Source organism: Streptomyces sp. NPDC031479, assembly GCF_055581065.1.
Map to the genome: position 1 here is coordinate 1 of NZ_JBVIKC010000013.1, position 49902 is coordinate 49902.

53 protein-coding genes and 1 pseudogene are annotated in these 49902 nt (G+C 73.6%); 22 read left to right on the forward strand and 32 right to left on the reverse strand.

Annotated features, from left to right (window positions below):
- On the forward strand, positions 1 to 555 hold a 555-nt coding region (locus ACZ5D2_RS16610; protein ID WP_468929901.1), incomplete at its 5' end, for an ABC transporter permease.
- On the opposite strand, the gene ACZ5D2_RS16615 is transcribed toward ACZ5D2_RS16610, so the two are convergent.
- Positions 536 to 1261: a MerR family transcriptional regulator gene (locus tag ACZ5D2_RS16615; protein WP_371674961.1), complete on the reverse strand. Its 726-nt coding sequence runs from the start codon at positions 1259 to 1261 to the stop codon at positions 536 to 538. The two genes, ACZ5D2_RS16610 and ACZ5D2_RS16615, sit on opposite strands and share 20 nt — an antisense overlap.
- Positions 1262 to 1404: 143 nt before the next feature.
- Between ACZ5D2_RS16615 and ACZ5D2_RS16620 the strand changes: the two genes are divergently transcribed.
- Positions 1405 to 2730: a YhgE/Pip domain-containing protein gene (locus tag ACZ5D2_RS16620; protein WP_371674962.1), complete on the forward strand. Its 1326-nt coding sequence runs from the start codon at positions 1405 to 1407 to the stop codon at positions 2728 to 2730.
- A gap of 177 nt (positions 2731 to 2907) precedes the next feature.
- Positions 2908 to 3651, forward strand: a complete 744-nt coding sequence (locus tag ACZ5D2_RS16625) for a 2-phosphosulfolactate phosphatase (RefSeq protein WP_371674963.1) — start codon at positions 2908 to 2910, stop codon at positions 3649 to 3651.
- Between the two features lie 78 nt (positions 3652 to 3729).
- Here the strand turns inward: ACZ5D2_RS16625 and ACZ5D2_RS16630 are convergent, their stop codons facing one another.
- Entirely contained in the window at positions 3730 to 4371 is a 642-nt protein-coding gene (locus ACZ5D2_RS16630) for a hypothetical protein (RefSeq protein ID WP_371674964.1), read from the reverse strand.
- A gap of 177 nt (positions 4372 to 4548) precedes the next feature.
- On the opposite strand from ACZ5D2_RS16630, the gene ACZ5D2_RS16635 reads away from it, so the two are divergent.
- Together ACZ5D2_RS16635 and ACZ5D2_RS16640 are read left to right on the forward strand one after the other, a co-directional pair.
- A complete protein-coding gene (locus tag ACZ5D2_RS16635; protein WP_371674965.1) occupies positions 4549 to 5127 on the forward strand; it encodes a TetR/AcrR family transcriptional regulator in 579 nt (192 codons plus the stop codon).
- Between the two features lie 92 nt (positions 5128 to 5219).
- A complete protein-coding gene (locus ACZ5D2_RS16640; protein WP_371674966.1) occupies positions 5220 to 6002 on the forward strand; it encodes an oxidoreductase in 783 nt (260 codons plus the stop codon).
- Positions 6003 to 6044: 42 nt separating this feature from the next.
- Here the strand turns inward: ACZ5D2_RS16640 and ACZ5D2_RS16645 are convergent, their stop codons facing one another.
- Positions 6045 to 7037: a GlxA family transcriptional regulator gene (locus tag ACZ5D2_RS16645; RefSeq protein WP_371674967.1), complete on the reverse strand. Its 993-nt coding sequence runs from the start codon at positions 7035 to 7037 to the stop codon at positions 6045 to 6047.
- Between the two features lie 52 nt (positions 7038 to 7089).
- Between ACZ5D2_RS16645 and ACZ5D2_RS16650 the strand changes: the two genes are divergently transcribed.
- Positions 7090 to 7485, forward strand: coding sequence for a cupin domain-containing protein (locus ACZ5D2_RS16650; protein WP_266846731.1), 396 nt, complete (start codon positions 7090 to 7092; stop codon positions 7483 to 7485).
- Between the two features lie 44 nt (positions 7486 to 7529).
- On the opposite strand, the gene ACZ5D2_RS16655 is transcribed toward ACZ5D2_RS16650, so the two are convergent.
- From ACZ5D2_RS16655 to ACZ5D2_RS16680, 6 genes are all read right to left on the reverse strand, one after another.
- Entirely contained in the window at positions 7530 to 8513 is a 984-nt protein-coding gene (locus tag ACZ5D2_RS16655) for an ABC transporter substrate-binding protein (protein WP_371674968.1), read from the reverse strand.
- Between the two features lies 1 nt (position 8514).
- Complete coding sequence (locus ACZ5D2_RS16660; protein WP_468930164.1) at positions 8515 to 10401, reverse strand: ABC transporter permease subunit; 1887 nt, start codon at positions 10399 to 10401, stop codon at positions 8515 to 8517.
- 235 nt (positions 10402 to 10636) lie between these two features.
- On the reverse strand, positions 10637 to 11737 hold the full coding sequence (locus ACZ5D2_RS16665) for a quaternary amine ABC transporter ATP-binding protein (protein ID WP_371674969.1): 1101 nt from the start codon (positions 11735 to 11737) through the stop codon (positions 10637 to 10639).
- Entirely contained in the window at positions 11734 to 13311 is a 1578-nt protein-coding gene (locus tag ACZ5D2_RS16670) for a GMC family oxidoreductase (protein ID WP_468929911.1), read from the reverse strand. Before ACZ5D2_RS16670 ends, ACZ5D2_RS16665 begins: the two co-directional genes overlap by 4 nt.
- A 15-nt stretch (positions 13312 to 13326) precedes the next feature.
- Positions 13327 to 14811, reverse strand: coding sequence for an aldehyde dehydrogenase family protein (locus ACZ5D2_RS16675; protein WP_371674971.1), 1485 nt, complete (start codon positions 14809 to 14811; stop codon positions 13327 to 13329).
- A gap of 280 nt (positions 14812 to 15091) precedes the next feature.
- A complete protein-coding gene (locus ACZ5D2_RS16680) occupies positions 15092 to 15664 on the reverse strand; it encodes a TetR/AcrR family transcriptional regulator (protein ID WP_371674972.1) in 573 nt (190 codons plus the stop codon).
- A gap of 139 nt (positions 15665 to 15803) precedes the next feature.
- Here ACZ5D2_RS16680 and ACZ5D2_RS16685 point away from each other — a divergent pair, with 139 nt between their 5' ends.
- Entirely contained in the window at positions 15804 to 16595 is a 792-nt protein-coding gene (locus ACZ5D2_RS16685; protein ID WP_266846723.1) for an SDR family NAD(P)-dependent oxidoreductase, read from the forward strand.
- A 33-nt stretch (positions 16596 to 16628) separates the two neighbouring features.
- Here the strand turns inward: ACZ5D2_RS16685 and ACZ5D2_RS16690 are convergent, their stop codons facing one another.
- Positions 16629 to 17408 carry a helix-turn-helix domain-containing protein gene (locus ACZ5D2_RS16690; RefSeq protein ID WP_468929916.1) on the reverse strand — a complete coding sequence of 260 codons (780 nt, stop codon included), beginning with the start codon at positions 17406 to 17408 and terminating at the stop codon, positions 16629 to 16631.
- Between the two features lie 64 nt (positions 17409 to 17472).
- On the opposite strand from ACZ5D2_RS16690, the gene ACZ5D2_RS16695 reads away from it, so the two are divergent.
- Positions 17473 to 18954, forward strand: coding sequence for an MFS transporter (locus tag ACZ5D2_RS16695; protein WP_468929918.1), 1482 nt, complete (start codon positions 17473 to 17475; stop codon positions 18952 to 18954).
- Between the two features lie 55 nt (positions 18955 to 19009).
- Here the strand turns inward: ACZ5D2_RS16695 and ACZ5D2_RS16700 are convergent, their stop codons facing one another.
- On the reverse strand, positions 19010 to 20077 hold the full coding sequence (locus ACZ5D2_RS16700) for an MBL fold metallo-hydrolase (RefSeq protein WP_371674975.1): 1068 nt from the start codon (positions 20075 to 20077) through the stop codon (positions 19010 to 19012).
- Positions 20078 to 20248: 171 nt separating this feature from the next.
- A complete protein-coding gene (locus ACZ5D2_RS16705; protein ID WP_371674976.1) occupies positions 20249 to 20689 on the reverse strand; it encodes a nuclear transport factor 2 family protein in 441 nt (146 codons plus the stop codon).
- Between the two features lie 118 nt (positions 20690 to 20807).
- On the opposite strand from ACZ5D2_RS16705, the gene ACZ5D2_RS16710 reads away from it, so the two are divergent.
- A complete protein-coding gene (locus ACZ5D2_RS16710; RefSeq protein ID WP_468929922.1) occupies positions 20808 to 21380 on the forward strand; it encodes a TetR/AcrR family transcriptional regulator in 573 nt (190 codons plus the stop codon).
- Positions 21381 to 21543: 163 nt separating this feature from the next.
- Here the strand turns inward: ACZ5D2_RS16710 and ACZ5D2_RS16715 are convergent, their stop codons facing one another.
- Complete coding sequence (locus tag ACZ5D2_RS16715; RefSeq protein WP_371681062.1) at positions 21544 to 21996, reverse strand: MarR family winged helix-turn-helix transcriptional regulator; 453 nt, start codon at positions 21994 to 21996, stop codon at positions 21544 to 21546.
- A 96-nt stretch (positions 21997 to 22092) separates the two neighbouring features.
- Here ACZ5D2_RS16715 and ACZ5D2_RS16720 point away from each other — a divergent pair, with 96 nt between their 5' ends.
- On the forward strand, positions 22093 to 23058 hold the full coding sequence (locus ACZ5D2_RS16720) for a quinone oxidoreductase family protein (protein ID WP_468929926.1): 966 nt from the start codon (positions 22093 to 22095) through the stop codon (positions 23056 to 23058).
- 187 nt (positions 23059 to 23245) lie between these two features.
- Here the strand turns inward: ACZ5D2_RS16720 and ACZ5D2_RS16725 are convergent, their stop codons facing one another.
- The gene (locus ACZ5D2_RS16725; RefSeq protein ID WP_371674979.1) at positions 23246 to 23791 is read right to left on the reverse strand and encodes a MarR family winged helix-turn-helix transcriptional regulator; all 546 of its coding nucleotides are present in this window, start codon (positions 23789 to 23791) and stop codon (positions 23246 to 23248) included.
- A 189-nt stretch (positions 23792 to 23980) separates the two neighbouring features.
- Here ACZ5D2_RS16725 and ACZ5D2_RS16730 point away from each other — a divergent pair, with 189 nt between their 5' ends.
- Positions 23981 to 25045, forward strand: coding sequence for an alkene reductase (locus tag ACZ5D2_RS16730; RefSeq protein ID WP_371674980.1), 1065 nt, complete (start codon positions 23981 to 23983; stop codon positions 25043 to 25045).
- 121 nt (positions 25046 to 25166) lie between these two features.
- Here ACZ5D2_RS16730 and ACZ5D2_RS16735 read toward each other — a convergent pair whose 3' ends face one another.
- Positions 25167 to 26627 carry an MFS transporter gene (locus tag ACZ5D2_RS16735; RefSeq protein WP_371674981.1) on the reverse strand — a complete coding sequence of 487 codons (1461 nt, stop codon included), beginning with the start codon at positions 26625 to 26627 and terminating at the stop codon, positions 25167 to 25169.
- 142 nt (positions 26628 to 26769) lie between these two features.
- Here ACZ5D2_RS16735 and ACZ5D2_RS16740 point away from each other — a divergent pair, with 142 nt between their 5' ends.
- Entirely contained in the window at positions 26770 to 27387 is a 618-nt protein-coding gene (locus ACZ5D2_RS16740) for a TetR/AcrR family transcriptional regulator (RefSeq protein ID WP_371674982.1), read from the forward strand.
- Between the two features lie 167 nt (positions 27388 to 27554).
- On the opposite strand, the gene ACZ5D2_RS16745 is transcribed toward ACZ5D2_RS16740, so the two are convergent.
- The 3 genes from ACZ5D2_RS16745 to ACZ5D2_RS16755 all read right to left on the reverse strand — a co-directional run bounded on the left by ACZ5D2_RS16745 (position 27555) and on the right by ACZ5D2_RS16755 (position 29597).
- Positions 27555 to 28700 carry an RNA polymerase sigma factor gene (locus ACZ5D2_RS16745; protein WP_468930167.1) on the reverse strand — a complete coding sequence of 382 codons (1146 nt, stop codon included), beginning with the start codon at positions 28698 to 28700 and terminating at the stop codon, positions 27555 to 27557.
- Between the two features lie 8 nt (positions 28701 to 28708).
- Positions 28709 to 29116 (reverse strand): YciI family protein, encoded by a 408-nt coding sequence (locus ACZ5D2_RS16750; protein ID WP_371674983.1) that lies wholly within the window; start codon positions 29114 to 29116, stop codon positions 28709 to 28711.
- Positions 29117 to 29288: 172 nt separating this feature from the next.
- Positions 29289 to 29597: a putative quinol monooxygenase gene (locus ACZ5D2_RS16755; RefSeq protein WP_468929932.1), complete on the reverse strand. Its 309-nt coding sequence runs from the start codon at positions 29595 to 29597 to the stop codon at positions 29289 to 29291.
- A gap of 105 nt (positions 29598 to 29702) precedes the next feature.
- Between ACZ5D2_RS16755 and ACZ5D2_RS16760 the strand changes: the two genes are divergently transcribed.
- A complete protein-coding gene (locus ACZ5D2_RS16760) occupies positions 29703 to 30023 on the forward strand; it encodes an ArsR/SmtB family transcription factor (RefSeq protein WP_468929935.1) in 321 nt (106 codons plus the stop codon).
- Between the two features lie 66 nt (positions 30024 to 30089).
- On the opposite strand, the gene ACZ5D2_RS16765 is transcribed toward ACZ5D2_RS16760, so the two are convergent.
- Together ACZ5D2_RS16765 and ACZ5D2_RS16770 are read right to left on the reverse strand one after the other, a co-directional pair.
- Positions 30090 to 30473, reverse strand: coding sequence for a MerR family transcriptional regulator (locus ACZ5D2_RS16765; RefSeq protein ID WP_371681065.1), 384 nt, complete (start codon positions 30471 to 30473; stop codon positions 30090 to 30092).
- A 67-nt stretch (positions 30474 to 30540) separates the two neighbouring features.
- The gene (locus ACZ5D2_RS16770) at positions 30541 to 31074 is read right to left on the reverse strand and encodes a helix-turn-helix domain-containing protein (RefSeq protein ID WP_371674986.1); all 534 of its coding nucleotides are present in this window, start codon (positions 31072 to 31074) and stop codon (positions 30541 to 30543) included.
- 119 nt (positions 31075 to 31193) lie between these two features.
- Here ACZ5D2_RS16770 and ACZ5D2_RS16775 point away from each other — a divergent pair, with 119 nt between their 5' ends.
- The 4 genes from ACZ5D2_RS16775 (at position 31194) to ACZ5D2_RS16790 (ending at position 35069) form a co-directional block, all read left to right on the forward strand.
- Positions 31194 to 31736, forward strand: coding sequence for a YbaK/EbsC family protein (locus tag ACZ5D2_RS16775; RefSeq protein WP_468929939.1), 543 nt, complete (start codon positions 31194 to 31196; stop codon positions 31734 to 31736).
- Between the two features lie 55 nt (positions 31737 to 31791).
- Entirely contained in the window at positions 31792 to 33006 is a 1215-nt protein-coding gene (locus ACZ5D2_RS16780) for a serine hydrolase domain-containing protein (protein ID WP_371674988.1), read from the forward strand.
- Positions 33007 to 33073: 67 nt separating this feature from the next.
- Positions 33074 to 34687 carry an alpha/beta fold hydrolase gene (locus ACZ5D2_RS16785; protein ID WP_371674989.1) on the forward strand — a complete coding sequence of 538 codons (1614 nt, stop codon included), beginning with the start codon at positions 33074 to 33076 and terminating at the stop codon, positions 34685 to 34687.
- Positions 34688 to 34913: 226 nt separating this feature from the next.
- Positions 34914 to 35069 (forward strand): hypothetical protein, encoded by a 156-nt coding sequence (locus tag ACZ5D2_RS16790; RefSeq protein ID WP_371674990.1) that lies wholly within the window; start codon positions 34914 to 34916, stop codon positions 35067 to 35069.
- A gap of 28 nt (positions 35070 to 35097) precedes the next feature.
- Here the strand turns inward: ACZ5D2_RS16790 and ACZ5D2_RS16795 are convergent.
- A pseudogene (locus tag ACZ5D2_RS16795) lies at positions 35098 to 35292 on the reverse strand (SAM-dependent methyltransferase); the annotation flags it as partial.
- A gap of 18 nt (positions 35293 to 35310) precedes the next feature.
- Positions 35311 to 35583 carry a hypothetical protein gene (locus ACZ5D2_RS16800; protein ID WP_371674991.1) on the reverse strand — a complete coding sequence of 91 codons (273 nt, stop codon included), beginning with the start codon at positions 35581 to 35583 and terminating at the stop codon, positions 35311 to 35313.
- A 403-nt stretch (positions 35584 to 35986) separates the two neighbouring features.
- Between ACZ5D2_RS16800 and ACZ5D2_RS16805 the strand changes: the two genes are divergently transcribed.
- The gene (locus tag ACZ5D2_RS16805) at positions 35987 to 36199 is read left to right on the forward strand and encodes a hypothetical protein (protein ID WP_468929944.1); all 213 of its coding nucleotides are present in this window, start codon (positions 35987 to 35989) and stop codon (positions 36197 to 36199) included.
- Between the two features lie 47 nt (positions 36200 to 36246).
- Here the strand turns inward: ACZ5D2_RS16805 and ACZ5D2_RS16810 are convergent, their stop codons facing one another.
- Positions 36247 to 36738, reverse strand: coding sequence for a hypothetical protein (locus tag ACZ5D2_RS16810; RefSeq protein ID WP_468929947.1), 492 nt, complete (start codon positions 36736 to 36738; stop codon positions 36247 to 36249).
- Positions 36739 to 36906: 168 nt separating this feature from the next.
- On the opposite strand from ACZ5D2_RS16810, the gene ACZ5D2_RS16815 reads away from it, so the two are divergent.
- Positions 36907 to 37401, forward strand: coding sequence for a ribosomal maturation YjgA family protein (locus ACZ5D2_RS16815; RefSeq protein ID WP_371674994.1), 495 nt, complete (start codon positions 36907 to 36909; stop codon positions 37399 to 37401).
- Here the strand turns inward: ACZ5D2_RS16815 and ACZ5D2_RS16820 are convergent.
- Positions 37385 to 38605, reverse strand: coding sequence for a cytochrome P450 family protein (locus ACZ5D2_RS16820; RefSeq protein ID WP_371674995.1), 1221 nt, complete (start codon positions 38603 to 38605; stop codon positions 37385 to 37387). The genes ACZ5D2_RS16815 and ACZ5D2_RS16820 overlap by 17 nt on opposite strands.
- A gap of 131 nt (positions 38606 to 38736) precedes the next feature.
- Complete coding sequence (locus tag ACZ5D2_RS16825; protein WP_371674996.1) at positions 38737 to 39261, reverse strand: DoxX family protein; 525 nt, start codon at positions 39259 to 39261, stop codon at positions 38737 to 38739.
- Between the two features lie 388 nt (positions 39262 to 39649).
- Here ACZ5D2_RS16825 and ACZ5D2_RS16830 point away from each other — a divergent pair, with 388 nt between their 5' ends.
- Entirely contained in the window at positions 39650 to 40078 is a 429-nt protein-coding gene (locus ACZ5D2_RS16830) for a VOC family protein (RefSeq protein ID WP_371674997.1), read from the forward strand.
- A 342-nt stretch (positions 40079 to 40420) separates the two neighbouring features.
- Here the strand turns inward: ACZ5D2_RS16830 and ACZ5D2_RS16835 are convergent, their stop codons facing one another.
- The 3 genes from ACZ5D2_RS16835 to ACZ5D2_RS16845 are packed head-to-tail and all read right to left on the reverse strand — an operon-like array spanning position 40421 to position 42488.
- The gene (locus ACZ5D2_RS16835; RefSeq protein WP_468929951.1) at positions 40421 to 41395 is read right to left on the reverse strand and encodes a haloalkane dehalogenase; all 975 of its coding nucleotides are present in this window, start codon (positions 41393 to 41395) and stop codon (positions 40421 to 40423) included.
- Positions 41395 to 41799: a pyridoxamine 5'-phosphate oxidase family protein gene (locus ACZ5D2_RS16840; RefSeq protein ID WP_468929954.1), complete on the reverse strand. Its 405-nt coding sequence runs from the start codon at positions 41797 to 41799 to the stop codon at positions 41395 to 41397. Before ACZ5D2_RS16840 ends, ACZ5D2_RS16835 begins: the two co-directional genes overlap by 1 nt.
- On the reverse strand, positions 41796 to 42488 hold the full coding sequence (locus tag ACZ5D2_RS16845) for an NAD(P)-dependent oxidoreductase (protein ID WP_468930170.1): 693 nt from the start codon (positions 42486 to 42488) through the stop codon (positions 41796 to 41798). The genes ACZ5D2_RS16840 and ACZ5D2_RS16845 overlap by 4 nt, the downstream gene beginning before the upstream one ends.
- A 76-nt stretch (positions 42489 to 42564) precedes the next feature.
- Between ACZ5D2_RS16845 and ACZ5D2_RS16850 the strand changes: the two genes are divergently transcribed.
- Entirely contained in the window at positions 42565 to 43200 is a 636-nt protein-coding gene (locus tag ACZ5D2_RS16850) for a TetR/AcrR family transcriptional regulator (protein ID WP_468929957.1), read from the forward strand.
- Between the two features lie 29 nt (positions 43201 to 43229).
- On the opposite strand, the gene ACZ5D2_RS16855 is transcribed toward ACZ5D2_RS16850, so the two are convergent.
- From ACZ5D2_RS16855 to ACZ5D2_RS16870, 4 genes are all read right to left on the reverse strand, one after another.
- Positions 43230 to 43403 (reverse strand): hypothetical protein, encoded by a 174-nt coding sequence (locus tag ACZ5D2_RS16855; RefSeq protein WP_371675001.1) that lies wholly within the window; start codon positions 43401 to 43403, stop codon positions 43230 to 43232.
- A gap of 35 nt (positions 43404 to 43438) precedes the next feature.
- Positions 43439 to 43969: a CAP domain-containing protein gene (locus ACZ5D2_RS16860; RefSeq protein ID WP_371675002.1), complete on the reverse strand. Its 531-nt coding sequence runs from the start codon at positions 43967 to 43969 to the stop codon at positions 43439 to 43441.
- A 299-nt stretch (positions 43970 to 44268) separates the two neighbouring features.
- Entirely contained in the window at positions 44269 to 45276 is a 1008-nt protein-coding gene (locus ACZ5D2_RS16865; protein WP_371675003.1) for a LacI family DNA-binding transcriptional regulator, read from the reverse strand.
- Between the two features lie 276 nt (positions 45277 to 45552).
- Positions 45553 to 46791 carry an SLC13 family permease gene (locus ACZ5D2_RS16870; protein ID WP_371681067.1) on the reverse strand — a complete coding sequence of 413 codons (1239 nt, stop codon included), beginning with the start codon at positions 46789 to 46791 and terminating at the stop codon, positions 45553 to 45555.
- A 218-nt stretch (positions 46792 to 47009) separates the two neighbouring features.
- Here ACZ5D2_RS16870 and ACZ5D2_RS16875 point away from each other — a divergent pair, with 218 nt between their 5' ends.
- Entirely contained in the window at positions 47010 to 49733 is a 2724-nt protein-coding gene (locus ACZ5D2_RS16875; RefSeq protein ID WP_468929962.1) for a glycoside hydrolase family 2 protein, read from the forward strand.
- The last annotated feature ends 169 nt before the right edge of the window (positions 49734 to 49902 follow it).

Below are 49902 nucleotides of genomic sequence, written 5' to 3' on the forward strand. Positions count from 1 at the left end.
AGCACCACCATCGGCACCGCCGTCTCCGTCTCCAACGACATGACCGAAGGGATCATCGCCCGCTTCCGCACCATGGCCATCCACCGCCCCTCGGTGCTCGTCGGGCACGTCGTCGGCAGCGTCCTGCAGTGCGTGGCCAGCGTGGTCCTCATCGCGGCCGTCGCCGCCGCCATCGGCTTCCGCTCCACCGACGCCACCGCCCTGGAATGGCTCGCCGCCCTCGCACTCCTGACCCTCTTCGCCCTCGCCCTCACCTGGATCGCCGTCGGCATGGGCCTGGTCAGCCCCAACGCCGAAGCCGCCAGCAACTCCGCGCTGCCGCTGATCCTGCTGCCGCTGCTCTCCAGCGCCTTCACCCCGGTCCACTCCATGCCCGGCTGGTTCCAGCCCATCGCCCGGTACCAGCCCTTCACCCCCGCCATCGAAACCCTCCGCGGCCTCCTCCTCGGCACCGGGATCGGCAACAACGGCTGGCTCGCCATCGCCTGGTGCGTCGGCCTCACGGTCCTCGGCTACCTCTGGTCGACCGCCAGGTTCAACACCGACCCGAAGTAGCGGGCGAGCCGTCCTGCGGCTCGGGGGCCGTCGGCCCCCCGCCCGTCCGGAAGGCCGTCCCCTCGGCCGCGACCCGGCGCCGGACCTGGTCCTCCTGGGCGAGGCGCCGCAGCAGCTCGAACACCGGGGCGCAGATCGCGAAGACGATGACCGCCCGCTCGGCCAGCGCCACCGGGTCGTCGAGGCCCGCCGCCCGCTCCAGGTCCAGCCGGGCCACCGACTCGGCCAGCCTCGCGTAGGCGGCGAGCTCGCCCGGGGCGTACTGCGCGTCCAGCCGCCGCAGCTCCTTCAGCGCCACCGCGAGCCCCTCCACGTGCGGCGACGTGTCCGGCGCCCGCCAGTCCAGGGCCGCGAGCAGCTCCGACACCTCGGCCTCGGCGGTCGCCGCTGCCTCGGCCTCCGCCTCGTCGGCCGCGGCGCTCTGGCCCGCCACCGGCACCGGAAGGGCGTAGCTGACCGCGCCGAGGGCGCCCTCGGAGGTGTGGGCCTGGTCGATGGCCCCGAGCACGTCACGGGTGGCGGCGATGGAGAGGCCGCCGAGCGTGGTCAGCGCCTTGATCAGGCGCAGTCGCTGCGCGTGCTCCTCCCCGTACTCGGCGAGGGTCGCGGCGGTCGCCCGGCCGGCGGGCAGCAGCCCCTGCCGTAGGAAGTACTTGATGCTGGCGACCGGTACGCCGGTCCGCCGGCTGAGCTCCGAGATCTTCATACGGCCTCCCTGCCGGTCATGCGGTGCCCGTCCGGTGTCCGTCGTCGGCGATTGGACACCACAACAAGATACTGCCACTATCCAGTAGCTGGATACCTTCAGTATCCAGTTCAGGAACGCAGCCGCACCGCACCGGAGAATCGATGCCTCAACCCACGCCCCCCTCCGTTCTCCGCCGACCCCGGCTGTGGATCGGAACGGGACTCATCGCCGCAGTGGTCTCGATCCTGTTCGCCCTGCTCTACGTGGGCGGCAACGTCAATCCCAGGGGCAACCTGCGCGACCTGCCGGTGGCGCTGGTCAACGCCGACAGCGGCGCCGACGCGGGCGGCCGCCACGTCAACCTGGGCGACCAGGTCGTCTCGGGGATCCAGAAGGCCGCCGAGGGCGACAAGAGCTTCGACTGGCAGGTCGTCAGCCGCGAGGAGGCCGACAAGCGGCTCGGCCGGGGCAAGGTCTTCGGCGCCCTCGTCATACCCAAGGACTTCTCCGCCACGGTGGCCGCGCTCACCTCCCCGCAGCCCGCGCCCCAGGGCAAGGCCACCCCGCCGACCCTGACCGTGCTGACGAACCAGGCCGCCGGCAGCATCGGCTCCTCGATGTCCTCCCAGGCCGCCCAGAAGGCCGCCCACACCGCCTCCGCCCACATAGGCCAGGAACTCCTCAAGCAGGCCGCGGCCCAGAAGGCCCCGCTCCCGACGGCCGCCCAGCTGAAGCTGGCGGACCCGGTGACCGTCACCGTCGCCGACGGCCACCCCGTCGGTTCCCGCAGCGCCATGGGCCTGAGCGCCTTCTACTACGCACTGGTCCTGGTCGTCTGCGGCATGCTCGGCGCCAACGTGGTCAACTCCCAGGTCGACACCGCGCTCGGCTACCTGCACACCGACTTCGGCCCGTTCCGCAAGCGCGAACCCGTCCAGCACACCAGCCGCGTCCGCACGCTCGCCATCGGCACGGCGCTCATGCTCGGACTCTCCCTGGTCATGGGCACCCTGGTCGAGGTCGCCACGGTCGGCATCCTCGACATGGACGCCTCCCACCTCGGCCTGCTGTGGCTCTACTCGGTCTCGACCATCGCGGTCGTCGGCATCGGCAGCCTGGCCCTGTTCGCGGCCTTCGGCACCCCCGGCATGCTGCTGGCCACCATCGTCTTCGTCGCCATGGCCGTCCCCTCCTCCGGCGCCACCGTGCCGGTCCAGGCACTGCCCGGGTTCTTCCGTGCCCTCTCCGAATTCGAGCCGCTGCGCCAGATCACCGAGGGCCTGCGGTCCCTGCTGTACTACGGCGCCCAGGCCGACGCGGGGCTGGCCCGGGCGTGGGCCTCCATGGGCATCGCCCTGGTCGCCGCACTGGCCTTCGGCTTCGCCGTCACCCGCCTCTACGACCGCAGGGGGCTGCACCGCATCCCCCACCCCGCCGACGGATCGGAGCCCGCGGCCCCGGAGGCCTCGGCACCCGCCACGGCCTGAGACACGGCTCGCGATGCCCCGATCGCGTCCTCCGGGACGAACCTGACCTGACCCCCGGGCCGGCCCACACCGTGGGCCGGCCCGCGGCGCACCGCCACCGGCCGGAACCCGGGCGGCGAATGTGACGCGCACCACCATCCCGGAACTTCGGTGCGGGCCTGGACGATCATGAGCGGCATGGACGCTCGATTCCTCGGCATCTCCGATCTGGCCGGAACCCCTTCCGTGGCGGTCGTGATCGACGTCATGCGCGCCTACACCGTGGCCGCCTGGGCCTTTGCCCGGGGGGCGGAGAAGATAGTTCTGGCCGAGTCCCTGGACGACGCCCTGGCGCTCAAGGCCCGTCACCCGGATTGGGTGGCGCTCAAGGACGGTCCGGCCGCGCCCGGGTTCGACCTGGTCAACTCGCCCGGCCTGCTGCGCTCGGCCGACCTGGCCGGACGGACCGTGGTGCAGAAGACCACGGCGGGGACGGTCGGCGCCCTCGCGGTCAAGGACGCGTCGCTGGTGCTGTGCGCCGGCTTCGTGGTGGCGGAGGCAACGGCCCGGCTCCTGCGGACACGCGGGTGCGACAGCGTCACGTTCGTGGTCACCGGCGAGGACGGCCGGGCCGATGAGGACCTGGCCTGCGCCCAGTACATCGCCGGGCGGGCCACCGGGTCCGGGACGGACCCGGCCGGATTCCTCCGCCGCGCCGGCGGGTCACGCGCCGCCTCCGAGCTGGCCGAGGGTGTGCGCCTGGGAGTCCATCCGGACGACGTCGCACTCTGTCTCGATCTCGACCGCTTCCCCTTCGCCATGGTGGCGACCCAGGAAGACTCCCTCATGGTCCTCCGCCCGTACGCGGTGCCTCCGCCCGCCGACGGGGCTTCGCCCTCCGAGGTGGGCCGGGCGACGGCCGCCGGCAACGTGACGACCTGACGCCGCTGTTCCGCGGTGACTTCCACCAGCGGCTCGAAGACCTCCCGTCCGTCGGCCGGTGGGCGTGCCCGATGCGGACTACGTCGCGCCGTCCTGGAGGGTCCCCGCGGGGGGCGTTCCTGTCGGGACGGGGGCGCACCGGGAGTCCCGCCGCGCGCGGGCCCGGTCGCGGAACCATGCGACGGCTCCCACCAGCACGGCCGCCCCGGCTCCGTAGAGGGGAAGCCACAGGGTCGTCGTGGCCGCCAGGCAGTCGGCGACGGCCTTCCCGCTCTGGTTCGCCCGGGCGTAGGCCAGAGCGGCGCCGTCGCGGCCGGCCAGGTCCGCCAGCGCGGCCTCCGTGAGGAGGGCTTCGTACCTGCCCATCTCCAGGCAACCGCTGCGCGTGCCCGGCATGGGGAACAGCCAGGCCCAGCGCTGGAGCATGGGGGCCAGCACGATCGCCACGCACAGACCGACGACCAGCGAGTAGGCGACCAGATTGCGCGTGTACCCGGTCCTGATGCCGGGCATCCACGGCGGCCGTCCCTGGAAGGCGAGGATCACCGCCAGGAGCGTCACACCGATGAACGCGGCGAACCACTGCCAGGAGCCCTGGGCGAGCGCGAACGTCAGCACGGCGGCGAGTCCGATGCCCACGACCCCGGCCGGCCCGGCGGCTTCACGGCCCGCCCGGCCCGATGCCGGCGCTCGGGTCCCTTGCGAGCCGGGCTCGTTCACAGACCCCTCCTGCGTGATCGGGGGCACCAGCCTCCTCCCCGCGGAGCCGCGGGCCCGGGTGCCATGCCGGACGAGGGCGGCAGGCCTCCCGGATGGCCCAGCCACGGGTGGCCCGGTGCGCCAGGGAATCGGCGACTATTTGACCTCAAGGTCAAAAACGCTGCTACGGTGGGCGCCATGGGCAGGCCGAAGCAGTTCGATCCGGACGTGGCGGTGGAGCGCGCGATGGGCGTGTTCTGGCGCAAGGGGTACGCGGCGACGACGCCTCAGGACCTCGTGGACGAGATCGGCATCGGCAAGGGCAGCCTCTACAACGCCTTCGGCAGCAAGCACGCCCTTTTCGAGCGGGCCCTCGCGCGCTACCGGGACTCGCAGGCCGCATGGCTGGAGGCGCTCCTCGACCATCCCGGCTCGGCGAGGGACCGGCTGCGCGGCGCACTGGAGGCACTGGTCGAACTCGACCTGGGCGACCCGGACCGACGCGGATGCATGGCGGTCAACACCGCCGCCGAGTCCGCCCCCTCGGACCCCGGTACGGCCGACACCGTACGCATGATGTTCGCGCGGACGGAGAGCGCGTTCCGGGCGACCGTCGAGGCGGGCCAGCGGGCCGGCGAGATCGACGGCGGGCGCGACGCGGCGGCGGTGGCCGCCTGGCTGCTCGCGACGGTGATCGGCATGCGGGTGCTGGCGAAGACCGACCGGGACGGCACGCAGTTGCGGCGGGTCGTGGACGCGGCGATGGGCGCTCTGTAGTCCGGCGGCGCACGGCGACGGCCCGCCCCATTTTTTATGGGCTTGTTTTGTACCTGAGGTTCAAAAACTTCGAAGAATTGAAGGAGTCCGACATGGAGCTCAATCTCGCGGGCAAGGCCGCGGTCGTGACCGGGGCGAGCCGGGGCGTCGGCCTCGCGATCACCCGGCAGCTCGTCGCCGAGGGGGTCCGCGTGGTCGGTGCGGCCCGCACGGTCACGGCCGAACTGAAGGAGACCGGCGCCCACGCGGTCGCGGTCGACCTGAGCACTCCGGAGGGCGCCGAGGAACTGGGGACGCAGGCGCTCGCGGCACTCGGCGGCGTGGACATCCTGGTCAACAACCTGGGAGGAGGAGACGAGTTCACCCTGAACGGGTTCCTCGCCACGGACGACGCCCTGTGGGCGCAGAGTTTCGAGGTCAACCTGTTCGGGACGGTACGCGTCACCCGACGGCTGCTGCCGAGCATCCTGGAACGCCGTGGCTCGGTGGTGAACATCTCGTCCATGAGCGCCCGCATGCCGGGCACGGGTCCCATCGAGTACGGCGTCGCGAAAGCGGGCCTCAACGCGTTCGGCAAGGCGCTGTCCGAGGAGTTCGGCCCCAGGGGCGTACGCGTGAACACGGTTTCCCCGGGGCCGACGCGAACCGGCATGTGGGAGGACGCCGACGGTTTCGGCGCCCGCCTCGCCGGGGCGAACGGCGTCGGGCACCGCGATTTCGTGTCCGGTGTGCCGTCGGCGATGGGCATGACCACCGGCCGCATGGTCGAACCCGACGAGGTCGCCTCCGTCGTCGCCTTCCTCGTCTCGGACCGCGCGGCCAGCGTGACCGGCGCCGACTACCACGTCGAGGGCGGCGGCATCAAAACGGTGTGAGAGGCCCGCCGCTTCCGGCGCGCGGACCCGGCCGTCCCGCCGTCACCTCGTACCGGCGCCGAACCGGCGCCGGTACGCCGACGGAGCGACGCCGGTCTCGCGGCGCATCAGGGCGCGCAGATTGGCGGCGGTGCCGAGTCCGCTCCGCCGCGCGACCACCTCGAAGCGGGACTCGCCCCGCTCGATCAACCGGCATGCGAGGGCGAGCCGTTCCCCCGTGAGCCACGACAGGGGCGTCGTCCCCAGTTGGGCCCGGAAGCGGCGGTGCAGCGTCGCCGGACTGACCGCCGCGCGCGCCGCGAGGTCGGACACGGTCAGCACCGTGTCCAGCCGTTCCTGGGCCCAGGCCAGGACGGGCGCCAGGGACTCGTCCGGCAGGTCGGGGACGGGGCGCTCCACGAACTGGCGCTGCCCGCCGTCGCGGTGCGCCGCGAAGACCAGTCGCCGGCTCACGGAGTTGGCGACCTCCGCACCGTGGTCGCGGCGGACCACGTGCAGCCCGAGGTCGAGCGCGGCCGCGCTCCCGGCGGCGGTGAGGATGTCACCGTCGTCCACGAAGAGCACGTCCGCTTCGAGGTGGACGGAAGGGAAGCGGTCCCGGAAGGAATCGGCCCACTGCCAGTGCGCGGTGGCCCGGCGCCCGTCGAGGACTCCGGCCTCGGCCAGGGTGAAGGCGCCGCTGCAGAAGCCGATCAGGCGGGCACCGCGCGCGTGCGCCCGTCGGACGGCGTCGAGCACGGCGGGCCGTCGGGGCACCTCCACATCGGGGCGGTTGGGGACGACCAGGGTGTCGGCCTCGTCGGCCGCTTCCAGACCGGCGACTCCGGTGAGGGTGAAGAACCCGTCTCGCATCAGGGTGCGGGGCCCGGGAGAGCAGAGCCGGAAGTCGTAGAGATCACGGCCGAGCTCGGGTCTGCGCAGGCCGAAGACCTCGATCGCGCAGCTGAGCTCGAACGGGTTCGAGTTCTCGTCCACGATCACGACGACCCGGTGCGCGCCGGCCGCGCGCACCCCTTGCGAGGATTCTTTCGGCATGTGCAATTCCTAGCACTCACACCGGCCGTGCGTAACGCCCCAGGATGAGCCCATGAGCAACGGACCCATTTCCCTCAGCGAGGCCCTGGCCTCCTTCGACGCCCTGTGGAGCCCCCGTATCGTCACGCGGGTCAACGACTACGACGTCCGCGTCGCCAAGGTCGAGGGCGAACACCTCTGGCACGTCCACGACGACACCGACGAGTTCTTCCTGGTCCTGGACGGAGAGCTGCACATCTCCCTGCGCGAGCCCGCCGGGGAGCGTACGGTCCTGCTCCCCCGGGGGTCGGTCTTCACCGTTCCCCGGGGTACGGAGCACAAGCCCCACGCTCCGTCCGGCGCCGCCATCCTGCTGTTCGAGCCCACCGGGACGCCGACGGTGGGCGATCGCCACGAGGAGGTCCCCGACCACGTGGACGCGACGACCGGCCACCCGCTCGGCACCTGAGCCGGTGACCGGGCGGGCCGGCGGGCGGTGCGGGTGCGCGGACGTCAGGTCAGCCAGGGCTTCCACACGCTCTCGTTGTGCTCCACCCACCTCTTCGCCGCCTGCTGCGGCGAGAGCTTCTCCTCGGCGATCATCAGGGACACCTCGTTCTGCTGCGCCTTGGTCCAGTGGAACTTCTTCAGGAATTCGGCCGCCTTGCCGCCCGAGTCCGCGAAGCGCGTGTTCAGGTACTTCTGCAGCGGTGTGTGCGGGTAGGCGCAGGCCACCTTCTGCGGATCGTCGGCGCAGCCTTCGGTGTACTCGGGGAGTTTCACCTCGGTCATCGGGACGCGTTCGAAGAGCCACTGGGGCTCGTACCAGTACGTCAGGAAGGGCTTGTGCTCCTTCGCGAACTGCTTGATCTGGGTGATCTGCGCGGCCTCGGAGCCGGCGAAGACGACTTCGAGGCCGAGGCCCAGGTTCTTCACCAGCGCCTTGTCGTTCGTGACGTAGGACGGGGAGCCGTCCATCAGCTGGCCCTTGCCCCGGCTCTCCGGCGTGCGCAGCAGGTCGGCGTACTTGTCGAGGTTCTTCCAGTCGGTGACGTCGGGATGGGCCTCGGCGAAGTAGGTGGGGACGAACCAGCCGATGTGGCCCGTCACCCCGAGGTCCCCGCCGGGGGTGATGGTCTTCTTCCCTTCGACGTACCGCTTCTCCTGCTCGGGGTGGCCCCAGTCCTCCAGGATCGCGTCGACGCGGCCCTGGCTGAGGGCGTCCCAGGCGGGGACCTCGTCGACCTGGACGGTGTCCACGCGGTAGCCCAGCTCGTGTTCGAGGAGGTAGGCGGCGACGGCGGTGTTCGACTGGGCACCGACCCACGACTGGACGGAGAGGGTGACGGTCTTCGCGCCCTGCGCCGCGGCGTACGGGGAGGACTGGCGGGTCATGTCGGCCGCCCCGCAGCCGGTGAGGGCGGCGAGGGCGGTCGTGGCGGCCAGTACGGCCGCGGCGCGGCGGCCGAGGGGGCGCCGGGGGTGTGCGGAGCGCATGTCAGGCCTCCTTCGCGGGCTGGGTGAGGCGGTCGAGCAGCAGGCCGAGGCAGACGATCGCGGCCCCGGCCACCAGGCCGGTGGCGAGGTCGCCCTGGGCGAGGCCGAGGACGACGTCGTAGCCGAGCGCGCCACCGCCGACCAGGCCGCCGATGATGACGACGGCGAGGACGAGGACCACGGCCTGGTTGACGGCCAGGAGCAACGCGGGTCGGGCGAGGGGCAGTTGGACCTGTCGCAGCAGTTGGGCGCGGGTCGCGCCGAGCGAGCGGACGGATTCCACGACGTTCGGGTCCACCTCGCGCAGGCCCTGTGCGGTGATCCGTACGACGGCCGGCAGCGCGTACACCACGGCGGCCGCGGCGGCCGGTGCGCGGCCGACGCCGAACAGCGCGACCACGGGGATGAGGTAGACGAACTGCGGCAGGGTCTGGCACACGTCGAGGACGGGCCGCAGCAGCCGCTCCGCCCGGGCGCTGCGGGCGGCGCCCACGGCGATCGCGAAGCCGAGTACGAGCGTGACCGCGACGGCGGCCAGGACCTGGGAGAGGGTGTCCAGGGAGGCTTCCCACACGCCGAGCGCTCCGACGGCGCCGAGGGCGAGGACGGCGGTGAGTGCGGTGCGCCAGGTGCCCGCGAGGAGGGCGAGCGCGCAGGCCAGCAGGAGGAGCAGCCACCAGGGGGCGGCCTGGAGTCCGGAGCGCAGCGGGTCGAGGATCCAGCCGGTGAACCGGGCGGCCCAGTCGGCGGTGCCGCCGACTACGGGGACGCCCGAGTAGAGGTGGCCGGTCATCCAGGCGACGGCCGAGTTCACCGGGTCGGCGAGGGGGACGGTCCAGGACCCGGGCCACAGGGAGCTTCCGGCGACGCGGCCCGCGACGGCGGCGGCCACCGCCACGAGGAAGGTGAGCAGCCGGCCGTACCAGCCGGAGAACACCCGCCGCAGCAGGTGCCGTTCGCGGGCGGGCACGGGGGTGGCGCCGATCCGGCGGCCCGCGGCGTCGGCGGTGCGGTCCAGTACGACGGCGAGCAGCACGATCGGGATGCCCGCGGCCAGGGCCGCGCCGACGTCGACGGAGGCGAGGGCCTGGTAGACGCGGTCGCCGAGGCCGCCCGCGCCGATCACGGAGGCGATGACGGCCATGGACAGGCCCGTCATGATGGCCTGGTTGACGCCGAGCAGGAGCTGTCGGCGGGCGAGCGGGAGGCGGGCGGTCAGCAGTCGCTGGCGTCCGGTGGCGCCGAGCGAGGCGGCTGCTTCCAGGACGCCCGCGTCGGCGTCGCGCAGGCCGAGGGCGGTGAGGCGGGCCATGGGCGGCGCGGCGTAGACGACGGTGGCGAGGACCGCGGCGGGCACGCCGATGCCGAAGACGAGCACCATCGGCAGCAGGTACGCGAAGGCCGGCAGGATCTGCATGGTGTCGAGTACGGGACGCAGGACGCGGTCGGCGCGCGGGGAGAGCCCCGCGGCGAGGCCGAGCAGGGCGCCCAGTACGACGGAGGCCGCGACGGCGACGGCCATCAGCGCGAGGGTCTGCATGGTCGGCACCCACATGCCGAGCAGGCCGCAGGCGACGAAGGCGGCGGCGCAGGTCAGGGCGAGGCGGATGCCCGCGAGGCGCCAGGCGACGAGGGCGGCCAGGGCGGTGACCCCGGTCCAGCCGGCGGCGAGCAGGAGGACGTACACGGCGCGTACGGACACCACGACGGCGTTGCTGATGTGGCCGAAGAAGTAGAGGAAAAGGGGGTGGCTGTCACGGTGGTCGATGATCCAGTCGCCGGCGCGGCCGAGCGGGCCGGACAGGTCGGCCGTGAGGGCCGCGGGCCAGCTGCCGGCGCCCGGGAAGGCCACGGCGAGCGGGATCAGCAGGGCGATGGCGACGCCCATCGGGACGAGGACCCCGCGGCGCGCGGCGAGGGCGGCCAGGGGTCTGCGGGGGCGGTCCTGGGGGGCGGACGCGGTGTCGGCGGAACCCGGGCCGGCGGACCGTTCGACGGACTGCGGGGCCTGCGAAGGGGCGGCGGCGCGGGTGTGGGTCGGGGTGTGGGTCGGGGTCGGGGTCGCGGTCACGCGCACCACCTCCTCGCGTCGGGGGCGGGGGCCGCGGGACGGGCCGGGCGGGTCATGCCGCCACCCCCCGTCCGGTGCCGGCCGGGAGTCCGGCCACGACGGCGAGCAGCCCGGCGTCGTCCACCACGCCCAGGCAGCGGCCGTGGTCGACGACACGGGCCGGGCCGCCGCTACGGGCGACGGCCTGGATGGCCTCGACCACGGTGGTGGCCGGGGCCAGTGCCGGTCCCCGCTCCGCTTCGCCCGCGGCCGCGGGGCGCATCGCGCTGCGGACGGTGAGCACCTGCTCGCGGGGGACGTCGCGGACGAAGTCCCGTACGTAGTCGTCGGCGGGCGAGCCGACGATCTCCTCGGGCGTGCCGAGCTGCACGATGCGGCCGTCGCGCATCAGCGCGATCCGGTCGCCCAGGCGCAGGGCCTCGGCGAGGTCGTGGGTGATGAAGACCATGGTGCGGCCCTCCTCGTGGTGGAGCCGGGCGACCTCCTCCTGCATCTCCCGCCGGATGAGGGGGTCGAGCGCGCTGAACGGCTCGTCGAACAGCAGGACTTCGGGGTCGGCGGCGAGGGCGCGGGCCAGGCCGACGCGCTGCTGCTGGCCTCCGGAGAGCTGGCCGGGGCGGCGCTCCTCCAGTCCTTCGAGGCCGACCTTGGCGACGAGTTCGGCGGCCTTGTCCCGGCGGTCGCCGCGGCCGACGCCCTGGATCTCCAGTCCGTACGCGACGTTGTCCAGGACGTTGCGGTGCGGGAGGAGGCCGAAGTGCTGGAAGACCATGGCGGCGCGGTGGCGGCGCAGGGCGCGCAGCCGGGCGGCGTCCATGGCGAGGACGTCCTCGCCGTCGATGGCCAGGCTTCCGGCGGTGGGTTCGATGAGCCGGGTGAGGCAGCGTACGAGGGTTGACTTGCCGGAGCCGGACAGGCCCATCACGACGAAGACCTCGCCCTTGCGGACGTCGAAGGTGACGTCGCGGACGGCGGCGGTGCAGCCGGTGCGCTCGCGCAGTTCGGCGGCGGACAGGCCGGTGGCGTCGGCGGAGCCGGGGACCCTGGCGGCGGCCTTCTCGGGGCCGAAGACCTTCCAGAGGCCGTCCACGGCGAAGACGGGGGGTGCCGAGGGGGTGGCGGCGGGGGATGTGGCGGCGGGGGCGGTGTTCATCGGGTACCGCCTTCCCGGGCCAGCAGCTCTGCTGCCTTCTCGCCGACCATGAGCACTCCGATCATCGGGTTGACCGCGGGCATCGTCGGGAAGACGGAGGCGTCCGCGATGCGGATGCCTTCGAGTCCGCGGATCTTCAGGTCCGGTCCCACCACGGCGCCGGGATCGTCGACGGCGCCCATCCGGCAGGTTCCGGCGGGGTGGTAGACGGTGTGCGCGACGGAGCGGGCGTAGGCGCTCAGCTCCTCGTCGCCGGTGATCTCCGGACCGGGGCACACCTCGCGCTTGAGCCAGCCGGCCAGCGGCGGGGTCGCGGCGATCTCGCGGGCGAGCTTGATGCCGTCCACCAGGGTCCGGCCGTCGTAGTCGTCCTCGTCGGTGAAGTAGCGGAAGTCCAGGGCCGGTTTGACCTCGGGGTCCGCGCTGGTCAGGTAGAGGCGGCCGCGGCTGCGGGGCTTGGGGATGTTCGGGGTCATCGACACCCCGTGCGCGGGGCGTTCGTAGCCGATGCGCTCGGGGTTGTCGGTGAAGGGGACCTGGTAGAAGTGGAACATCAGGTCGGGCCCGGCGGAGTCGGGGTCGCGCCGGACGAAGAGCCCGGCGTCGCTGTCCATCGCGGAGTTCTCGGGAATCGGGCCGTCGGTCTCCCAGACGATCACCGATTCGGGGTGGTCGAGCAGGTTCTCCCCGACTCCGGGCAGGTCGTGCAGCGGGGGGATGCCGAGGGCCTCCAGGTCGGCGCGGGGGCCGATGCCCGAGTGCAGCAGCAGCCGCGGGGTGTCGACGGCTCCGGCGCACACCAGTACCTCGCGGCGCGCGGTGACCAGGGACTGCGTCCCGTCCTTGGCGCGTACGTGGACGCCGCGCGCGCGGGTGCCGTCGAGTTCGAGGCGGTGGGCCCAGGTCTCCAGGAGGATCCGGAGGTTGGGGCGTTCGTCCATGACGGGGTGGAGGTAGGCCACCGACGCGGAGGAGCGCTTGTTGTCCTCCGGATGGTAGGCGAGGTCGAAGAATCCGGCCCCCTCGTGGAAGGGCTTCTCGTTGAACCCCTCGACGCGCGGGACGCCCAGGGCGGTCTGCGCGGAGTCGACGAAGTCGCGCGCGATGGCGTTGCGGTCCTTCTCGGCCACCGGGACGATGTTGTTCAGGAGCCTGTCGAAGTACGGGTCCATGGCGGCGGCGTGCCAGCCCTCGGCTCCCGACCGTTCCCACTCGTCCCAGTCGGACGGGAGCGGCTTGAAGGCGATGAGGGTGTTGTGGGAGGAACAGCCCCCCAGGACGCGGGCGCGGCTGTGACGGATGTGCGAGTTGCCGCGGGGCTGCTCGGTGGTGGGGTAGTCGTAGTCGAGCTCGCCGCCGAGCAGCCCCATCCAGCGGCGCAGGGTGAGCACTTCGGGGCGGTCGACGTCGCTGGGGCCGCCCTCGATGACGGCGACGGTGACGTCGGGGTCCTCGGTCAGGCGGGAGGCGATCACCGAGCCGGCGGTGCCGCCGCCGACGACGACGTAGTCGTACTCCTGCTCCACGGGGGTGGGGGCGGGGATGGGCGTGGGGGCATGCGTGGGGGTGTTCATGGCTCTGTTCCTCCTTCAGCCCGCGAACCAGCGCACGGGGCGGGGGGCGAGGTTCTGGTACACGTGCTTGGACTCGCGGTACTCGGCCAGGCCCGAGGGCCCCAGTTCGCGTCCGGTGCCGGACTTGCCGAAGCCGCCCCACTCGGCCTGCGGGAGGTAGGGGTGGAAGTCGTTGATCCAGACGGTGCCGTGGCGCAGCCGGCCCGCCACGCGGCGGCCGCGGCCCGGGTCGGAGGTCCACACCGCGCCGGCCAGCCCGTACTCGGTGTCGTTCGCCAGCGCGACGGCCTCCGCCTCGGTACGGAAGGTCTCGACGGTCAGGACCGGCCCGAAGACCTCCTCCCGTACGACGCGCATCCCGCGGTGGCAGCGGTCCAGCACGGTCGGCCGGTAGAAGTAGCCGGGCCCGTCGGGGCGGTGTCCGCCCGCGCGGAGCACGGCGCCCTCGGCGAGGGCCGAGGCCACGTACTCCTCGGTGCGCTCGCGCTGGGCGGCCGAGACCAGCGGTCCGCACTCCACGCCCGGGTCGGTGCCGCGGCCGAGGCGGATCCGGTCGGCCCGGCGGGCGAGTTCGGCGACGAAGCGATCGGCGACGCCCTCCTCGACGATGAGGCGGGAGCCGGCGGAGCAGACCTGGCCGCTGTGCATGAAGGCGGCGTTGAGGGCCTGGTCGACGGCGGTGTCGAAGCCCTCTTCGGTGGCGCAGGCGTCGGCGAAGACCACGTTGGGGTTCTTGCCGCCGAGTTCGAGGGCGACCTTCTTGACGGAGTCGGCGGCCGCGCGCATCACCTTCGTACCGCTGGTGAGTCCGCCGGTGAAGGAGACGAGGTCCACGTCGGGGTGGGCCGCGAGGCGCGCGCCGACGGGGTCGCCGGGGCCGGTGACCAGGTTGGCGACACCGGCCGGCAGACCGGCCTCCACCAGCAGGCCGATGAGGGCCGCGGTGGACAGCGGGGTGATCTCGCTGGGCTTGAGCACGAAGGTGTTGCCGGCGGCGAGGGCGGGAGCGATCTTCCAGGAGGCCTGGAGGAGCGGGTAGTTCCAGGGGGTGATCAGGGCGCAGACCCCGACGGGCTCGTGGACGACGACGCTGTGGACTTCGGGGGTCCCGGCGTCCACGACGCGTCCCGCGCTCTCGCCGGCGACGAGGTCGGCGAAGTAGCGGAAGGCGGCGGCGACGCAGTCCACGTCCACACGGCCCTCTTCCAGGGTCTTGCCCGCGTCACGGCTCTCCAGGAGTCCGAGGCGCTCGCGGTCGCGGTCGAGCAGGTCGGCGGTGCGGCGCAGCAGTGCGGCCCGCTCCGGGACGGGGGTCCGGGGCCACTGGCCGCTGTCGAAGGCGGCGCGGGCCGCGCCGACGGCCGCGTCGGTGTCCGCGGCACCTGCCTCGGCGACGACGGCGAGGACGGTGCCGTCGGCCGGGTCGAGGACCTCTCGGGTGGCCCCTGATACCGCGGAACGCCAGGTCCCGGCGATGTGGATGGTCGTCTGCTCGGACACGACGCGCTGTACCTCCGATTCCGGCACCGCGGACTGCCCGCGGTGGCGATGCTCGGGCCCGCCTGCCCCGGTCTTGCGGAGGCATGTCCCATCGGTCACGGGAAGTGACGGGAGTCACTTCCCGCCACTACGGGGAGATATGGGGCGGATCGGGGTATTTCGCCCACCCTCGAGGGTGTCGGGGCGGCCCGTCGCAGGCGGGCGGCGCGGGGCGGGAGCGGGGCGGCGCGGGGCGGGAGCTGATCGGCGCGTTCGCGGCGCTCGGATCACCCGTCGGCGCCTACGGAATCCGCGGCGCGGCGCACTCCGTCAGGACCAGCAGGGCGTCGACGAGGTCCTCCGCGGGGGCGCCGGTGGCCAGGCGGCGCAGCTGCTGCCCGAAGACCAGGGCGACGGCCACGCCCGCGAGGCGTTCGGGGTCGGGCACGCCGAGCTGGGCCAGGATCCGGGCGGCCAGGAGGTCGTAGGCGGCGAAGCACTCGGTGGCGGCGGCGCGCAGCCGCTCGTCGCGCCCGGCCTGGACGTACAGCTCGAAGGGGGCGATGTGGCGGCTGTCGAAGGCGTTGCCGCCGGCGACCCGCGCCACCGCCTCGGCGGCCTGCCCGATGTCGAAGCGCTCGTCGGCGCAGGAGCCCGCGAGCGCGCTGAAGTGCCGGGTCTCCTCGGCCACGAAGTACAGCAGGCTCTCGCGCAGCAGCTCGTGCTGGGTGGCGAAGTGGTAGGTGACGGAACCGAGCGAGACCCCGGCCTCCTTGGCGATCCGCCGGTTGGTGACGGCCGCGACGCCGTCCTGCCCGATGATCCGCAGTACGGCGTCGATGATGCTCTGGCGGGTGTCGGAGGCATGGGGCATGTCGGCATTCTGCCCCATCGACCTGCCCGGACGCCCTTGCGGGAGGGGGGAGTTGGGGGGACCGGGTGTGGACACGGGGCGGAGCGGTCCCTACTGTTCGTTCGAACGAACAGTAGAGGGACGTCACACAGGAGTCGTTGTGGACATTTCCGGATCGAACGTTCTGCTCACCGGGGCCACCGGGGGCATCGGTTCCACCCTGGCCGCACGGCTGACCGCGCGGGGGGCCCGCCTCACGGTCACCGGCCGGCGGCCGGAGGCCCTCAAGGCCACGGCGGACGCCTGCGGCGCCCGCACCGTCGTCGCCGACCTCGCCGTCAGGTCCGACGTCGTCCGCCTCGCCGGGGCCTGCGCCGAGGCGGACGTCCTCGTCGCGAACGCCGCGCTGCCCGCCAGCGGCGAACTCCTGGACTACACCGAGGAGCAGCTCGACCGCGCCCTCGACGTCAACCTGCGCGCGCCCCTCCTGCTGTCCCGGCTGCTCGCGGAGCACATGGTCGCCCGCGGCCGAGGCCACATCGTGCTGGTCGGATCCATCTCCGGCAAGGCGGCGTCGAGGTCGACCTCGTTGTACAACGCGACCAAGTTCGGGCTGCGCGGATTCGCCCTCGCCCTGCGCCAGGAGCTCAGGGGCACGGGGGTGGGGGTGTCCCTGGTCCAGCCGGGTTTCGTCCGGGACGCCGGGATGTTCGCGGACACCGGTGCCACGACGCCGAACGGCATCAGGACCGTCACGCCCGGCCAGGTCGCCGACGCCGTCGTACGGGCCGTGCGCCGCGACCTCTGCGAGGTCAACGTGGCCCCGCTGGAGCTGCGGTTGCTGAGCGCCATCGCCGGACAGTTCCCCGGGTTCGCCGAGCGGATCCAGGCGCGGACGGACGTCGACGGCACCGTACGGCAGATGGTCGAGTCCCAGCGCGCGCGCCGTTAGGCCGCGTCGTCCTCCGGGGTCGGTCCTCCGGGGTCAGCCCTCCGGGTGCAGCCCGAGCCAGTCGGCGATGCCCTCGGCACCGGCGTCGGTGAGGTGGACGACGCGCGGGCTCACGCCGTGGCGCAGCCAGCCGAGCCGGAACAGCCTCGCGGTGACGGCCGCCCCCACTCCCCCGGCCAGGTGGTGCTGCTGTTCGCTCCAGTCCACGCAGTACCGGACCAGCGGCCGACGGCCGGGCAGGGCGGCCACGTCGATGCCGAAACGCCCCAGCGCGTCCCGGCCAGCCGGTGTGAGCCGGTAGTCGTGGTCGTGTCCGTAGCCGCGCGCCCGGTCGCGCACCGCTGCGTCCCGGTCGTGGGTGCCGTCGTGTCCGGCCAGGATGCCGTGGGCGAGGAGGCCGCCCATCAGCGCGACCCCGAGCCGGCCCGCCAGGTGGTCGTAGCAGGTGCGGGACCGGCGCAGGGCGTTCGCGGCACTGCTCTCCCGCAGCGTCGTGACCGGGAGCGGGGGTGCGATCACCGCGAGGGCTTCCAGCGCGAGGCTGACTTCGGGGCCTGCCAGCCGGTAGTACCGGCTGCGCCCCGCGCTCTCCACCGTGATCAGACCGGCCTCGACGAGCCGGGCCAAGTGGGCGCTCGCCGTCGGAGCGCCGATCCCCGCCTCCGCGGCGAGCACCTTGGCCGACAGCCCGCGGCCGTCGCCCAGCGACTTCAGCATGCTCGCGCGGGAGGCGTCGGCGATCAGGGCGGCGGCGCGGGCGATGTCGGGCTGCCGGTTCAACCGGTCGCCGCGGGAACCGTTTCGGGTGGTCACGGCCCCATCGTAGGCAGTCCACGGTTCGTCGACCGGCGAAGTGTCCCGCGTCGAGACTGACGTCATGAGTTCCACGGACTTCCCCGCCCCGTCCACGCCCGTCCCCGCTGGATCCGACGCCTTCGCCCGGCAGGGCGAGGTGGTCGCGCGCAAGCGCCCGAAGCTGCCCCTGCCGCCGCTCATCGCCCTGAGCCTCGGCCACTTCCTCGTCATGCTCGACGTGACCGTCGTCAACGTGGCCGTACCGGGCATCCAGGGATCCCTGCACGTCGGCGCTTCCGGCCTGCAATGGATCGTCGACGGGTACAGCACCCTCTTCGCCGGCCTGCTGCTCCTCGGGGGCGGGCTCGGCGACCGCTTCGGGCACCGGCCCCTCTACCTCTTCGGGCTGGCCGTGTTCACCCTGGCCTCGACCGGCTGCGCCCTCTCCCCCTCGGCCGTGGCGCTGGTCGGGTGCCGGCTCGCCCAGGGTGCCGGAGCGGCCTTCCTCGTACCGGCCTCCTTCGCCCTGCTGCGGGCGGCCTACCCGGACGGCGTTCAGCGGGCCCGGGCGGTGGGCGTCTGGGGTCTGGTGTCGGCCGTGGCGTTCGGCGCCGGGCCGGTGGTCGGGGGGCTGCTCGTCTCGGGGCTGGACTGGAGGTGGGTGTTCTGGGTGAACCTGCCGGTGGCCGCGCTCGCCGCCGTGCTGACGCTGCGCCACGTCCGGGTACCGGACCGGCCGCGGGGGACCGGACGGATGGACCCGTTGGGCCTGCTGCTCGGTGTCCTCGGTCTCGTCGCGGTGGCCGGCGCGCTCAACGGGGCGGGGCCGGACGGCTGGACCTCTCCCCGGGTGCTCGCCGCCTTCGCGGTGGGAGCGGCGGCCCTGACCGGCTTCGTCCTGGTGGAACGACACCTGGAGAGGTCCCTCGCCGCCCGGCCGGACGGCAGGAGGCCGCTGCTGCCACCGTCCCTGCTCCGCGACCGTCGGGTGAGCACGACGAACGCCGTCGGCCTGCTGCTCAGCCTGGGCTACTACGGGATGCTCTTCGTCGCGACGCTGTACTTCCAGCGGGACCGCGGCTTCGGCGCGCTGGAGACCGGGCTGGCCCTGCTGCCGTCCGTCTGCATGGGCTTCCTCGCCGCACCGCTGTCGAGCCGGGTCGCCACCCGCACCGGACCGTACGTCCCCATGGCCGGGGCACTGCTGCTGGGGGCGGCGGGCTTCCTGGGCTGGCTCGCCGCCGGGCCGCAAACCCCCTACCCCGTACTGCTCTTCGCCCTGATGGCGACGGGACTCGCGACGCCGCTGACCGTCGTGGCGGCAACGGTGGCGATCATGGAGGCGGCCCCGGCCGAGCACGCGGGCGTGGCCTCGGCCTCCTTCAACGTGTCGCGTCAGGCGGGCCATGCGATCGGGGTCGCGCTGTTCGGCACGCTCGTCGGCGGCGAGGGCCGCATCCCGGGTCTGCACGCGTCGGCGCTCGCGGCGGCCGGATGCTTCCTCCTGGGGTTCCTCCTCGTCGGCCTGACGGTGCGGGGAGCCGGTGCCGGGAGCCCGCGCTGACCGCAGGGTCCCGAGGGCGGCGCGATCGCGCAGCCACCGCGCGCGGGAGCGGGGTTCAGCCGTCGGGTGGGGCCGGGTGGGGCGGTCGGCCGTCGTGGAGCGGGGGCCGGGACCAGGGCGCTTCGGCGTCGCCGGTCTGCGGCCGCAGGCCGAGCTCCTGGAGCTGGTTCACCGCCATCAAGGCGGTGAACATCGCGTCCGGGTTGGCGCCGCTGACGCCGAGTTCGGCGGCGCTCTCCGCGTACCGGGCGGTGAACGCACCGGGCACGGCCCGCCCGCTCTCCCCGGTCAGCCCGAGGGCCGCTTCCTGCAGCGCGGTGGCCTGCTCCAGGATCCCGTCCAGGTAGGACACCACCTCGGCGCCGCTGCGCACGGTGAAGGTGTGCCCGTCGGTGAGGACTGCGGCCCGTCCCTCCTCGAAGAGGAGGGCGACCGCGCCGAGCACGGTCTGGATCTTGAGCTGGTCGGCGTCGGCCATCGCACCGCAGGGTCCGTTGCCCTCGTCGGACAGGTGCAGGACTCCGCAGTCCCTCAGGTGCACGATCACGTGCCCCGCGCAGTGGCCCTGACTGCGCAGCACACGGACCGCGCCGTCGGCGAAGGTCCAGCCGGTGAACCGGAGCGAGCCGATGCGGATCCGTTCCAGCGGCCGCTCCTCGTAGGTCCGGGTCGTCGCGCCGAAGGGCCGGAGCGGTCGGAAGAGCGAGAGCAGCCGCTCGGCGGACTGCTCGGGCGCCGGCCCCGGTGCCGGTCCGGCGATGCGCTCGAAGGCCCGCGTCCAGTACGCCACCGGGTCCCGGATCTGGTCGAGGTCCCGGGCGGGCAGGAAGTGCTCGACCGGTACGCCCAGTTCATCGGCCAGGTCGTTGTTGCCGATGTGGTCCGGATGGCCGTGCGTGGTGAGTACCAGCGCCCGCGACCAGGGTCCGACGCGGTCGGCGGCCTCGCGCAGTGCCGCGCGGAAGGCTTCGGTGACACCGGTGTCGACGAGCACCAGGGTGTCGCCGGTCCGGTGGACGAGGGCGTTGGCGACGTCCGGCTGCCCGCGCTCGACGGCGAGTTCCTGTCCCAGGACCAGCACGGTCGAGGCGTCGATCCCGATCGATTCACCGAGTGCGGTCACATGTCCTCCCGCGGTCCCGTCCCGTCCGGTCCGGGCCCGGCTCGCCGCGCGGCCGGCGGCGGCGGACGACGACTGGGCCCTGAGCACGAGGCTACGCCGCGCCGGGCGTGGCGGCCCCTCGAAGCCTCCGGCCGGCACACGGCTGGTCACGGGGGGCGGCACGAGGGGCCGCTACGCGCCTTCCAGGGCCGCCACCAGCTCGGGCAGGTTGCCGCCGGCCACGGCGAGGGCGAGGTGGTCGTGGTAGTCCCGGCTGCTGACGATCAGGCCGTCGCGGACCCGTAGCACCTGGATGTTGGCGGCCTCGAAACTCCGTCCGGTGACCCGGTGGTACACGTGGTAGTCGAACTCGGCGACGATCACCTCCGCGTCGTCGGTCTCCCGCACGACCACGTTCGCCGGGGTCAGTTCCAGGGGCGAACTCGCGGCGACCCGGGCGAACCGCTCCGCGAGCGCGGCCCGTCCCTCGACCCGGCGCGGACCGACCGGCGCGAGGACCGTCTCCACCACGGCGTCCTCGGCGTAGAACTCCGCGAGCTCCGTGTACCGTCCCGCACCGATTCCTTCGATCAGCTTCTGGAAGACCTCGCGCGGCGACAGGGCTTCGGACATGACGAACCTCCGGTGTGATCCACGGCTAGAATCGGACTGGCAACTCCGTTTCGACGATACGGACTGGAGACTCCGGTTGTCCAGGGTTCCGCCGTCGACGGCGAAGGGTGGGAGAGGGATGGGTGACGCTCGGGAGCGTCCGCTGCGGGCGGACGCGGCCCGTAACCGGGCCAGGCTGCTGGACGTGGCCACGGAGGTGTTCACCACCCGTGGCGTCGGCGTACCGACCGAGGAGATCGCGCGCATCGCCGGGGTCGGAGTCGGCACGCTCTTCAGGCACTTCCCGACCAAGGAGGCGCTGCTGGAGGCGGTGATGGTGGGCAGGCTGGAGGAAATGGCGGCCCGGACGGCGCGACTGGCCGCCGAGGCGGGTCCCGTCGAAGCCTTCTTCGCCTGCTTCCGCCTGGTGGTGGAGCAGTCCGAGGGAAAGAACGAGCTGGCCCAGGCCCTCGCCGCGGCCGGGGTGGACGTCCACGCGTCCCTGCAGGGGCCGACCGTGGAGATCCAGGCCCGGCTGGGCGATCTGCTGGCCGGGGCGCAGCGGGCCGGGGCGGTCCGCCCGGAGCTGGGCCTGCCGGAGTTCATCGCCCTCCTGGCCGGCACCGGCAGGGCCCTGGAGCAGCTGGGAGCGGATCCGGCACCCCGGGAGCGGATCTTCGAGGTGGTCTTGGACGGAATGCGGCCACGCTGAGACGCCCGACGACCTGAACCGGGCCCGACGGCACCGGGCGCCGACGGGGGCGTGCCCCTACGACCGGCCCGGCCCCCGCGTCCCGCCGCGACGCGGCCGCCACGCCGGGATCGCGACAGAACCCCGGATGCCACCGCGGGGCCCGGGTTCGACCGGGCGGCGCCTAGGCGGAACGGGTCTGCCGGACGAGGACGGCGGTGGCGCGCTCCAGGAGTTCGCACAGGGAAGCGTGTTCGGCGGGCGTGAAGGCCTCGGCGAGCGCGCGCTCCAGGACGGCCACCTCTCCGTAGGCGCGGTCCAGCAGGTCCCGTCCGGCATCGGTCGGGGTGGCGATCTGCACCTTGGCGTGGACGGGTGACGTCTCGCGGCGGATCAGACCCTTGGCCTCCATGTTCGTCAGCACGCTGCTCATGGTCTGCTGCGTGACGCCGCACGCCCGCGACAGCTGAGCGCCGGACATGCCGTCCTCGCGCGCGAGGACCAACAGCACGGTGTACTGCGTCATGGTCAGCCCGTAGGCGCGCAGCACCGACTCGTGATGCGCCATCAGCGCCTGCTCCGAGCGCCTGATCCGGGCGCAGAGACCGTTCTCGACCGGGGCTTCCACCACACACATCCCTTCAACTCTCAGGTCCATGGGTTGACTCAGGTACCTGATACATCTACCGTCCTCGGATATAAGGATACTGAGTCGACGCAGGAGGCTGTAATCATGAAGGCCGTCGTTCTCGATACCGATGACCGCTACCGGGTCACCGAGGTCGATACGCCCGTTCCGGGCCCCGGGCAGGTCGCGATCCGTGTCGCCTACGCCGGGATCCAGTGGGGTGACGCCATGGTCCGGGACGGCCGCTTCGCCGTACCGCGCCCCTTCGTCCCGGGGTTCGAGGCATCCGGACGCGTCGTCGCGGTCGGCGCCGGCGTCGACACGGGCCGCGTCGGCGAGGCCGTCACCGCGCTGACGACCTCGGGCGCCCACGCCGAGGTCGTCCTGGCGCCCGCCGCGCTCGCACTGGCCGTCGGCGACCTGCCGCTCAGGACGGCAGCGGGGCTCGGCTGGGGTGCGCCGACCGCCTACGACCTGGTCAACACCGTCGGGCGGGTGCGGCCGGGAGACAGCGTGCTGATCCATGCCGCCGCCGGCTCCGTCGGCACGCTCGCGGCCCAGTTCGCCCGGCTGGCCGGGGCGCGCCGTGTCGTCGGTGTGGTCGGCACCGCCGAAAGGGCCCGGTACGCCGCGCGGTTCGGGTACGACGAGCTGCTGCTCCGCAAGGACTTCCCGTCCGGACTCGGCGACGAGGGGCCCGACGTCATCCTCGACCCGGTCGGCGGCCCGACCCGTGCCGGCGGCCTTGAGCGGCTGGCGGCACACGGCCGCCTGGTGGCCTACGGGAATCTCACCGCGCACGAAGCGGTCGCCGTGGACGCCGACGCCCTCCTCATGGAGGGCAAGTCGCTGCTGACATACAACAGCAACCTGCTCGCCCGGACGCACCCCGAGCGGCTCGCCGACAGCGCCCGCCGCGCACTCGACCTCGTCGCCGACGGCACGGTCCGCGTGGACATCACGGCCGAGTACGCCCTCGGCGACCTCGCCCTGGCCGTGCGGGGCCTGGCCGAGGGGACCGCTCCCGGCAAGTCCGTCCTCCGCGTCGCCGAGGACGCCGATGGGGAGTGACGCCGCCGCGCGGGACGAGACCGCGTCCGTCGACCGCCTCCTCGTCGTGGACGGTGATCAGGCGCTGTTCCAGGGGGCCCGGCCCTCAAGGGCCCGGCACAGCGTTCCGGTACGCACCTTCGTGCGGCCTTCGGAGATCCGCCCCACCTCACGGGCGATCGCGCATCCGAGACGCGGGACCCCCGACTCACGGGCAGGGATCCGACGCCTTGGACGCGGCGCCGCAGCCCGCATCGCCTCCGCGGGTGAGCTCCGTCCACAACGCGGCCTCGACCTTGCCCAGGAGGCGGGTCAGTTCGGCCCGCTCGGTGGCGTCCAGGCCCTCCAGGGTCTGGCCTTCCAGCTCGCCCCAGGCCCTGCGGACCTCGACCAGCAGGCCGCAACTGGCCTCCGTCGCCTCCACCAGTGAGGCCCGCCGGTCGGACGGGTCGGGGCGGCGGCGCACATGGCCGGCGTGCTCCAGGCGCTGGAGCATCTTGGTCACCGTGGAGGGGTCGAGGCCCACCGCTTTGATCAGCTCGGACTGGCGCACCGCACCGCTGTCCCAGAGGTGCATCATCAGGAATTCCTGCCCGGGGTGAAGCCCCAGTTCGCGCAGGACCCGGCCCGCCGCGATCCGGTGCAGGCGGGAGACCCGGCTGATCGCGTGACTCACCGGCCCGTCCAGCACGGCACTGGGCACCGCCACGCACCCCGGCGCGGTGCGCGGCTCCTGAACGGGTTCCGCAGTCATCGGGTCGCTCCTCCTGAAGGGGTGTGTCGGATCCGGTCACCGACCGTCGCCCCTGGAGGCGGCGACCCGCCGCCGTCACACGAATCCTACCCGTCGGCCCTATTTGATTGGTCGGCCAAGCAATGGGGTACGCTGCATCCACAGCCAATCATTGGCCGACCAACTATCTTCTATCTTTGCGAGGCGAAGATGACCAGCGCGTTCGAACCGGTACGTATTCCCGGCGTCACCCTGTCCAACCGGATCGCCCTGGCCCCCATGACGCGCAGCCGCGCGGGCGAGGGTGGCGTCGCGACGGCCCTCGTCACCGAGTACTACACCCAGCGCGCCTCCGCCGGCCTGCTCATCAGCGAGGGCATCCAGCCTTCCGCCGTCGGGCAGGGCTACCCGTTCACCCCGGGGCTGCACAGCGCCGAGCAGGTGGCGGCCTGGCGCGAGGTCACCGATTCCGTGCACGCGGCCGGTGGCCGGATCTTCGCCCAGCTGATGCACTCCGGCCGGATCGGCCACCCGTCGCTGCTGCCCGACGGCCTCGTACCCGTGGCCCCGTCCGCACTGGCCCCCCGGGGACAGCTGTTCACCGGCGACGGCATGAAGGACTTCGTGACCCCGCACGAGCTGACCGGGGCCGAGGTGCGGGAAACCGTCGCCGCCTACGCCCAGGCGGCCCGCAACGCGGTGGAGGCCGGCTTCGACGGGGTGGAGCTGCACGGGGCCAACGGTTACCTGATCCACCAGTTCCTCGCCCCCGGCTCGAACCGGCGCACCGACGAGTGGGGCGGCCCGGTGGAGAACCGGATCCGCTTCGCGGTGGAGGTGGTCCGGGCGGTGGCCGCCGCGATCGGCGCCGAACGCACCGCCCTGCGCGTGTCGCCCGGGAACACGTACAACGACATCTCCGAGCCCGACCCGCAGCCGACGTACGAGGCGCTGGTCAAGGAGCTCGACGGGCTCGGCCTCGCCTACCTCCACGTCCTGGAGCACGGCCCCGAGGCCCGGGAAACCACCCTCGTGCTGCGCAAGCAGTTCACCGGCCCGCTCGTGCTGAACCCGGCGACCGAGGGCCCCACCGATCACCGGGCCCTCACCCTGATCGAGGACGGCACCGCCGACCTGCTCGCCTTCGGCGCCCTCTTCCTGGCCAACCCCGACCTGCCCGAGCGCCTGCGCACCGAAGGCCCGTACAACACGCCGGACCCGTCCACGTTCTTCGGGGGCGACGCCCGCGGCTACACGGACTACCCGGCCCGCTGAACCGGGAAGCACCGGTCGGGGGCCCACCACGCAACACGAGCCGAGGGCCGGGAGCGCGACTCCCGGCCCTCGGCTCGTGTCGCGCGGCTCCCGTTACGCGGCTCCCGCTGCGCGGCTCCCGTCAGGCGCTCGCGGCCGCGCCTGCGGTCTCCGTCGCCGGCCCCTCCGCGCCCCTGGTGGCGGGCGGTTCCACCCGGGGGGCCGGGATGAGGGCGGCGACGCCCGCGGAGACCAGTGCGAGCGCGCCGCCCAGCAGCAGCCCGGTGCGGAAGCCGCTCTCGGAGGTGAAGGTGAACCCCCCGGCCGTGGTGGTCATCCGGGCCAGGACCACGCCGACGACGGCGGCGCCGGTCGAGGTGCCCAGGGAGCGCATCAGCGTGTTGAAGCCGTTGGCGGCACCGGTCTCCGCGAGGGGCACGGCGCCCATGATCAGGGCCGGCATGGCTCCGTAGGCGAGGGCGACCCCGCTGTTGATCACCATGGCGGCGACCATGAGGCCCGGCGCCGTCCCGGCCAGCAGGAGCGCCACCCCGTATCCGGCGGCGAGTACGACCGCGCCGCAGACGAGCGTGACCTTGGGGCCTCGGGCGTTGGTGAGGCGGCCCCCCAGCGGGGACACGACCATCATCATCAGGCCGCCGGGCAGCATCCACAGGCCGGCGGCCAGCATCGACTGCCCCAGGCCGTAGCCGGTGGCCTCGGGGTACTGGAGCAACTGCGGGACGACCAGCATGCTCGCGTACATGCCGAAGCCGATGAAGACCGAGGCGAGGTTCGTGAGCAGGACGCGCGGGCGGACGGTGGTGCGCAGGTCCACCAGCGGGTCGGTGGTGCGCCACTCGAACCACCCCCAGGCGGCCAGGACCACGGCGGCACCGGCGGACAGTGTGACGGTGGCGGCCGAGCCCCAGCCCCAGTCGGCCCCCTTGGAGACGGCGAGCAGCAGGCACACCAGGCCCACGGCCAGGCCCAGCGCGCCGACGAAGTCGAAGCGCTGCCCCTTGGCGCCCGCCGGGACGTCGGGGACGAAGGCCAGGATCATGCCGGCGACGGCGGCGGCGAGCGCCGCCGCGCCCCAGAACAGGAAGCGCCAGTCGGCGTACTGCGCGACCGCCGCGGAGAGCGGGAGGCCGATGCCGCCGCCGATGCCCATCGAGGCGCTGACCAGGGCGATGGAGGAGCTGAGCTTCTCGGCGGGCACGACGTCGCGGAGCAGGGCTATGCCCAGGGGGATCATGCCCATTCCGACGCCCTGCAGGCCGCGCCCGACGATCATCGGGACGACGCCGTCGGACAGCGCGCACACCACCGATCCGATGATCAGCGGCACGGCGCAGGCCAGGAGCATGCGGCGCTTGCCGACCATGTCCCCGAGGCGCCCGCTGATGGGCACGCACACTCCGGCGACCAGGAGGGTGGCGGTGACGACCCACGCGGAGTTGGAGGAGGAGGTGTGGAGGAGTGTCGGCAGGTCGGCCAGGAGCGGAGTGACCAGGGTCTGCATGACGGCCGCCGTGACGCCCGCCAGTGCGAGCGTGGCGATCACTTTGCCGGTGTGCGGAGCCGCGGGCGGCTGAGGCATGACGGGATCCCTAAGGGCGCGGTTCGGGGGTGCGGGGATGCGAGGGTGGGGGCACCCTCTATTCAGTAGTCAACTATCACTTCAGGACACGCGGGGTGTCAACTCGAACTGGCGGTCGGCCCTCGGTTGTTAGGCTTGGGCCGTGCCCACCGATACCCCCCGGCCCCTACGCGCCGACGCCGCGCGCAATGTCGAGAAGATCGTCCGGGCGGCCCGCGACGTGTACGCCGAGCAAGGGCCCGAAGTGCCGCTCGACGAGATCGCCCGGCGGGCCGGCGTGGGCATCGCGACCCTGTTCCGCCGGTTCCCCGACAAGGCGGCCCTCCTGCGGGCGGTACTGGACCAGCAGTTCACCCAGGACGTCCTCCCCGCCATCGACCGCGCCCTCACGGACGAGGACGCGCGCCGCGGGCTGACCACCGTGATCGAGGCCGCCCTGACCTCGGCGGCCGACGAGCACCACGTACTCACCGCCGCGCGGAACGCCGGTATCTTCACCGCGGAAACGAGCGCCCGCTTCTTCGACGCGCTCGACCCGGTGGTGGTCCGGGGCCAGCGGGACGGGGTGATCCGGGCGGACCTCGTGCCCGACGACCTGAAGCGGGTCATGGGCATGCTCGTGAGCGTGCTGTGGACCATGGATCCGGCCGAGGGGGGCTGGCGGCGCTACGTGACCCTGGTCCTGGACGGTCTGACCCCCGCCGCGGCCAGCCCCCTGCCGAATCCCGCTCCCGCGCTGCTGCGCAGGCCGCAGGCCTGAGCCCGCCCGAATCGGCCCGTCCGGCCGCGGGGCCTACGCTGGAATCGACGGCCGACTCGGCGAGCGGCCCCCGGCCGTCACCCGTGGGCACCTGCCCCTCCCCCTCCGCGCAGGTGCCCACACCCCCGCGCCGCGGTGCGCGGCGCCCCGGCGGTGGGCGTCGGGCGTCACCGGTTGCGGTGGGCGTTGAGCCGGGCCGCCTGGCGGGTCAGGTGGTCGCGTTCGGCGAGGCTGGACGCCTTGCGGGCCGCCTCGGCGTACAGGCGTGCCGCCGTTGCCGGGTCGCCGTCGCGTTCGTGGAGGTAGGCCGCCACGGCGGTGTGCCTGGGCAGGGAGTCGTCCAGGGCCGCCAGGGCCGTCAGGCCGGCGCGCGGGCCGTAGGCCTCCCCGACGGCCACCGCGCGGTTGAGCCGGACGACCGGGCTGTCGGTCAGCCGGCCGAGCTCGTCGTACCACTCGACGATCTGCATCCAGTCGGTTTCCGCGGCGGTCGGCGCGTCGGCGTGGAGTGCCGCGATCGCGGCCTGGGCCTGGTACTCGCCCAGCCGGTCGCGGGCGAGGGCCGCCTGCAGGATGCCGACGCCCTCGGCGATCGCCCGCGTGTCCCACCGGCCCCGGTCCTGCGCGGAGAGCGGGACCAGGCTGCCGTCGGACGCGGTCCGGGCGGCGCGCCGGGCGTGGTGGAGCAGCATGAGGGCGAGCAGTCCCGCCACCTCGGGGTGGTCGATCGCGGCCGCGAGCTGCCGGGTGAGGCGGATGGCCTCGGCGGCGAGGTCGAGGTCGCCGGAGTAGCCCTCGTTGAAGACCAGGTAGAGCACGCACAGCACGGTGGAGACGTCGCCGGGCCGGTCCAGGCGCACGCCGGAGACGGTGCGCTTGGCCCGGCTGATGCGCTGCGCCATGGTCGCCTCGGGCACCAGGTAGGCCCGGGCGATCTGGCGGGTGGTGAGCCCGCCGACGGCGCGCAGGGTGAGCGCGACCGCCGAGGACGAGGTCAGCGCGGGGTGGGCGCAGAGGAAGTAGAGCCAGAGGGTGTCGTCCGCTCCCGGTGCGGGGCCGGGCGGCGGCTCCCGGTCGACGCGGTCCTCGCGCCGCCGGCGGGTGGTGTCGGCCCTGGCCGTGTCGAGGAAGCGGCGCCAGGCCACGGTGACCAGCCAGCCCTTCGGGTCGCGCGGCGGGTCGTCCGGCCAGACGCGCACCGCCTCGACCAGGGCGTCCTGTACGGCGTCCTCGGCCGCCGCGAAGTCGGCTCCGCGGCGGACGAGGACGGCGAGCACGCCGGGCGTCAGGCTCCGGAGGCGGGCCTCGTCCATGGCGAGGGTCACTCCGTGACGGTGGGGTGGGTGCCCAGGAAGGGGCGCAGTTCGAGCCACTCGTGGATCGGCTTCCCGCCCGCCCCGGGAGCGGCCGAGAGTTCCCCGGCCAGCTCGACGGCGCGTTCGTAGCTGTCGACGTCGATGATCATCCAGCCCGCGATGAGGTCCTTGGTCTCGGCGAAGGGGCCGTCGGTGACGGGCGGGCGGCCTTCGCCGTCGTAGCGGACGAAGGTGCCCTCGGGGGCGAGTGCCTGGCCGTCGACGAACTCGCCGGTCCCTTCGAGCCGGGCCGCGAAGTCGTTCATGTACTGCACGTGGTCCGAGATCTCCTGCGGCGTCCACTGGTCCATGGGCACGTCGTTGACCGGGGTCGGGGCGCCGCGGTAGTGCTTGAGCAGCAGGTACTTGGCCATGATGGCTCTCCTCGGTGCGGTGCGGGTGCGACCCATTGTGGTCGCGTTCACTGCGGGGACGGAGCCGGGCACGGCTTCTCGACATCGCGAGCCACATCTTTTCCCGGCCCTCGCCGGCCGACCGCATCGCCGGGCCGGCGCGCCCCGGTGCCGCCCGTCGGTCGCGAGGTCGTCAGTGGCCGTAGGGGCTGCGCATCTCCAGGAAGCGGAGCTCCAGGTCGGTGGCCAGGTAGTCCATCCGGTGCTCCCAGAAGTCGCTCAGGTGCGGCAGCGCCAGATGGGCGTCCAGGTCGGCCCGGCTGCGCCACACCTCGTAGAAGACGAAGACGCCGGGCTGCCCGCCGTCCTCGTGGAAGTGGTACTCCAGGCATCCCGGCTCCTGCCGGGTGGGCTCCACGAAGGAGAGGAGCAACCGCTTGAGGTCCTCGGCGCGTTCGGGCTTGGGACGGGCAGTGCCGACGAGCGTGACGAGCTGGTCCATCAGAGTTCTCCCCCACAGATAGGTACGACTGAATTCGTACCTACCCGACGGTAGCAGCCACAGGAGGTACGATTCAATCCGTACCTACGGAAGGATGTCGCCACCATGCCCGACGAGGAGGGCCATCCGGCCGTCGAGGAGATGGAGTTGGGCAAGGTGCTGTCGGCGCTGGCCGATCCGCTGCGCCGCCGCGTGGTGCGCGAACTGGCCTCGGCGCCGGAAGGCGCGGCACGCACCTGCGCCTCCTTCGCGCTGCCCGTCTCGAAGGCGACGGTCACCCATCACTTCCGCACTCTGCGCGAGGCCGGCCTGATCCGCCAGGTCGACCGGGGCAACAGCCGGATGGCCACGCTGCGACGCTCCGGGATCGAGGCCCGCTTCCCGGGTCTCCTCGCCCTCCTGACGGCCGAGCCCGAACCCCTTTAGGGCCCTTTCCTGGCGTCCTGTCAGGACAGCGCGCGGCGGGCCGCGGCAGCCGCAACTGCGCCGTCCCTACGCGCGGCCCCCTCCCGGTGCCGCGTCGCGCGAGGCCGTGTCGATCACCTCGTCCAGGACGTCTCGGGAGCGGACCAGGTCGGTGATGAGGCGGTTGATCCGGTCGCGTTCCGAGGTGAGCTCGTCGACCAGCTGCGGGGTGGCGACCTCGCTCGGGCTGCCGTCCGCGTCCCGCATGCAGGGCAGGAGCTGTGCGATCTTCCTGCTGTTCAGACCGGCGGCGTAGAGGGTCTGGATGCGTACGACGCGGTCGACCGCCCACTCGCCGTAGTCCCGGTGGCCGCCGGGGGTGCGCTCCGCGCGCAGCAGTTCCTGCGTCTCGTAGTACCGCAGGGAACGCTCGCTCACCCCGCTGCGCCGCGCCAGCTCACCGATCCGCACGCCCACCCCGAACACCGCTGCTCGAACCCGCCGTCGACGCCCACTTCTACCATGTCGCCACGTACCGCTACGAGATGGCCCGGCGGGGGTAGCGGACCACGAGGAGCGCGTCGACGTCCTCCTCCGCGGCGCCGTACAGGTGCGGTACGTCGGCCGCCCAGCCGGCGTGTTCGCCCGGCCCGACCCGCCGGGGCGGCGCCGCGAGCTCGCCCACGTGGGCCGTCCCTCCCAGGACGACGATGTGCTCCGTCGCCCCGGCCGTGTGCCCGGTGGACTCCTGGACCGATCCGGCGCGGATGCGGATCCGGTAGGTCTCCGTGACCGCCGCGGCATCCTCGAACCGCTCGGTGAGGACCGCGTCCACCGCCGCGCCCGACAGCCGCGCGGGCAGCCCCGTCGTGTGCAGCGCCGTGCTGAGCGGGAGCTCCAGAGCGGTCGTGAGCGCGTAGAGCGTCTCCAGGGTGGGGTTGCGGCGTCCGCTCTCCAGCTCCGAGAGCGTGCCCTTGCCGATCCCCGACCTGCGGGCCAGCTCCGACAGCGACATCCCGCGCTCCGTCCGCAGTGCCCGCACCCGGGCGCCCACCTCAGCCGCCAGATCCACGCGACGCCTCCTTCCCCCCCGAGCCCCGCTCGATCCACTTGCCGCGCTTCCGCGCCTCACCCTATCGTTCCACATACAGAACGTTCTGTATGTGGAACGCCCAGCCGAAGGAGCGCCCCGTGGAGCCCGAGCACGCCACCCCCGCCCCGCCCGCCCCGCCGTCCGCGTCCGCCCTGCCCGCCCGGTCAGCGGAGGTGGCCCGCGCCCTCGCCGCGGCCGGCGTCCCCGGACAGGTGCGCCGACTCGACCGCTCCGCCCGGACGGCCGCCGAGGCCGCGGAGGCCCTGCGGTGCGACATCGGGGCCATCGCCAACAGCCTGGTGTTCCTCTCGGGGGACGAGCCCGTCCTCGTCCTCACCAGCGGGCGGCACCGGGTCGACACGACGGCCCTCGCCGCCCGGTGGGGTCGCCCCGAACTCCGCCGGGCCACCCCCGAGCAGGTCCGCGAGGCCACCGGACAGGCCATCGGCGGGGTCGCCCCCGTCGGACACCCCCGCCCCCTGCCCACCGTCGTCGACGAGGCGCTCACCGGCCACGCCCGGATCTGGGCGGCCGCGGGGACCCCGCACACGGTGTTCCCCACCACCGCCGACGAGTTGCTGTGGCTCACCGGCGGCCGCCTGCTCCCGGTCGGCCCGCGGACGGCCTCGGAGCCTGCCTGACCGGGTCCGCCGCGCACCGCGCGCGCCGCCCGACGGGTCCGCCCATACTGAGTGGATGAGGCGGACGCGTACGGTGCTGCTCTGCATCGCCGGCCTGCTGGGCACGGTCCTGCCGGCCGGGGTCGCCACGGGCCCGGCGCAGGCCGCGCCCGTACCGTCCGCGGCCTGCGCCGCATCGCCCGAACCGGCCGGGGGCGACGCGCGGACGGTCCTCGCGATCGCCCGGCGGTCCCAGCGGGAACTCGGGCTGAACTCGGTGGTGCTGCGCGTCTCCTCCGACGGCCGGGACGTGCTCACCACCGCTCTCGGCACATCGATGACGGGCGTCCCGGCCCAACCGTCGATGCGCTTCCGTACGGGTTCCGTGGCGATCGTCTACATGGGCATCGTCCTCCTCCAGCTCGTCGACGAGGGCAAGGCCTCGCTCGACGACCCGGTGTCCCGCTGGCTGCCGGACGTACCGCACGGCTCGGACATCACCCTGCGGATGCTCGGCAGCTCCACCTCCGGCCTGCACGACTACGTGACCGACCCCGCCTTCCTCGCGGAGCTCAAGGCCGACCCGTTCCGCCAGTGGACGCCGGCCGAGGTCATCGCGATCGCGACGAAGCAGCCCCTCCTCTACCGGCCGGGGACCAACTGGGACTATTCGCACGCCAATTTCGCGATCCTCGGCGCCGCGCTGGAGAAGATCGGCGGCCTCCCGCTGGACCGGCTGCTCACGCAGCGCGTGTTCAAGCCTCTCGGGCTGACCGCGACCAGCAACCAGTACACACCTCAGATCCCGGACCCCGTCCTGCACTCCTTCACCTCCGAGCGCGGCACCTATGAGGAGTCCACCTTCTGGAACCCCTCGTGGACCACGGCCCGCGGCGCGGTCCTGGTGCAGGACATCTGCGACCTCGACCGGTCCGCGCGTGGCGTGGGGACCGGGGAGCTGCTGTCGGCGGGATCCTTCCGGACCCAACTCGACCCGGGGACCGTCGGCCTGGGCCACGCGACGCCGTCCTGCCCGGCCAGTGTCTGTCTGCTGACCAACACCGCGGCCCGGCACTTCGGCCTGGGAGTGATAGTCGTCGACGGCTGGATCCTGACGAACCCGTCGTTCTCCGGCTACGCGGCCGTCCAGGCCTATCTGCCCGCCCGGAAACTCGCCATCTCCGTGTCCGTGACGAAGGGCCCCAAGAGCCCCGAAGGCAACTCGGCCCAGACCATCGCCGAACGCATTTCCGCGGCCCTGGCCCCCGGACGGGCCCTCTCGATGCCGTGACCGTCCCCGCGTCGCCGACCTCGCACCGAAACCGCTCAGGATCGCTCCGAAGTGACCGGGAGGCCTGATGGGACCCACCGAAGCACCCCGCCGCCGCCGCGCCGTACGGCGCCTGCGTGCCGTGCCGGCCGGGCTGGCGACCGGCATCCTCGTCACCGGCCTCGTGGCGGCTCCCGCCCACGGCGCCGTCGGTGGCCCGAGTCCTGCCGCCGGAACGGCGATCGGCACGACCCCGCGCACGGTCGGCGACGCCCACTACGAGCCGGGCCCCTGCCCGAAGACCCCGGACCCGATTCCCGCCCTCAAGGGCGCCCGTTGCGGGACGCTCACCGTGCCCGAGAACCGTGCGGAGCCCGGGGGCCGGAAGATCAGCCTGGGTGTCGCCGTCGTGCCCGCGGCCACGGAGCGGCCGAAGCCGGACCCGGTGGTGTGGTTCGCCGGCGGCCCCGGCGACGACTCCGTCGGGGAGGCCCAGTTGGCGGTCGACGGCGGGCTCAACCGCGACCGCGACCTCATCCTCATGTCACAGCGCGGCACGTACTCGGCCGACCCGGTGCTGACGTGCCCCGGCATCGACGAGTTCGCCGCTCGCTCGGTCGGCCTGGTCTACGACGCGCCGTCCACGCAGCGCCTGCACGTCGACGCCACGCGCACCTGCCGGGAGCAGCTGATCGGCCGCGGAGCCGAACTCAGCGCCTACGACAGCACCGAGAGCGCCACCGACTACGCGGACCTGCGCCTCGCGCTGGGTCTGCCGCAGTGGAACGTGTTCGGCATCTCCTACGGCACCGACCTGGCCCTCATCTACATGCGCGACCACCCCCAGGGGATCCGGTCCGTCGGCATCGACGGGATCCTGCCGCCGTCCACCGCCGGTTCCGCCCTGACCTGGAGCAGCGCCCGCCAGGGCTTCGACGGCCTGTTCCGGGCGTGCGCACGGCAGCCCGCGTGCGACCGCCGCTACCCGAACCTGTCGGCCACCTTCGACCACCTGGTCCGTCAGCTCGAAGCCAAACCGGTCACCACCACCGTCAAGGTGCCGGGCCGTGCGCAGCCGGTGAAGGTCGTGCTGGACGGCGGGACGCTGGTCAACTGGATGACCTCCGCCACCCACGTGGCGGCCGGCGTACCCCGCTCCCTCGACGAGCTCGCCCACGGCAACCCCCGGCGGATCGCCGAGCAGTGGGCGGGCGCCAAGTTCAGCCCCCAGGCGATCGGGCGGGTCTCGCACGGGCTGGCGTACGGGGTGTTCTGCCGGGAGTGGGTGCCCTTCGAGAGCGAGGCCGACACCCTGCGGGCCGGACGGGCGGCGTTCCCGTCCTTCCCCCGCTCGGTCCAGGTCAACGCTCCCCAGCTCACCTTCCTCCACGCCGACTGCGACGCCTGGAAGGTTCCCGCCGCACCGCGCTCGGTCCGCGACGTGACGCGCAGCGCCATCCCCACCCTCGTCCTGTCGGGCGGGTTCGACGCCCAGACCGGGGCGCGCAGCGGGGAGTACGCCGCCCGCACGCTGAGCCGGGCCACGGCCGTCACCATCCCGTACGTCGCCCACGTGACCTTCGCGGCGTCCCCGTGCGCGCAGGAGATCACCCTCTCGTTCCTCAACGACCCGACGGCCCCGAAGACCGGGTGCGTCAGCGGCGTCAAGCCGCCCACCTTCGACACGGGCCCGCGCACCTGACCGGCCCGGCGGGCCCCTACCGCGAACGCCGAAGCCGCACGGAGGATTTGGCCCCGCCCCGGCCGCACGGCATGCTGATCCGCATCACCGGCTCCGACAAGCGGACACGGCCGGGGCGGGGGGATCGCGTTGATCGTCTTTCTTCCTCACGGTCCCGCGGGAGACCCTGGAGCAGCGGATCGACGGCCGGACCTTCTTCCCGGACGATCCCGAGCGGGAGCAGCGGGTGCGGCACTGGGCCAAGGGCAGGATCGAGGCGTGCGTGGGCGCGGCCGGTGCGCTGCCCGGCGGCACCGTGTTCCTGGACGGTTCCCTGTCTCCCGGGGAGTTGGCGGACCGGGTACTGGCCCGGGTCCGGCCGGATGGGGCCTCCCGGGTGTGACGGCCACCGGCCGGGCGCGTTCCGGGGGTTACGGGCGGCGGCCCCAGGCGTAGATCGCGGAGATCATCGGGGCTGTGGCCAGGTCGAGGCGTCCGGTGGCGACGTTCGCCAGGTGCCGGTCGATCTCCTCGTCGGTGGCGAGTCCCTCCGCCACCGCCCTGACGTCGGTCGGGCCTGCCTCGCGCAGCAGTCCGGGCAGGGTCCGCCAGCACCGGTGGTCTGCTGCGGTAGGGGGCAGCGCCTACTCGGGCGCCACCCGGCACGCGCTCACCGCGGTGCCGTTCGTCACGCCGCCGGCGGTGAGGCCGCGGACGCACTGCGCCTGGTCACCGGTCAGCCCGACGTAACACGCCATCCGGACCGAGTCCGGGGCCTCGCCGCCCTGCAGCTCCCGCTCGACCTGGTTGATGCAGGCCGTGACGTCCGCGTGGGCGGCGGGGGCGACGAAGGAAGCGCCACCGAGTGCGAGGGTCAGGCCGGTGAGGACACCTGCGATACGGGTCGACGTGCGCATGGGACGTACCTGCTCTCCGGGGTCGTCTCGCGGCCCGGCGCGTGGGCGTGCCGGATCCGCCGGGGAACGGCGCCGAGCGCGCGGCCGGCGACGGCCGCCGGGCCCGGCCCCGTACCGGACCGGCTCGGCAGGGCGCCCCTCCCTCCTTCGACGCTAGAGCAGCCCCATGGCGCCCGCACCCGCTGGACGTTCGCGCCCCGGCCGGGCCCGCCACGGGGGCCCGGCCGGGGCACATCGCGCTCCTGGGACCCGGCCGGGAGCAGGGGGACCGCCCGGTCCCGGCAGGCATTCGGGTGGTGGCGTGCCGTGTCGGGCGGCCGGGACCGGCCGGGTTCGCCATCCTGGGCCGGGCGCGGCACCGCGGTCGGCGCCGCCCCTCCCCCACCGAGAAGGAGTACGGCACATGGCGAAGGACGCGGTCGGACGGTTCCTCGCGGCTCTGGATCCGCAGCACCGGGAGGCCGTCGCCGGCAGTCCGCACGAGGAGCAGGAGCGGCTCGCGGCGGCGTGGGAGCAGGAGCTGGAGTCGGACGACGAGCTCGACACCCTCGACGAACTGTCTCCGCCCGCGGCCGAGGCCGAGGCGGCCCGGCGCGTCATGGCCCGCGAGAGCTGACGCGCCGACGGGGCGGGGCCCGGCCCGACGGCGCCGCGGGCCACCGGTCACGGTCGTTCCGCCGGGCGGCCCTCCCCCGCCATGAAGCGCCAGACGAGGGCGTGGCCCAGGATGATCAGCGCGATCAGTATGAGGGCCTCGGCCTGGATGGGGCGCAGGCCGATGTGAACGGCGAGTTCGGGGAACGCGCCGACGACGGCGATCAGCAGGTAGAGCAGGGCGGCACCGGCCTGCTGCCAGGTGACGAAGTGGTCGCCGCGGGCACCGGCGCGGGTGAGCAGCCTCAGGGTGCACAGGCAGCCGACCACGGCGAGGGCGATGAAGGCCGCCCGCCAGATCTGTGGCTGTTCCGTGCCGCCGACCTGGGCGAAGAGTCCCATCAGGGCGGGCAGCAGGAAGGACAGGTAGATCCCGCCCACGATCCTGCGCAGGGCTGGTTCGCGCATCCATTCCGGATGGTTCTGCACCACGTTCCACCACAGGCCGACCAGGGTGAAGCAGGTGGCGGAGAAGAGGGCGTAGAAGGTGCTGACATCCATGGGTGACGAGCGTGGCAGCGATGCCCGCCCGGGCGGGCCCTACACGCCCTGAGCGCCGGACTCCACCCCCGGTACGGACTACACCGCCGTCCGGGATCCGCCTCGGCCCGGTGTGGACGCGGCCGGTCGGCGGCCGTCCGGTCGGCGCGCGTCCGGCAGGATGACCGCATGGACCTCATCCCCGCGCCCCGCGAACACGCTTCGGCTCCGGTTCCGGTTCCGGCTGCCACTGTCCGGACGCGTGTCGTGGCCGCCGGGGCCGCGGTGGTGACCGTCGGAGCGGGGCTGGGGCTCAGGGCCGTGGCGGCGGGGAGCGTGGCCAAGTACGGCGGGGACGCGCTCTACACCGTCCTGGTCCTCTCCCTGGTCGTTCTGGTGGCACCGCGGCTGACACCCCTGCGGGCCGCGGGCACAGCACTGGCCATCAGCTGGGCGGTCGAGTTCCTGCAGCTCAGCCCTTTGCCGGCGGAGCTCGCCCAACGCAGCGCCGTCGCCCGTCTGATACTGGGATCCACCTTCAACGCACCCGATCTGTTCTGGTACGCGGCCGGCGCGGCGGCGGGCTGCCTCGTGCACGCGGCGTGGGGACCGCGCCGCCCCCGCAGCGCCGGCCGCTTCGCCCCCGCCGGCTCACGGCGCACCCCGGTCAGCCGCCGGGGGTGAAGGTCACCGGCAGTGCCTCGGGCCCGCGCAGCCCGCCCGGCCGCCACGGGAGTTCGTCCGGGGCCACGGCGAGGGCGAGTCCGGGAAGCCGGCGCAGGGCGGTCCCGATGGCGATCTGGCCCTCCAGGCGGGCCAGGGGCGCGCCCAGGCAGTAGTGGATGCCGTGTCCGAAGGCGAGATGGGCGTTGTCCTGCCGGGTGATGTCCAGTCGTTCGGGGGCGGGGAAGCGTGCCGGGTCGCGGTCGGCGACGGCCGCGCCGATCAGCACGGTCGCGCCGCGCGGGACCGTCACTCCCGCGATCTCCGCGTCCTCGCGCGCGAAACGGGCGATGCCCGGGTTGACGGGGCCGTCGTAGCGGAGGAACTCCTCGATCGCGCCGGGCAGCAGTCCCGGATCGGAGCGCAGCAGGTCGAGTTGGTCGGGGTGGGCGAGCAGCATGGCGATGCCGCCGCCGATCAGGTTGACGGTGGTGATGTACCCGGCGACCAGGAGCAGGAAGACCATGGCGATCAGCTCGTCCTCGGACAGCCGCTGTTCCTCGTCCCGGGCGGTGACGAGGGCGCCGAGCAGGTCGTCTCCGGGGTCCTGCCGTTTGGCGCGGATGAGCTCGGTGACGTAGGCGCGCATGTGCTGCCAGGCCTCGTTCACGACGGCCGGATCCGGCAGCTCGGGGCCCCGCATGATCATGCGGTCGGTCCATTGCTGGAAGTCGTGGCGGTCGTCGACCGGCACGCCGAGCAGTTCGCTGATCACCGTGACGGGCAGCGGAAGCGCGAAGTCCGCGATGAGGTCGGCCCGGCCGGTCTCGGCGACCGCGTCGAGCAGGTGGTCGGTGACGGCCTGGATCCGGGGCCGCATGGCCGCGACGCGGCGGGCCGTGAACGCCTTGGAGACCAGCCGGCGCAGCCGGGTGTGGTCGGGCGGGTCGCTGCGGAGCATGTTGCTCAGCATCGACTCGCGTTCCGTTTCGGGGAGCTGCTGCAGGAGGCGGGTGTCCGCGGCGTCGCGCACGTCGCTGCTGAGGCGGCGGTCGGACAGTGCGGCGAGCGCGTCCTCGTAGCGGGTGACGAGCCAGGCCTCCAGGCCACCTCCGATGAGGACGTGGCGTACGGGGCCGTCCTCGCGCAGTTTCGCGTACAGGGGGAAGGGGTCCGCGACGAAGGCCGGGTCGGTGTAGGGCAGAAGGACCGGCCGCTCACTCATGTTGCCTCCAGGAGTACGTCGCCCGCGTGGTGGAGAGCGAGGATATACATCCAGGATTCCCCGAATGCCGGTTTTCGGTCACCTCTGAGCCGATCTTGCCGACCGGAGGCGCCCGGGGTCCGGGGTCCGGGTCAGTCCCTCATCAGCAGCACGCCGGCCGCCAGCACCACCGCCAGGGCGAGGGCCAGGACTCCGTAGACCGCCCGGTGGTCGCGGAGCACGGGCAGGAAGCGGTCGAGGGCGAAGCGGCCCGGGCCCGTGAGGGCGAGCGTGACGGCAGCGGCGATGATCAGGGCCTCGAACTCGACGCCCTCCAGGCCGATCAACGCCCCGGTCCACTTGACGGTGACGGCGTTGATCATCACGCCGACGATCGCCGCGGCGGACAAGGGGGTGAGGAGGCCGAGGATCAGGCCCAGCCCGCCCAGCGTCTCGGTCAGACCGGCGATCGCCGCCATGGTCTCGCCCGTCGGGTAGCCGGCCTTCTCGAAGAAGCGGCCGGTGGTGCCCAGGCCCGGGCCGTCGAACCAGCCGAACAGTTTCTGGGTGCCGTGAACGCCCATGATCGTGCCGAGCACGAGGCGCAGTACGGGCAGGCCGACGTCGTAGGGGGTGGTGCTGCCGGTCGTGGCGCGGTGGGCGGAGGGGAATCGCATCGTGGCCATCGTGACGCTTTCCGTCGGGGGCGGGCGGAAGGAAGGGGAAAACCCGGCGCAGACGGTCCGGGAGCCGTCGGCCGGAAGCGCGGGGCGGGGAGCCCTCCGGTGGCGTCGACTGCGCCCAGAGTGGCGAAAAACGAGCCGAAATGCCCGGTAGGCGGATGCGCGCGTCGACCGGCCGCGAACGCGCGTACGGACGTGCGGGGTGCCCGGTCGGCCGACGGACCCCGCCCCTCGGATCGGCCCGCCGCCCGGACTGACGCCGGTCGGCCCTCGCTGCCTCCGGCCACGCCGGGTGCCACCGGGCGGGGGTGTCGCCACCCTCGGCAACATCTGCATTCCTGCCGGGAGATGGGCGGCGGAGCCCCGCTGCTATGGTGCGCCGATGTCAACGATCAAGCAGTTCCAGGTCACTTTCGACTGCGCGGAACCCGGGCGTGTCGCCCGCTTCTGGTGCGAGGTGCTGGGTTACGCCATAGCCACCCCGAAGGGGTTCGCCACCTGGGACGCATACGAAAGCGCCCAGTCTCCTGAGGACCAGGGTTCGTGGTGCGCCTGCAGCGACCCCTCGGGGGTGGGCCCGCGGCTGTACTTCCAGCGCGTTCCCGAGGGCAAGGCCGGCAAGAACCGGGTGCATCTCGACGTCAGGGTCGGCACCGGGCTCGTGGGCGAAGAGCGCCTCGCCACGCTCGAAGCCGAGTGCACCCGCCTGATCGCGCTCGGCGCGGTGCGCGTGCGTCTGCTGTACGACGGCGGCGACGATTCGTGCATCGTGATGCAGGACGTCGAGGGCAACGAGTTCTGCGTCGACTGAGCGCCCTGCGGGCCGTCTCCAGCGCGGCCTGCGCGGGCGTCGTGCAGGCGGGCGGACTGGGTGACCAGCCGGGAGCGGCCGGTGCCGGCCGCCGCGGCGGCGAGGCCGACCGGCTCGGGGGAGGCGGCTCCGGACTGCTCCACGCAGTCGGCTGCCAACGCGAGCAGCTCACCGGTACCGACGCCCGTGGCGGCGCCGCTGCCGCTGCCCCCGCGGGTGAGCAACGCGGGCAGTGCGGCGCCCAGTACGGCCCACGTGGTCGCGTGGGCCGGCGGGCGTGACACCGGTCGGCATGTTGTTCGCGGCATCCCGTCAGGCACGCCGGCCCGGCGGAAGCGGGTGTCACGCGGCCGGGGCGCCATGACCGCGGGCGTGGCCGGCCGGTTCCACGGACACGGGCCGGGGCCGTGCCAGGCCGTGGCGGTCGGCCCAGGAGCTGATGGCCGCGGCCAGTTCCGCCGGCCGGTCCTCGGGGGAATGGTGGCCGGCGGGCCCGTGGTGGGACGTCTCCAGACCCGCGATGTTCTCCTCGCACCAGGCCACCGCCCCCCGGTCGGTCATCGCGCCCGGTCCCGGCTCGAACGCCGCGAGCAGCTTCGGGACGTCGGGGCTGGAGGACAGCCAGGACCCGTAGCGCTCGACGCGGGCCACGACATCGGCGGGCTCGCCGTCCAGCGGCATCATCCGCGCCCACGCCAGGACCGGTCGGCGGCTGTGCGGTGTGGGGAAGGCCCGGCGGTAGACATCGAGGTCGGCGGGGGCGAGCGGGGTGGCGAGGGTGTCCGGGAGGCCCTCGATGAACAGCGACTCCTCCAGGATCATCCGCTCGCCCACCCCGGGGGTGCGCAGGAGGGTGAACAGCTGCCGGCCCTCGGCCGGGAACTCGTCGCCGACCAGCGGCTTGACGATCGTCTCGGTGAAGGCGAGGCCGCGGACGGTACCGGGAAGGCGGGCGGCGCGGTCGAAGGCGAGGGCACCACCCCAGTCGTGGCCGATGAGCACCGCCTCGTCGATGCCGAGCGCGTCGAACCAGGCGTCGAGGTAACGGGCGTGGTCGTCGAAGGAGTAGGCGAGGTCGGGCTTGCCCGACCCGCCCATGCCGATGAGGTCGGGGGCCAGCAGGCGGCGGCCGGGCGCGGCGACACCGGGCAGGACGTTGCGCCACAGGTGGGAGGAGGTGGGGTTGCCGTGGAGGAAGACGAACGGCAGCCCGTCGGGGTCGCCGGCCTCGCGGTGGTGGAGGGTGGATCCGAGGACGGGGAGGGTGGGCATCGTGGTGTGGCTCCGCTTTCTGCTCGGGGGACACTCGGGGGACATCAGAGGTTGAGGCTGAGGACGCGGTCGACGGCGATCTCCACGACGACCAGGTCCGACGGGGCGGGCGGCGGGGTGCGGTAGCGGTCGGTGTAGCGCCGCACCGCTTCGGCCAGCCGCCCGGGGTCGTCCGTGACGCGGGCCCGGCCCTCCAGGGTGACCCAGCGGAAGCGGTCCGCCTGGCAGAGCGCGACCCGGGCCGCCGGGCCGCCCGCCAGCACGTTCCGGGCCTTGCACGCCCCCGCCCGGGTGGTCACCCGGACGAGGCCGTCGGCGGCGTCGAAGGTGAAGCGGACGGGGGCGGCGTGCGGGGTGCCGTCGGCGCGGAGGGTGGTGAGGACGCCCGCATCGGGGCGGCTGAGGAACTCGGCTGCCGCGGACGGGAGTCGGACGGCCGGGCGGCTCACTTCTTCCTCACGCCCTCGTTCCAGACCAGCTTGGCGACGTTCGGCTTCACGGCCGTGGTGATGACGCCCATGGCCGTACGGACGTAGCGCCGCTCCCCCAGTTCGCGCAGCATGCTCGCGGCGAGGTCGGTACGGGCGGTGAACACGCCGTCCGCGCTGCTCTCGGCCGTGCGGTAGTCCGTGACGACGGGGTGCTCAAAGAGGCCCGAGGGACGGACGAGGGTCCAGTCGAGGTCCGTCTCCCGGACGGCGGCCTCCATGCGGCGCATGTCCTCGTGCACCGGGCGGGCGAACCGTCGGTTCACCAGCGGGTCGAAGACGTGGTTGAAGAAGTGCGCGCCGGTGGGGTGCCAGTTCGGGTCGGCGACGCTGGACGTGACGGCCAGCAGGCGCCGGACGCCGTGGCGGGCCATGGCCGAGGTGATCGCGGTGGCGCTCGCCGAGTACGTGGTGACGGTCCCGCCGCCGGGGCGTGCGCCCAGCGCGGAGAGCACGGCGTCCGTCCCGTCGATCGCGGCGCTCACCGCCACCGGGTCGGTGGCGTCCGCGACGGCCACGGTCAGACCCGGCCGTGCGGGGAGGGAACCGGGGCGGCGGGTCACGGCGACGACCTCGTGGCCGGCGGCGAGGGCCTGGTCGGTGAGGTGGCGGCCGGTCGGACCGTTCGCGCCGAATACCGCGATGCGCATCATGTCGGGGAGTCCCTTCGTGTGGTCGGTGGAACGCCCTTGACTGTGCCGATCACGAAACGCAGGCTCAACGTTGATGAATAACGACGTCGCCGCCCCCGCCCGCCCCCGGGGCCGCCCCCGGGGCAATCCGCCGACCCGCGAGTCGATCGTCGCGTCGGCCCGTTCGCTGTTCCTGGAGCACGGCTACCGCGGCACCACCCTGCGCGCGGTGGCCGGGGCCGCCGGGGTCGACCCGGCCCTGATCTCGTACCACTTCGGCTCGAAGAAGGGCCTGTTCGCGGACGTCATGCAGTTCCAGTGCGCCACCGCGCTGACGGTGGACGACGTCCTCGACGGAGACCCGGCCACCCTCCCCGACCGCCTGATCGACGCGGTGACGGGCCTGTGGGAGGACGCCGACTTCCGCCGGCTCACCGCCCGGGGCGACGAGGCCGCCGAGGCGATCCGCGAGTACCTGGAACACGAACTGCTGGCCCGGCTCGTTGAATTCCTCGGCGGCCGGGACGCGACGGCGCGGGCGACGGCCGTGGTGACGATCCTCGGCGGCCTCGTCTACACCCGCTATCTCAATCCCCTCCCCACCCCTGCGTCGCTCACCCCGGCGCAGGCCCGCCACGTCCTCGCCCCGGCGCTGCGAGCGGCGCTGTCCCCCAGGCCCCGGGACCGCACCCCCGGGCTCGCAGCGGGAGGGGCCGTCGGGGCGCGCTGACCGGCGACCGATCGGCGGGGCGCCCCGGCTCAGGCGGCGGGGACGCTCACCCGCACCGCCTTGCCGAACTCGTCCACCGTGACGCCGAGTTCGCCTCCCGCCTCGGCGGCCGGCAGCTGGACGAGCAGCAGTCCGCGCCCGTCCTCGGCTCCCCGGAGGTCCCTGCGATCGTCGCGGAGAGCGTGGCGTTCCTGGCCCGCCACCCCGCGCTCCCCGCGCCCGACCGGGGATCGGTCCGCTACCGCGACTGGACGGCGAACAACTGCACGGCGTACTCGCCGCTCGTCCCGATCCCGGTCTCCTTGTAGGTGCAGTTCAAAATGGCGGCGCGGTGCCCGCGGTTGCTGGCCATCCAGCCGTCGACGTGGGACTTCGAGGAGTGGTGGCCCGGTCCGGAGACGTTCTCGGAGGAGGGCCCGGCGGGTGAGTAGCCGGCCCGTTCCATCCGCTGCAGGTCACTGGAACCGTCGGAGCCCGTGTGCGCGGTGAGGTGGTTCGCGGCCATGTCGTCGGCATGGGCCTGGGCGGCCTGCATGAGTCGCGGGTCCTCCTTGAGGGGCTCACAACCGGCCTTGGCCCGTTCTGCGTTGACCAGGGAGAGGATCTCGCTCGCGGAGGACTGCTGCACGGCGCGGGTGAGGGCGGCAGGCGCCACTGCCGGTGCTGCCGCCCGGGCGGCGCTCGCGGTGAGGGCACTGCCGAGCACGAGCAGCGGGGCCGTACAGGCGACGGCGCACACGCGGCGGATCCGGCTGTTCTTGGTGCGCATGGATATTCCCCTTCGTAGGGGGGTCGTGGGGAGCCGCCGCCGGCACGTGGCCTGCGGTGGCGGCCGCTCTCGGACGGCCGCGGGCCGGACGGCACCCGGCCCTGTGGCGGGGCGCGCACTGCCATGGGGCGATGCCGCCACGGCGCCTCCTCCTGGCAGTTCCACCCTACGGCCGCGGACACGGACCCGCCGTCCGGAGCGCGCGCGACCGTGGCCGCCGGGACGGCGGGAAGCACGGGGCGGGAGGCCGGACGGGCGGCGGACGGACGGGCGGGCGGAGACGGCCGGAGACGAGGAGGTCAGGAGGACCGGCGGTGCACGAGGACGGCCTCCGTCGCGGGGACGGGCCCGGTCGCACCGGTCTCGATCAGCTCGTGCACGGCGTCCGCGATCCGGGCGGGCGTGGGCATTTCCAGGCGGATCGTGGTGAGCGCGGGCTGCTGGAGCCCGGAGAGGACCAGATCGTCCGAGCCCACGATCGCCACCTCGTCGGGCACCGTGACGCCCTCGGCCCGCAGCGCGTGCAGGAGCAGCGCGGCGTACTCGTCGTTGTAGGCGAAGACGGAGTCCAGGTCCAGGCGCCTCCAGCGCCGGGCGAGCCCGGTCGCGGACTCCCGGGTGTAGGCCAGTTCCACCGGGGTGACCGTGGTCATGTGGCGGGCGGCGACCGCCTCGACCCCCGCCAGGCGCGGCCCGGCGAGGGTGCCGAGGCCGCGCTCACGCGGCATGACGACCCCGATCCGGGTGCGGCCGCGGGCGATGAGGTGCTCGGCGGCGGTGGCGCCGATGTGGGCGTGGTCGAAGCCGACGGTGTGGACACCGGGCACGGAACCTGAGGCGAAGGCCAGCACCCCGCGGACCCCGGCGCGGCGCAGCAGGTCGGCGGCCGGGGCGGTGAGGCGGTCGCCGTCGAGGGCGATGACCGCCGCCGGGCGCAGTTCGGCCCAGGCCCGCGCGGCCTCGACGGGGTCGGTGAACCGACCGGCGTGCAGCACCGCCGTGTAGCCGTGGCGGTCGAGTTCGCCGTACAGGTCGTCGACCCATTCGCTCACGAGGCGGCCGATCGCGGAGACCGACGCCGGCAGGAGGACGAGGTTGCTGCGTCCGGCGCGCAGGGACCGGGCGGCGGCGTGGGGGACGTAACCGAGCCGACGGGCCGCGTCGAGGACCCGTGCGCGCGTGGGTTCGCTGACCCGGTGGCCCTGGGTGCCGTTGAGCACGAACGAGACGGTGGCGCGCGACACACCGGCGAGGCGGGCCACGTCGGCACTGGTGATCGGGGCGGGGACGGGGGTTTCTTCGGCCATGACGTCGCTCGACGTTCCTCGTGCTCGGTTCGTACCTGCCTACGTCGGAGGTTACACGAGTCAAGAAGCGGCGGGGCGGCCGATTCCCCCGACCCGCGCACCGTCCCACCCCTCGGCGGTGCGCCGACCGGCGCGCGACCCGCCCCCTCGCCCCGGGCCCCGGCCGGCGCCGCCGGACGCGCCCCCGACCTGGTGGTGTCCGGCCTGCCCGCGCCCCGCTCCGGCCGCGCCCCGCCGGGCACCACGAGGTCCGTGGGTCCCTGGATCCGGCCGGGCTCAGGCGCCGATCACCCTCAGTGCGGCCCAGAGCGCGGCCACCGCGGCCGCGAGCGCTGCCGGAGTGGTCAGCAGTCCGAGGCGGCTGAACTCTCCGAGGGCCACCCGGTCGTCGTGATCGTGGACGATGCGCCGCCACAGCAGGGTGGCGAGCGAGCCGACGTAGGTCAGGTTGGGGCCGATGTTCACGCCGATCAGCACGGCGAGGACGGCACCGGGGCCGGCCGGGGCGGCCAGCGGGAGCAGGGCCAGGACGGCCGGCAGGTTGTTGATCAGGTTCGCCAGGAGCGCGCCGACCGCGGCCGTGGCCAGCAGGGCGGGGAAGGAGTCGCCCGCGGGAAGGACGGTGGCGAGGGCGTCGCCGAGGCCGTGGTCGACCACGGCCCGTACGACGACGCCCAGTGCCAGGACGAACAGGCAGAACGCGGGTGCGGCGGAGGCGACGAGCCGGCGCGGCGTCGTGCGGCGCCGGACCAGCGCGCGGCCCGCCAGGACGAGGGTGCCCGCGAGGGCGGCCCAGGCGGGCCCGGCCCCCGCGAACGAGGCCAGCGCGAATCCCGCCAGCGTCAGCGCGAGTACCACCAGCGTGAACCGGGGCACCGGCGCGGCGTCCTCCCCGGTGCTCGGCCGCTCCGCCGGTACGGCGGCCAGGTCGGCCCGGAAGAAGCGGCGGAAGGCCGCGTACTCGACGGCGATCGCGGCCAGCCAGGGCAGGGTCATCAGGGCGGCGAAGCGGGTGAAGGACAGGCCGCTGGCGGTGAAGGCCAGCAGGTTGGTCAGGTTGGAGACGGGCAGGAGCAGGGAGGCGGAGTTCGCCAGGTGCGCGGTCGCGTACACGTGCGGCCGGGGCCGGGCGCCGATGCGGGCGGCCGTCGCGAACACCACCGGGGTCAGCAGCACCACGGTCGCGTCCAGGCTCAGTGCGGCGGTGATCACCGCGGCGACGGCGAAGACCCCGCCCAGCAGGGTCTTGGGACCGCTCCCGCACCTGCGGGCCACCGCGTCACCGGCCGCCCGGAACAGTCCTTCGTCGGCGCAGAGCCGGGCGAGCGCCAGGATCACCGCCAGGAAGCCGACCACCGGCAGCAGCTCGCGGGTCTGCTCCCACGCGGCCTGCGGGGAGACCACCCCGAGCCCGATCAGCGCCGCGGCGGCCGGTACGGCGGCGGTGGCCTCGGGCAGCCCGCGCGGGCGTACGACGGCGAAGGCCAGCACGCCCAGCAACAGGGCGAGCGACAGCGACTCGGCTATGACGGTGTTCAGCGGGCACTCCCGGCCGACGAGGATCAATCCGGCCGGACAGCGGCCACGAAACCGCACACCAGGATGCCATCGTCGGCGCGCGGCCCGTACTCGCGGGCGCGCCCCACGGGCTGTCGCCGCCGTCCGCGTGCCCGGCCGTGGCAGACTCGGCACCGCGCGGAATCCCGGCCCCGTCCCCCGCGGGAGGACCCCCCTTGTTCCACCGCCGCAGCCGCCTGCGCGGACGGACCGCCACCCTGGCCGTCACCGCCCTGTTCCTGACCCTCACCGCCGGCACGTCCCGCGTGCCGCCCGCTCCGCAGCCGGCCCCCGGGCCCGCGGCGACCCGGGTGGGCTCGGTACCGGGCCACCGGACCGTCCTGTCCGGGTACGCGATCCAGTCGACCGCCAAGGTCGCGGACCCGGGGTCCGCCGTCTCCGGGCCGGGCTATCCGACGGCCGGCTGGTATCCGGCCGGCTCCCGCTCCACCGTCCTCGCGGCCCTGCTCGCGGCCGGTGTCCACCCCGACCCCTTCTACTCCACCCGTCTCAAAGAGGTCCGGGCCGCGGACTTCACCGTGCCCTGGTGGTACCGGTCCGACTTCGTCGTCACCGACCCGGCCCTGCGTACGTACCTGGACTTCAGCGGGGTCGTCTCCGCCGCCGACGTCTTCGTCAACGGCCGCCTCGTCTCCCCGGCGGCCACGGTCGCGGGCGCGTACACCCGGCACGAACTCGACGTCACCGACCTGATCACGGCGGGCACCAACACCGTCGCCTTCCGGGTCCGGCCCAACGATCCGCGCAAACGGCTCACGATGGGCTGGCTCGACTGGCTGCAACCGCCGCCCGACGGGAACATGGGCCTGGTCCGGGACGTGTCGGTCCGCCGCGGCGGGCCGGTCGCCCTGGGCGACGCGCACGTGGTGACCTCCCTGGCCCTGCCGTCGATGTCCTCCGCCGACCTCACCGTCAAGGCCCGGGTGCGCAACGACTCTCCTGCCACCGTCACCACCACGGTGTCCGGTACCGCCGGTCCGGCCGCCGTCAGCCGCAGCGTCACCCTCGCGCCCCACGAGACCAGGACGGTGGTCTTCTCCCCCGCCGACCACCCCGCGCTCCGGCTGCGCGCGCCCCGCGTGTGGTGGCCCGCCTCGATGGGCGGGCAGCCGATGTACGCACTCGACCTGACCGCGACCGTGGACGGCACACCCTCCGACACCGCGCACCAGTCCTTCGGGATCCGTGAGGTGCGGGCCCCGCTGAACGCCGACGGCGCCCGGCAGTACGAGGTCAACGGCCGCCCGCTGCTGATCAAGGGGGGCGGCTGGTCCCCCGACGAGTTCCTGCGCTGGGACCCGGTATACGTCGAGGACCGGCTGCGGTACGCCCTCGACCTCGGTCTGAACACCCTCCGGCTGGAAGGGCACCTCGAACCCGACGAGTTCTTCGACCTCGCCGACCGGTACGGGATCCTGACGCTTCCCGGCTGGGAGTGCTGCGGCAAGTGGGAGGGGGAGGTCAACGGCACCGAGGCCGGCGAGCGGTGGGAGGCCGCCGACTACCCGGTGGCCAAGGCCTCCATGGCCGCCGAAGCGGCCCGGCTGCGCCACCACCCCAGCGTCGCCTCCTTCCTGATCGGCAGCGACTTCGCGCCGAACCGGACCATCGAACAGGGGTACCTCGACGCCCTGAAGGCTGCCGACTGGACGGCCCCGGTGATTCCCGCGGCCTCCGACGCCTCCTCGCCGATCAGCGGGAACTCCGGGATGAAGATGACCGGCCCGTACGACTGGGTCCCGCCCTCGTACTGGTACGACAAGCGGCAGGGCGGGGCCGCCGGCTTCAACTCCGAGACCAGCGCCGGCCCGGACGTCCCGACCCTCGACACGCTGCGCCGCATGATGTCGCCCGCCGAGCTGGAAACCCTCTGGAAGGATCCGTCCGCCGCCCAGTACCACCGCTCCCCCTCGGCGACCTTCTCGACGCTCGGGCTGTACGACGACGCGCTGTCGAACCGCTACGGTCCCCCCACCGGGCTGGAGGACTACGTGCGCAAGGCGCAGCTGGCGCAGTACGAGAACGTGCGCGCGCAGTTCGAGGCGTACGCCCGCAACGCCAAGGACGCCTCCGGGCCGTCCACCGGCGTGGTCTACTGGATGTTCAACAGCGGCTGGACCTCGCTGCACTGGCAGTTGGTGGACCGCTACCTCGACCAGGGCGGCGCCTACTTCGGGGCGAAGAAGGCGAACGAGCCCCTGCACGTCCAGTACGGCTACGACGACCGCGCGGTGACCGTCGTCAACAACCGGACGTCCGGGGCCTCCGGGCTGACGGCGCGGGTCACGCTGTTCGGCACGGACGGCAGGCCGGCGTACGACCGGACGGTGACCGGGCTCGACGTCGCGGGCGACGGCGCGAGCACGACCGCGCTCACCGTCCCCGCCTCGGTCCCGGGCCTGTCCACCACCTACCTGGCACGGCTGCTGCTCACCGACCGCGCCGGACGGGAGGTGAGCCGCAACGTCTACTGGCTGTCCACCGAGGCGGACGTGCTCGACTACGCGGAAACCGACTGGTACCACACGCCCACCACCTCCTACGCCGATCTGACGGGGCTGAACACCATGGCGCGGACGGCCGTCTCCTCGACGGCCTCGACGACGCGGGACGACGGGTCCGGGACGTCCACGACGACGGTGACCGTGCGCCACGCGGGCACGGGGAACACTCCGGCCCTGCTCACCGACGTCCATCTGGTGGGCGCCGGGGGCGCGCCCGTCCTGCCCGTGCGGTGGAGCGACAACCAGATCAGCCTGTGGCCGGGTGAGTCGGCGACGCTGGCGGCCACCTACCGGACGGGCGACCTGCGCGGAGCCGCGCCGCGGCTGCGGGTCTCCGGGTGGAACACCCCGACGGTGACGGTCCCGGCCGGCTGACCGGGACGGGACCGGACGAGACGGGACGCGACGCGACGCGACGCGACGGGACCGGACCGGACCGGACCGGACGCGCGCGTGGGGGGGGGGGGGGGGGGGGGGGGGGGGGAAGAGGGGGGGGGGGGGGGGGGGGGGGGGGGGGGGGGGGGGGGGGGGGGGGGGGGGGTAC

What these genes read in the sequence shown, in the direction of transcription:
- ACZ5D2_RS16615 (WP_371674961.1), bottom strand. Translation starts at nt 1,261, where the DNA reads ATGAAGATCTCGGAGCTCAGCCGGCGGACCGGCGTACCGGTCGCCAGC.
- ACZ5D2_RS16620 (WP_371674962.1), top strand. Translation starts at nt 1,405, where the DNA reads ATGCCTCAACCCACGCCCCCCTCCGTTCTCCGCCGACCCCGGCTGTGG.
- ACZ5D2_RS16625 (WP_371674963.1), top strand. Translation starts at nt 2,908, where the DNA reads ATGGACGCTCGATTCCTCGGCATCTCCGATCTGGCCGGAACCCCTTCC.
- ACZ5D2_RS16635 (WP_371674965.1), top strand. Translation starts at nt 4,549, where the DNA reads ATGGGCAGGCCGAAGCAGTTCGATCCGGACGTGGCGGTGGAGCGCGCG.
- ACZ5D2_RS16640 (WP_371674966.1), top strand. Translation starts at nt 5,220, where the DNA reads ATGGAGCTCAATCTCGCGGGCAAGGCCGCGGTCGTGACCGGGGCGAGC.
- ACZ5D2_RS16645 (WP_371674967.1), bottom strand. Translation starts at nt 7,037, where the DNA reads ATGCCGAAAGAATCCTCGCAAGGGGTGCGCGCGGCCGGCGCGCACCGG.
- ACZ5D2_RS16650 (WP_266846731.1), top strand. Translation starts at nt 7,090, where the DNA reads ATGAGCAACGGACCCATTTCCCTCAGCGAGGCCCTGGCCTCCTTCGAC.
- ACZ5D2_RS16655 (WP_371674968.1), bottom strand. Translation starts at nt 8,513, where the DNA reads ATGCGCTCCGCACACCCCCGGCGCCCCCTCGGCCGCCGCGCCGCGGCC.
- ACZ5D2_RS16660 (WP_468930164.1), bottom strand. Translation starts at nt 10,401, where the DNA reads ATGGGCGTCGCCATCGCCCTGCTGATCCCGCTCGCCGTGGCCTTCCCG.
- ACZ5D2_RS16665 (WP_371674969.1), bottom strand. Translation starts at nt 11,737, where the DNA reads ATGAACACCGCCCCCGCCGCCACATCCCCCGCCGCCACCCCCTCGGCA.
- ACZ5D2_RS16670 (WP_468929911.1), bottom strand. Translation starts at nt 13,311, where the DNA reads ATGAACACCCCCACGCATGCCCCCACGCCCATCCCCGCCCCCACCCCC.
- ACZ5D2_RS16680 (WP_371674972.1), bottom strand. Translation starts at nt 15,664, where the DNA reads ATGCCCCATGCCTCCGACACCCGCCAGAGCATCATCGACGCCGTACTG.
- ACZ5D2_RS16695 (WP_468929918.1), top strand. Translation starts at nt 17,473, where the DNA reads ATGAGTTCCACGGACTTCCCCGCCCCGTCCACGCCCGTCCCCGCTGGA.
- ACZ5D2_RS16705 (WP_371674976.1), bottom strand. Translation starts at nt 20,689, where the DNA reads ATGTCCGAAGCCCTGTCGCCGCGCGAGGTCTTCCAGAAGCTGATCGAA.
- ACZ5D2_RS16710 (WP_468929922.1), top strand. Translation starts at nt 20,808, where the DNA reads ATGGGTGACGCTCGGGAGCGTCCGCTGCGGGCGGACGCGGCCCGTAAC.
- ACZ5D2_RS16715 (WP_371681062.1), bottom strand. Translation starts at nt 21,996, where the DNA reads ATGTGTGTGGTGGAAGCCCCGGTCGAGAACGGTCTCTGCGCCCGGATC.
- ACZ5D2_RS16720 (WP_468929926.1), top strand. Translation starts at nt 22,093, where the DNA reads ATGAAGGCCGTCGTTCTCGATACCGATGACCGCTACCGGGTCACCGAG.
- ACZ5D2_RS16725 (WP_371674979.1), bottom strand. Translation starts at nt 23,791, where the DNA reads ATGACTGCGGAACCCGTTCAGGAGCCGCGCACCGCGCCGGGGTGCGTG.
- ACZ5D2_RS16730 (WP_371674980.1), top strand. Translation starts at nt 23,981, where the DNA reads ATGACCAGCGCGTTCGAACCGGTACGTATTCCCGGCGTCACCCTGTCC.
- ACZ5D2_RS16735 (WP_371674981.1), bottom strand. Translation starts at nt 26,627, where the DNA reads ATGCCTCAGCCGCCCGCGGCTCCGCACACCGGCAAAGTGATCGCCACG.
- ACZ5D2_RS16745 (WP_468930167.1), bottom strand. Translation starts at nt 28,700, where the DNA reads ATGGACGAGGCCCGCCTCCGGAGCCTGACGCCCGGCGTGCTCGCCGTC.
- ACZ5D2_RS16750 (WP_371674983.1), bottom strand. Translation starts at nt 29,116, where the DNA reads ATGGCCAAGTACCTGCTGCTCAAGCACTACCGCGGCGCCCCGACCCCG.
- ACZ5D2_RS16755 (WP_468929932.1), bottom strand. Translation starts at nt 29,597, where the DNA reads ATGGACCAGCTCGTCACGCTCGTCGGCACTGCCCGTCCCAAGCCCGAA.
- ACZ5D2_RS16760 (WP_468929935.1), top strand. Translation starts at nt 29,703, where the DNA reads ATGCCCGACGAGGAGGGCCATCCGGCCGTCGAGGAGATGGAGTTGGGC.
- ACZ5D2_RS16780 (WP_371674988.1), top strand. Translation starts at nt 31,792, where the DNA reads ATGAGGCGGACGCGTACGGTGCTGCTCTGCATCGCCGGCCTGCTGGGC.
- ACZ5D2_RS16785 (WP_371674989.1), top strand. Translation starts at nt 33,074, where the DNA reads ATGGGACCCACCGAAGCACCCCGCCGCCGCCGCGCCGTACGGCGCCTG.
- ACZ5D2_RS16800 (WP_371674991.1), bottom strand. Translation starts at nt 35,583, where the DNA reads ATGCGCACGTCGACCCGTATCGCAGGTGTCCTCACCGGCCTGACCCTC.
- ACZ5D2_RS16805 (WP_468929944.1), top strand. Translation starts at nt 35,987, where the DNA reads ATGGCGAAGGACGCGGTCGGACGGTTCCTCGCGGCTCTGGATCCGCAG.
- ACZ5D2_RS16810 (WP_468929947.1), bottom strand. Translation starts at nt 36,738, where the DNA reads ATGGATGTCAGCACCTTCTACGCCCTCTTCTCCGCCACCTGCTTCACC.
- ACZ5D2_RS16815 (WP_371674994.1), top strand. Translation starts at nt 36,907, where the DNA reads ATGGACCTCATCCCCGCGCCCCGCGAACACGCTTCGGCTCCGGTTCCG.
- ACZ5D2_RS16820 (WP_371674995.1), bottom strand. Translation starts at nt 38,605, where the DNA reads ATGAGTGAGCGGCCGGTCCTTCTGCCCTACACCGACCCGGCCTTCGTC.
- ACZ5D2_RS16825 (WP_371674996.1), bottom strand. Translation starts at nt 39,261, where the DNA reads ATGCGATTCCCCTCCGCCCACCGCGCCACGACCGGCAGCACCACCCCC.
- ACZ5D2_RS16830 (WP_371674997.1), top strand. Translation starts at nt 39,650, where the DNA reads ATGTCAACGATCAAGCAGTTCCAGGTCACTTTCGACTGCGCGGAACCC.
- ACZ5D2_RS16835 (WP_468929951.1), bottom strand. Translation starts at nt 41,395, where the DNA reads ATGTCCCCCGAGTGTCCCCCGAGCAGAAAGCGGAGCCACACCACGATG.
- ACZ5D2_RS16845 (WP_468930170.1), bottom strand. Translation starts at nt 42,488, where the DNA reads ATGCGCATCGCGGTATTCGGCGCGAACGGTCCGACCGGCCGCCACCTC.
- ACZ5D2_RS16850 (WP_468929957.1), top strand. Translation starts at nt 42,565, where the DNA reads ATGAATAACGACGTCGCCGCCCCCGCCCGCCCCCGGGGCCGCCCCCGG.
- ACZ5D2_RS16860 (WP_371675002.1), bottom strand. Translation starts at nt 43,969, where the DNA reads ATGCGCACCAAGAACAGCCGGATCCGCCGCGTGTGCGCCGTCGCCTGT.
- ACZ5D2_RS16865 (WP_371675003.1), bottom strand. Translation starts at nt 45,276, where the DNA reads ATGGCCGAAGAAACCCCCGTCCCCGCCCCGATCACCAGTGCCGACGTG.